Annotated in this window: 53 protein-coding genes (1 of these 53 running past the window's edge); 20 read left to right on the top strand and 33 right to left on the bottom strand. The window is 71.2% G+C overall.

From position 1 onward, the window contains the following. The 6 genes in view from JAP66_RS26915 to JAP66_RS26890 are tightly spaced (at most 32 nt apart) and all read right to left on the bottom strand, a layout consistent with a single transcriptional unit that may run on beyond the window. A protein-coding gene (locus JAP66_RS26915; RefSeq protein ID WP_199434649.1) for a Gfo/Idh/MocA family protein crosses the window boundary here: on the bottom strand, nt 1–104 show its beginning. It extends 1,063 nt beyond the left edge of the window; the window shows 104 of its 1,167 coding nt (coding positions 1–104); its start codon is at nt 102–104; its stop codon lies beyond the left edge, outside the window. 32 nt (nt 105–136) lie between these two features. Then, a complete protein-coding gene (locus JAP66_RS26910; RefSeq protein ID WP_199434648.1) occupies nt 137–919 on the bottom strand; it encodes an ABC transporter ATP-binding protein in 783 nt (260 codons plus the stop codon). Further along, nucleotides 909–1,655, bottom strand: coding sequence for an ABC transporter ATP-binding protein (locus JAP66_RS26905; RefSeq protein ID WP_199434647.1), 747 nt, complete (start codon nt 1,653–1,655; stop codon nt 909–911). Before JAP66_RS26905 ends, JAP66_RS26910 begins: the two co-directional genes overlap by 11 nt. After that, nucleotides 1,652–2,734 (bottom strand): branched-chain amino acid ABC transporter permease, encoded by a 1,083-nt coding sequence (locus JAP66_RS26900; RefSeq protein ID WP_307849733.1) that lies wholly within the window; start codon nt 2,732–2,734, stop codon nt 1,652–1,654. The genes JAP66_RS26905 and JAP66_RS26900 overlap by 4 nt, the downstream gene beginning before the upstream one ends. 4 nt (nt 2,735–2,738) lie before the next feature. Further along, a complete protein-coding gene (locus JAP66_RS26895) occupies nt 2,739–3,623 on the bottom strand; it encodes a branched-chain amino acid ABC transporter permease (RefSeq protein WP_199434646.1) in 885 nt (294 codons plus the stop codon). Nucleotides 3,624–3,630: 7 nt separating this feature from the next. Next, entirely contained in the window at nt 3,631–4,860 is a 1,230-nt protein-coding gene (locus JAP66_RS26890; RefSeq protein ID WP_199434645.1) for an amino acid ABC transporter substrate-binding protein, read from the bottom strand. 148 nt (nt 4,861–5,008) lie between these two features. On the opposite strand from JAP66_RS26890, the gene JAP66_RS26885 reads away from it, so the two are divergent. The 4 genes from JAP66_RS26885 (at nt 5,009) to JAP66_RS26870 (ending at nt 9,446) form a co-directional block, all read left to right on the top strand. Continuing rightward, nucleotides 5,009–6,040 (top strand): LacI family DNA-binding transcriptional regulator, encoded by a 1,032-nt coding sequence (locus JAP66_RS26885; protein WP_199434644.1) that lies wholly within the window; start codon nt 5,009–5,011, stop codon nt 6,038–6,040. Nucleotides 6,041–6,151: 111 nt separating this feature from the next. Continuing rightward, nucleotides 6,152–7,279 (top strand): glutathione-independent formaldehyde dehydrogenase, encoded by a 1,128-nt coding sequence (locus tag JAP66_RS26880; RefSeq protein ID WP_199434643.1) that lies wholly within the window; start codon nt 6,152–6,154, stop codon nt 7,277–7,279. 75 nt (nt 7,280–7,354) lie between these two features. Then, complete coding sequence (locus JAP66_RS26875; protein WP_199434642.1) at nt 7,355–7,828, top strand: DUF4383 domain-containing protein; 474 nt, start codon at nt 7,355–7,357, stop codon at nt 7,826–7,828. Nucleotides 7,829–7,982: 154 nt separating this feature from the next. Then, a complete protein-coding gene (locus tag JAP66_RS26870; protein WP_199434641.1) occupies nt 7,983–9,446 on the top strand; it encodes an MFS transporter in 1,464 nt (487 codons plus the stop codon). A 32-nt stretch (nt 9,447–9,478) separates the two neighbouring features. Here JAP66_RS26870 and JAP66_RS26865 read toward each other — a convergent pair whose 3' ends face one another. From JAP66_RS26865 to JAP66_RS26840, 6 genes are all read right to left on the bottom strand, one after another. Next, nucleotides 9,479–11,146 (bottom strand): ABC transporter substrate-binding protein, encoded by a 1,668-nt coding sequence (locus JAP66_RS26865; protein WP_199434640.1) that lies wholly within the window; start codon nt 11,144–11,146, stop codon nt 9,479–9,481. 29 nt (nt 11,147–11,175) lie between these two features. Further along, nucleotides 11,176–12,069, bottom strand: a complete 894-nt coding sequence (locus JAP66_RS26860; protein WP_199434639.1) for an ABC transporter permease — start codon at nt 12,067–12,069, stop codon at nt 11,176–11,178. A gap of 12 nt (nt 12,070–12,081) precedes the next feature. Further along, complete coding sequence (locus JAP66_RS26855) at nt 12,082–13,038, bottom strand: ABC transporter permease (RefSeq protein ID WP_199434638.1); 957 nt, start codon at nt 13,036–13,038, stop codon at nt 12,082–12,084. Beyond that, on the bottom strand, nt 13,035–14,072 hold the full coding sequence (locus JAP66_RS26850) for an ABC transporter ATP-binding protein (protein WP_199434727.1): 1,038 nt from the start codon (nt 14,070–14,072) through the stop codon (nt 13,035–13,037). The genes JAP66_RS26855 and JAP66_RS26850 overlap by 4 nt, the downstream gene beginning before the upstream one ends. Beyond that, on the bottom strand, nt 14,072–15,157 hold the full coding sequence (locus JAP66_RS26845; RefSeq protein ID WP_235999548.1) for an ABC transporter ATP-binding protein: 1,086 nt from the start codon (nt 15,155–15,157) through the stop codon (nt 14,072–14,074). Before JAP66_RS26845 ends, JAP66_RS26850 begins: the two co-directional genes overlap by 1 nt. Nucleotides 15,158–15,338: 181 nt before the next feature. Next, nucleotides 15,339–16,154: an acyl-CoA thioesterase gene (locus tag JAP66_RS26840; RefSeq protein WP_199434637.1), complete on the bottom strand. Its 816-nt coding sequence runs from the start codon at nt 16,152–16,154 to the stop codon at nt 15,339–15,341. A 137-nt stretch (nt 16,155–16,291) separates the two neighbouring features. On the opposite strand from JAP66_RS26840, the gene JAP66_RS26835 reads away from it, so the two are divergent. Together JAP66_RS26835 and JAP66_RS33055 are read left to right on the top strand one after the other, a co-directional pair. Further along, nucleotides 16,292–17,209 carry an SDR family oxidoreductase gene (locus JAP66_RS26835; RefSeq protein WP_199434636.1) on the top strand — a complete coding sequence of 306 codons (918 nt, stop codon included), beginning with the start codon at nt 16,292–16,294 and terminating at the stop codon, nt 17,207–17,209. Nucleotide 17,210: 1 nt separating this feature from the next. After that, nucleotides 17,211–18,062 carry a MaoC/PaaZ C-terminal domain-containing protein gene (locus JAP66_RS33055; protein WP_199434635.1) on the top strand — a complete coding sequence of 284 codons (852 nt, stop codon included), beginning with the start codon at nt 17,211–17,213 and terminating at the stop codon, nt 18,060–18,062. A 65-nt stretch (nt 18,063–18,127) separates the two neighbouring features. Here JAP66_RS33055 and JAP66_RS26825 read toward each other — a convergent pair whose 3' ends face one another. Next, on the bottom strand, nt 18,128–18,760 hold the full coding sequence (locus tag JAP66_RS26825) for a TetR/AcrR family transcriptional regulator (protein WP_199434634.1): 633 nt from the start codon (nt 18,758–18,760) through the stop codon (nt 18,128–18,130). Nucleotides 18,761–18,944: 184 nt separating this feature from the next. Here JAP66_RS26825 and JAP66_RS26820 point away from each other — a divergent pair, with 184 nt between their 5' ends. Genes JAP66_RS26820 through JAP66_RS26805 form a run of 4 tightly spaced genes read left to right on the top strand, consistent with a single transcriptional unit; the run spans nt 18,945 to nt 23,853 of the window. Then, nucleotides 18,945–20,117: an acyl-CoA dehydrogenase family protein gene (locus JAP66_RS26820; RefSeq protein WP_199434633.1), complete on the top strand. Its 1,173-nt coding sequence runs from the start codon at nt 18,945–18,947 to the stop codon at nt 20,115–20,117. Further along, entirely contained in the window at nt 20,114–21,316 is a 1,203-nt protein-coding gene (locus tag JAP66_RS26815) for an acetyl-CoA acetyltransferase (protein ID WP_199434632.1), read from the top strand. Before JAP66_RS26820 ends, JAP66_RS26815 begins: the two co-directional genes overlap by 4 nt. Before the next feature lie 6 nt (nt 21,317–21,322). Next, on the top strand, nt 21,323–21,730 hold the full coding sequence (locus JAP66_RS26810) for a Zn-ribbon domain-containing OB-fold protein (protein ID WP_199434631.1): 408 nt from the start codon (nt 21,323–21,325) through the stop codon (nt 21,728–21,730). Continuing rightward, the gene (locus tag JAP66_RS26805; RefSeq protein WP_199434630.1) at nt 21,727–23,853 is read left to right on the top strand and encodes an acetate--CoA ligase family protein; all 2,127 of its coding nucleotides are present in this window, start codon (nt 21,727–21,729) and stop codon (nt 23,851–23,853) included. The genes JAP66_RS26810 and JAP66_RS26805 overlap by 4 nt, the downstream gene beginning before the upstream one ends. Nucleotides 23,854–23,914: 61 nt before the next feature. Here JAP66_RS26805 and JAP66_RS26800 read toward each other — a convergent pair whose 3' ends face one another. From JAP66_RS26800 to JAP66_RS26785, 4 genes are all read right to left on the bottom strand, one after another. Next, nucleotides 23,915–25,150, bottom strand: coding sequence for an RNA polymerase sigma factor (locus tag JAP66_RS26800; RefSeq protein WP_199434629.1), 1,236 nt, complete (start codon nt 25,148–25,150; stop codon nt 23,915–23,917). 7 nt (nt 25,151–25,157) lie between these two features. Further along, nucleotides 25,158–25,511, bottom strand: coding sequence for a YciI family protein (locus tag JAP66_RS26795; RefSeq protein ID WP_199434628.1), 354 nt, complete (start codon nt 25,509–25,511; stop codon nt 25,158–25,160). 26 nt (nt 25,512–25,537) lie between these two features. Beyond that, nucleotides 25,538–26,128 (bottom strand): dihydrofolate reductase family protein, encoded by a 591-nt coding sequence (locus tag JAP66_RS26790; RefSeq protein WP_199434627.1) that lies wholly within the window; start codon nt 26,126–26,128, stop codon nt 25,538–25,540. Nucleotides 26,129–26,222: 94 nt separating this feature from the next. Beyond that, the gene (locus tag JAP66_RS26785; protein WP_307849732.1) at nt 26,223–27,257 is read right to left on the bottom strand and encodes a LacI family DNA-binding transcriptional regulator; all 1,035 of its coding nucleotides are present in this window, start codon (nt 27,255–27,257) and stop codon (nt 26,223–26,225) included. 169 nt (nt 27,258–27,426) lie between these two features. Between JAP66_RS26785 and JAP66_RS26780 the strand changes: the two genes are divergently transcribed. The 5 genes from JAP66_RS26780 to JAP66_RS26760 are packed head-to-tail and all read left to right on the top strand — an operon-like array spanning nt 27,427 to nt 33,221. Next, nucleotides 27,427–28,431 (top strand): zinc-dependent alcohol dehydrogenase, encoded by a 1,005-nt coding sequence (locus JAP66_RS26780; protein ID WP_199434625.1) that lies wholly within the window; start codon nt 27,427–27,429, stop codon nt 28,429–28,431. After that, the gene (locus JAP66_RS26775) at nt 28,421–28,966 is read left to right on the top strand and encodes a TRAP transporter small permease (RefSeq protein WP_199434624.1); all 546 of its coding nucleotides are present in this window, start codon (nt 28,421–28,423) and stop codon (nt 28,964–28,966) included. The genes JAP66_RS26780 and JAP66_RS26775 overlap by 11 nt, the downstream gene beginning before the upstream one ends. Then, nucleotides 28,963–30,237 (top strand): TRAP transporter large permease, encoded by a 1,275-nt coding sequence (locus tag JAP66_RS26770; RefSeq protein WP_199434623.1) that lies wholly within the window; start codon nt 28,963–28,965, stop codon nt 30,235–30,237. The genes JAP66_RS26775 and JAP66_RS26770 overlap by 4 nt, the downstream gene beginning before the upstream one ends. A gap of 35 nt (nt 30,238–30,272) precedes the next feature. Further along, nucleotides 30,273–31,304 carry a DctP family TRAP transporter solute-binding subunit gene (locus JAP66_RS26765; protein ID WP_307849731.1) on the top strand — a complete coding sequence of 344 codons (1,032 nt, stop codon included), beginning with the start codon at nt 30,273–30,275 and terminating at the stop codon, nt 31,302–31,304. 60 nt (nt 31,305–31,364) lie between these two features. Further along, nucleotides 31,365–33,221, top strand: coding sequence for a bifunctional sugar phosphate isomerase/epimerase/4-hydroxyphenylpyruvate dioxygenase family protein (locus JAP66_RS26760; protein WP_199434622.1), 1,857 nt, complete (start codon nt 31,365–31,367; stop codon nt 33,219–33,221). Between the two features lie 15 nt (nt 33,222–33,236). Here JAP66_RS26760 and JAP66_RS26755 read toward each other — a convergent pair whose 3' ends face one another. Continuing rightward, nucleotides 33,237–34,514 carry a multidrug effflux MFS transporter gene (locus JAP66_RS26755; RefSeq protein WP_199434621.1) on the bottom strand — a complete coding sequence of 426 codons (1,278 nt, stop codon included), beginning with the start codon at nt 34,512–34,514 and terminating at the stop codon, nt 33,237–33,239. A 168-nt stretch (nt 34,515–34,682) separates the two neighbouring features. On the opposite strand from JAP66_RS26755, the gene JAP66_RS26750 reads away from it, so the two are divergent. After that, nucleotides 34,683–35,630, top strand: coding sequence for a DNA polymerase domain-containing protein (locus tag JAP66_RS26750; protein ID WP_199434620.1), 948 nt, complete (start codon nt 34,683–34,685; stop codon nt 35,628–35,630). A 13-nt stretch (nt 35,631–35,643) separates the two neighbouring features. Here the strand turns inward: JAP66_RS26750 and ligD are convergent, their stop codons facing one another. Next, entirely contained in the window at nt 35,644–36,585 is a 942-nt protein-coding gene (ligD, locus tag JAP66_RS26745) for a non-homologous end-joining DNA ligase (RefSeq protein WP_199434619.1), read from the bottom strand. A 9-nt stretch (nt 36,586–36,594) separates the two neighbouring features. Further along, complete coding sequence (gene pip / locus JAP66_RS26740) at nt 36,595–37,575, bottom strand: prolyl aminopeptidase (protein WP_199434618.1); 981 nt, start codon at nt 37,573–37,575, stop codon at nt 36,595–36,597. Nucleotides 37,576–37,846: 271 nt separating this feature from the next. On the opposite strand from pip, the gene JAP66_RS26735 reads away from it, so the two are divergent. Genes JAP66_RS26735 through JAP66_RS26725 form a run of 3 tightly spaced genes read left to right on the top strand, consistent with a single transcriptional unit; the run spans nt 37,847 to nt 41,386 of the window. Further along, a complete protein-coding gene (locus tag JAP66_RS26735; RefSeq protein ID WP_199434617.1) occupies nt 37,847–40,099 on the top strand; it encodes a xanthine dehydrogenase family protein molybdopterin-binding subunit in 2,253 nt (750 codons plus the stop codon). A gap of 1 nt (nt 40,100) precedes the next feature. Next, nucleotides 40,101–40,571 (top strand): (2Fe-2S)-binding protein, encoded by a 471-nt coding sequence (locus JAP66_RS26730; RefSeq protein WP_199434616.1) that lies wholly within the window; start codon nt 40,101–40,103, stop codon nt 40,569–40,571. Continuing rightward, nucleotides 40,568–41,386, top strand: a complete 819-nt coding sequence (locus tag JAP66_RS26725; RefSeq protein ID WP_199434615.1) for an FAD binding domain-containing protein — start codon at nt 40,568–40,570, stop codon at nt 41,384–41,386. The genes JAP66_RS26730 and JAP66_RS26725 overlap by 4 nt, the downstream gene beginning before the upstream one ends. A gap of 59 nt (nt 41,387–41,445) precedes the next feature. On the opposite strand, the gene JAP66_RS26720 is transcribed toward JAP66_RS26725, so the two are convergent. After that, a complete protein-coding gene (locus tag JAP66_RS26720; RefSeq protein WP_199434717.1) occupies nt 41,446–42,378 on the bottom strand; it encodes a DMT family transporter in 933 nt (310 codons plus the stop codon). A 73-nt stretch (nt 42,379–42,451) separates the two neighbouring features. Here JAP66_RS26720 and JAP66_RS26715 point away from each other — a divergent pair, with 73 nt between their 5' ends. Then, on the top strand, nt 42,452–43,351 hold the full coding sequence (locus JAP66_RS26715) for a LysR family transcriptional regulator (RefSeq protein WP_199434614.1): 900 nt from the start codon (nt 42,452–42,454) through the stop codon (nt 43,349–43,351). Between the two features lie 2 nt (nt 43,352–43,353). Here JAP66_RS26715 and JAP66_RS26710 read toward each other — a convergent pair whose 3' ends face one another. The 12 genes from JAP66_RS26710 to JAP66_RS26655 all read right to left on the bottom strand — a co-directional run bounded on the left by JAP66_RS26710 (nt 43,354) and on the right by JAP66_RS26655 (nt 56,455). Beyond that, nucleotides 43,354–43,707, bottom strand: a complete 354-nt coding sequence (locus JAP66_RS26710) for an HIT domain-containing protein (RefSeq protein ID WP_199434613.1) — start codon at nt 43,705–43,707, stop codon at nt 43,354–43,356. Between the two features lie 94 nt (nt 43,708–43,801). Beyond that, nucleotides 43,802–45,031, bottom strand: a complete 1,230-nt coding sequence (locus JAP66_RS26705; protein ID WP_199434612.1) for a M24 family metallopeptidase — start codon at nt 45,029–45,031, stop codon at nt 43,802–43,804. After that, complete coding sequence (locus JAP66_RS26700) at nt 45,028–45,657, bottom strand: SAM-dependent methyltransferase (protein WP_199434611.1); 630 nt, start codon at nt 45,655–45,657, stop codon at nt 45,028–45,030. The genes JAP66_RS26705 and JAP66_RS26700 overlap by 4 nt, the downstream gene beginning before the upstream one ends. A 19-nt stretch (nt 45,658–45,676) precedes the next feature. Further along, a complete protein-coding gene (locus JAP66_RS26695) occupies nt 45,677–46,714 on the bottom strand; it encodes a fatty acid desaturase family protein (protein WP_199434610.1) in 1,038 nt (345 codons plus the stop codon). Between the two features lie 144 nt (nt 46,715–46,858). Next, a complete protein-coding gene (locus JAP66_RS26690) occupies nt 46,859–48,364 on the bottom strand; it encodes a S1 family peptidase (RefSeq protein WP_199434609.1) in 1,506 nt (501 codons plus the stop codon). A 159-nt stretch (nt 48,365–48,523) separates the two neighbouring features. After that, entirely contained in the window at nt 48,524–49,483 is a 960-nt protein-coding gene (locus JAP66_RS26685) for a LysR family transcriptional regulator (protein ID WP_199434608.1), read from the bottom strand. Between the two features lie 121 nt (nt 49,484–49,604). Next, nucleotides 49,605–50,354, bottom strand: a complete 750-nt coding sequence (locus tag JAP66_RS26680; RefSeq protein ID WP_199434607.1) for an SDR family oxidoreductase — start codon at nt 50,352–50,354, stop codon at nt 49,605–49,607. Between the two features lie 93 nt (nt 50,355–50,447). After that, nucleotides 50,448–51,608 (bottom strand): epoxide hydrolase family protein, encoded by a 1,161-nt coding sequence (locus JAP66_RS26675; protein WP_199434606.1) that lies wholly within the window; start codon nt 51,606–51,608, stop codon nt 50,448–50,450. A gap of 90 nt (nt 51,609–51,698) precedes the next feature. Beyond that, complete coding sequence (locus JAP66_RS26670) at nt 51,699–52,121, bottom strand: aconitase X swivel domain-containing protein (RefSeq protein ID WP_199434605.1); 423 nt, start codon at nt 52,119–52,121, stop codon at nt 51,699–51,701. Further along, the gene (locus JAP66_RS26665) at nt 52,118–53,398 is read right to left on the bottom strand and encodes an aconitase X (RefSeq protein ID WP_199434604.1); all 1,281 of its coding nucleotides are present in this window, start codon (nt 53,396–53,398) and stop codon (nt 52,118–52,120) included. The genes JAP66_RS26670 and JAP66_RS26665 overlap by 4 nt, the downstream gene beginning before the upstream one ends. 35 nt (nt 53,399–53,433) lie before the next feature. Then, nucleotides 53,434–54,726, bottom strand: a complete 1,293-nt coding sequence (locus JAP66_RS26660) for an FAD-dependent oxidoreductase (RefSeq protein ID WP_199434603.1) — start codon at nt 54,724–54,726, stop codon at nt 53,434–53,436. A gap of 31 nt (nt 54,727–54,757) precedes the next feature. Beyond that, on the bottom strand, nt 54,758–56,455 hold the full coding sequence (locus tag JAP66_RS26655; protein ID WP_199434602.1) for a dihydroxy-acid dehydratase domain-containing protein: 1,698 nt from the start codon (nt 56,453–56,455) through the stop codon (nt 54,758–54,760). Nucleotides 56,456–56,471 lie beyond the last annotated feature (16 nt).

Genomic DNA, 56,471 nt, shown 5'->3' with positions numbered 1-56,471 from the left:
CCGCCGTCGTCGCGGATGGCGAGGACCGAGCGCAGCAGGTGCTGGCGGTAACCCATCCGGCCGGTGACGCCGTTCATCAGGATGCGGTAGGTGTGTGTGGTCATGGGTCGTCTTGCTCCCGGGGTCGGAGGCGGCGTCAGGGCGTGGTCGTGGGGGCCGTGGGATCCGGGCGGCGGGTGCCGAGGTAGAGCTCGCCGAGCGAGGAGTCGGCGAGCAGGTCGGCCGCCGGGCCGGAGATGTGCACCCTGCCGAGGTCGAGGACGCAGCCGAGGTCGGCGGTCTCCAGCCCGCGGCGGGCGTTCTGCTCGACGAGCAGCACTGCCGTGCCCGCGTCGCGCATACGAGCCACCTGCTCGAACACCGTGGCCGCTGCCTTGGGATCCAGGCCCATCGACGGCTCGTCGAGCAGCACCACCCGCGGGCTGACCATGAGCGAGCGGGCGAACTCGACCTGCTTCTGCTGGCCACCCGACAGCGCGCCGGCGAGCGAGCTCCACCGATCGGCCACGACCGGAAAGAGGCCCTTGACGAAGTCCACGCGCTCGGCGATCTCTGCCTTGTCCTTGATCGTGTAGGCGCCGAGCAGCACGTTCTCCGACACCGACATCTCCTTGAAGACGCTGTGTCCCTGCAGTACGTGGGACAGGCCCGCGTCGAGCATTCGCTGCGGGCCGCGGCGGGTGACGTCCTTGCCGCCCACGAGGATCCGCCCGGAACGCGGGGTGAGCATGCCGCTGGCCACTTTGAGCACCGTGGACTTGCCGGCGCCGTTCGGACCCACGAGGCAGACCACGCTCGCAGGCGGCACCCGGACGGTGAGCCCGCGCAGCACCAGTGCCGCACGGCCGTAGCCGGCCTCGATGTCGACGAGCTCGAGCAGGTACTCGTCGTGCGCTTCCGGTGGCTGTTCAGATGCCAAGGTAGGCCTCCAGCACTCGCGGGTCGGCCCGTACCTCGTCCGGCGTGCCCTCGGCGATCGGCCGGCCGCGGTCGAAGACGACGACGTGGTCGGACAGGCTCATCACCATGTCCATGTTGTGCTCGACGATCAGGAAGGTCTTGCCCTCGGCGTTGAGCGAGCGCACGAGGCTGCCGATCCGCTCGATCAGGGCGGGGTTCACCCCGCCTGCCGGCTCGTCGAGCATGATCGTCTCCGGGCCCGCCATGAGCACGCCGGCCAGTTCGAGCAGTTTCTGCTGGCCGTAGGACAGGTCGCGGGCCTCGGTGTTCTCCAGGTGGTCGATGCCGACGCGGGTGAGCAGCTCGCGCGCCCGCTCCATGTCGGCGCGCTGGCGTGCCGAGACGATCCGGGCGAGCAGGGTGCGCGGGCGGACCGAGACCAGCATGTTCTCCAGCACCGTCATGCGCGGGAAGATCCGGCACAGCTGGAAGCTGCGGCCGATTCCGGCGCGGGCGATCCAGTGCGGCGGCTTGCGGGTGATGTCCCTGCCCCGGTAGCTCGCGGTGCCGGAGTCCGGTCGGATCATCCCGGTGACACAGTTGAAGAAGGTCGTCTTGCCCGACCCGTTGGGACCGATCAGCGCGTTGACCTTGCCGTGGTGGAACGACACGCTCGCCCCGTCGACGGCGCGCACGCCGCCGAAGGACTTGGTGAGCCCTTCGGTCTCGAGGCTGCGCCCGGCGTCCGTGCTCATCGGTGCACCTCTTCCTTCGTGTCGTCGGCCGCCTCGGCCTCACGACGTTGCTCGGCGAGCTCCGCCGCGCTCAGCTCGCGAATCGACGCGGCCTGCGGGCGGAGCCGGTTCACGAGGTTGGTCAGGGCCGGGATGATCCCGTCGGGCATGAACAGCACGACCACGCCGAGCAACGCGCCCATCGCGATCAGGTGTGCCTGGGTGTCGCCGTACTGGGCTTTGAAGAACTCCATGGCGTAGCCGACGATCACCGCGCCCAGCAACGGTCCGAACAGGCTGCGGATGCCGCCGAGCAGGCTCATCAGCACCATGTAGGCGCCGACGAGGATGGAGAACTGGAAGATCGGGTCGAGGAAACCGAACCACAGCGCGTAGAGTCCGCCCGCCAGCGCTGTGAAGAACGCCGAGATCACGAACACGACGAGCTTGTAGGCGAACGTCGGGACCCCGAGCGACTGCGCCTTGTCCTCGTCCTCGCGGATCGCCTTGAGCCCGATACCGAACCGGGACCGGTTGATCGCCCACCAGCACAGCAGCGCCACGGCCAGCAGCGCGGCGTGCAGGTAGAAGAACCGCTCGTGTTGCTCGGGACGCAACACGTCGTCGCTGAACGGGCGCGGTATGCGCAGCCCGTTGGATCCGCCGGTGAAGGTGCCCCAGCTCTGGAAGACCAGCAGCAGGATCAGCACCAGCGCGATCGAGACGATGACGAACGACGCTCCCCGTACCCGCAGGCTGGCGATGCCGACCGGCACCGCGATCGCCGCGACGATCAGGCCGGCGAGGATCATCGCGACCCACGGGTTCACGTCCGCGCGCAGGATCAGCAGGGCCGTGGCATAGCCGCCGAGGCCCGAGTACGACGCGTGGCCGAGCGAAACGTAGCCGGTGAAGCCGCCGACGAAGTTCCACGACGTGGCGAGCACGGCGTAGCTCATGATCACGACGCCGACCGAGAGGATGAACGAGTCCGGTGCCATGCTCGGGAAGGCGATCACCAGCGCGATCAGCGCCAGCAGTCCGACCAGCCTCGCCGCACGGACGGCCGTACGGCCGCCACGAGGACCGTGGCCGGTCACGAGTTCAGAATCGCTGCGCAAGGCGGCCTCCGAAGAACCCCTGAGGACGGAGCATCAGCGTGGCGAACAGCGCTACATAGAAGAACGTCTGTGCCCACGTGGTGCCGAGCGGAATCTGCAGCAGGCTCTGGCCGAGACCGAGCGCCATGGCGGCGATCGCGGCGCCCGGAACGCTGCCGAGCCCGCCGACGACGATGACCGCCATCAGCGGGCCGATCCAGTGCCAGTGCAGCGAGGGGTAGATCGTGGAGTCCAGCGACAGCGCCGTCCCGCCGATCGCCGCCGTCGCCAGCCCCAGCCCGAAGCCGTAGCCGGCGACCCGGTCGGTGTTGATGCCCACCAGTTGCGCCGCGTCCTTGTGCTGCATGGTCGCCCGCAGCGCCTGGCCGAACCGGGTCTTCTTCAGCAGCAGGTACAACGCGACCAGCGAGAACCCGGCGAGGCCGAACCCGATCAGCTTGACCACCGCGATGCTGGCGCCGAACAACTCGAAATGGGCGCCGGAGTAGGGGAGCCGGATCCGGCGATGGGTGCCGCTGAAGGCGAAGCCGAGCGTGCCCTCGATCACCAGCGCGATGGAGAAGGTCAGCAGCACCGACATCATCGTCAGCGTCGCCGGGCGCAGCCGCGAGATCAGCAGCCGTTGCATCAGCACCCCGGCCCCGAAGAACAGCGGCACCGTGAACACCAGCGACAGCAGCGGATCGAGACCGGTCTCCCGGGTGAAGAACCACGCGAGGTAGGCAGCCAGGATGAGAAACGCCGAGTGGGCGATCATCACCACGCGCATGACGCCGAAGTACAGCGTCAGGCCCGCCGCCAGGAGGGCGTAGAGCCCACCGAGCAGCACGCCGAGCACGAGGCTCTGGAGGAGGAGGGGTCCGCTCACGCCGCTTTCACCACTTCGGCTTCGGGTGGATCAGGTCGGCCTCTTTGGTGTCCTCGGGCAGGACGATCTTGATCTCACCGTCGACGTACTGCTGGATGAGGTGCGCGCCCTGCGGCCTTCCCGCCTCGTCCCAGCTGAGCGGGCCGACCACGGTGTCGACCTCGTTGTTGTGCAGCCAGTCGATGAGCTTGCCCTGGCATTCGGGGGCGGGGTCGGCGCACCCGGCGGCCTCGACGGCGGCGGCGACGACCTGCCCGGTGGTCCAGGCGTTGGCCTCGTCCTCGTTGGGCGGTGCGCCGTTCTGCTCCGTGTAGTAGTCGACGAACTCCTTGTTGGACGGGTAGTCAGCCTCGGGCGTGTAGCCGGTGGGGGAGATGATTCCCTCGGTCTGCTGGCCGATCGCCTTGGGGAACTCCGGGTTCGTCGGCGCGGTCGAGAAGGCCGCCATGTCCGGTTGGTAGCCGAGCTGGCGTAGCGACACGATCAGGTTCACCGCGTCCTGGTACTGCGTGCCGCCGACCATGATGTCGGCATTCGAGTCGGCGATCTTGGCTGCGATCGAGCCGAAGTCGGTGGTGTTGGGCGGGTAGACCTCGTCGGCCACGGTGCGGACGCCGCCCGCTTCGAGCTTCTCCTTGAGGCCGTAGGCGGTGCCCTGCGCGAACGGGTCGTCCATCACGGCGTACGCCGCGGTCTCGGGCCGCTCGCCCGCCGGCATCGCGAGGATCTCCTCGGCGAGGTGGTTGTAGTGGTCGTTGGCGACCGCGGGGGCCGCGTAGAAAAGGTTGTCGAAGCCCTGGGTGAAGACCTCCTCGGCGGCGCCGGCCGGCTCCACGAACAGGAACCCGTAATCCTCGGCGACCTGCGCGGCCGGGACCACCAGGCGGGTGGAGAAGGGGCCGAAAACGAGGTCGACGCCGTCCTGGTTGATCAGCTTCTCGTAGTCGGCCGCGACCCGGTCGGCGTTGGACTGGTCATCGAGGATCGTCAGCTCGACCTGGCGCCCGAGGAGCCCGCCGTTAGCGTTGACGTACCCGGCCCACGCCTCGTACCCCCGGCGCACGCCCTTGCCCGGTTCGGAGAAGTCGCCGGTCAGCGGAAGTGAGATGCCGATCCGGATCGGGTCCTCGCCCCCCTCGCCGCCACCCTGCCCGGAGTTCCCGCTGAGGCAACCGGTGAGCACGAGGGCCGCGGTGGAGAGGAGCGCTCCAAGCCGGAGACCGTTCGAAAGTTTCATGATTCACCCGCCGTTGGGTTCCTGGTGTAAGCGCTTTCGTAAGCGCTTTCAGGAGCATAGGTAGCTCCGTCTGTCGTGGCAAGCGTTATCGGGAGATCATGTGCGCGGCGGCGGTGGCCGCATGCGGACGGGAACGGAGAGAACACGGATGGCTACGGATCGCGGCAGGCCCCGGCTCGTCGATGTCGCCGAGCGGGCGGGCGTGTCGATCGCCGCGGCGTCGCGGGCGCTGTCCGGGTCCGAGGGGGTCAGTGACGCCATCGCCGCCAGGGTGCGCACGGTTGCCGCGCAGATGGGCTACGTGGTGAACGCGCATGCGCGCGCCCTGGCCGGCGGGGCAAGCTCCAGCGTCGGGTTGCTGGTGCACGAGATCGGCGACCCTTACTTCGCCGAGATCGCCAGCGGAGTGCTCGGCGTCGGCGCGCGGCAGGGCCTGACCGTGCAGATCTGCCACACCGGCCGCGACCCGGACAGTGAGCTGGCGCAGATCAGGACGCTGATCGCCAACCGGGTGCGCGCGATCGTCGTGGCCGGGTCGGGGCCGGTGGAGCCGCGGACGCAGGCGGCGGCCAGGGACGAGCTGGAGGCCTTCCAGGAGGCGGGCGGCCGCGTGGCGGTGATCGGGCGGCACCACCTCGGCACCGACGCGGTGCTGCCGGACAACACGGGCGGCGGCCGGTCGGTGGCCGAGCACGTGCTCTCCCTCGGCCACCGGCGGATCGCCTTCACCGTCGGTTCGCGGGCCCTGACCACGGTCGCGGACCGCCTCGCCGGTGCGGCCGCGGCGCTGGGTGCGGCCGGGCTTTCGATCGAGGACCTGCCGGTCGTCGAGGCGGCCTTCACGCGGGAGGGTGGCAAGCAGGCCATGCGGCGGATCCTCGACGCCCATCCCGACGTGACCGCGGTGATCGCGCTCAACGACGACATGGCCATCGGCGTGCTCTCGGTGCTGCGGGCCCGCGGCAGGGCGGTGCCGGAGGAGGTCTCGGTGGCGGGATTCGACGACGTGGCCGTCGCCGAGCACCTCGCGCCCGCCCTGACCACGGTCCGGCTGCCGATGACGGAGATGGGGGAGCAGGCGCTGGCACTGGCGCTCAAGCCGCGCTCCAGCCGGCCGCGCCGCCGCTTCGCCGGGCACACCCTGGTGGTTCGCGACTCCACCGCCCCGCCTCGCCGCTGACGGCACGTCGTACCCGGGGCATGAACATGCGCGCATTCGTGCATGTTCGCGCTCAGTGCGGGTAGTCGGTCGAAAGGTGCGAAAAAGGCCACCACGACCAGGGAGCGCGACGTGAAGGCAGTTGTCTACCAGGGCCCGAACGAGGTCGATGTCCAGCAGGTCGAGGATCCCCGGATCGAGCAGCCGACCGATGTCGTCGTTCGGATCACCACGACCGCCATCTGCGGCTCGGACCTGCACATGTACGAGGGCCGCACGGTCGCCGAACCGGGCATCGTCTTCGGCCACGAGAACATGGGCGTCGTCGAGCAGGTCGGTTCGGGCGTGACGAGCGTCCGCGAAGGCGACCGGGTGTGCATGCCGTTCAACGTCGCCTGCGGGTTCTGCCGCAACTGCCTCGCGGGCAACACCGCGTTCTGCCTCACCGTCAACCCGGGCTCGGCGGGCGGCGCCTACGGCTACGTCGGCATGGGCCCCTACCCGGGCGGGCAGGCCGAGTACCTGCGGGTGCCCTTCGCCGACTTCAACTGCCTGCAGCTACCGCCCGGCGAGGAGCACGAGGACGACTTCGCGATGCTCGCCGACATCTTCCCGACCGGCTACCACGCGACCGAACTGGCGCACGTGTCGCCGGGCGAGACGGTGGCGGTCTACGGCGCAGGCCCGGTCGGGCTGATGGCCGCGTACTCGGCCATGCTGCGCGGTGCGTCCCAGGTGTTCGTCGTCGACAAAGTGGCCGACCGGCTGCGGCTGGCCGAGGAGATCGGTGCGATCCCCATCGACTTCACCCGCGCGCCCGCGCCCGAGCAGATCAAGGAGCGCACGCAGGGCGGCACCGACAAGGGCATCGACGCCGTCGGCTACCAGGCCACCGTCAGCGAGGGCGAGGAGCAGCCCGCGGTGGTGCTGAACAACCTGATCGAGACCGTGCGCCCGACCGGCAGCCTCGGCGTCGTCGGGCTCTACCTGCCGCAGGACCCCGGCGCCCCGAGCGAGGAGGCCAAGCAGGGCAAGCTCCTCATCGACATCGGCCGCTACTTCGAGAAGGGGCTGCGGATGGGCAGCGGCCAGGCCAACGTCAAGGCCTACAACCGGCACCTGCGCGACCTCATCGTCGCCGGGCGGGCGGCGCCGAGCTTCGTGGTCTCCCAGCGCCGCCCCCTGGACGAGGCGGCCGACGCCTACGCCCGCTTCGACCGCCGCGAGCAGGGCTACTCGAAGGTCGTCCTCACGCCGTGAACGGCGTGCCGGCGCGGGCGAAGCGCCGATACGTGTCAACGGGGTCCGCCGGATCCTCCGAAGAAGGGAAGAGTGATGACCGAGCCATCGCCACGCGCCACGGGAAGGGCAGCCGGGACCAGGTGGTCGCCGATCCAGCTAGCCACGGCGGTCGTCTCCGCGACGTTCCTGCTCGTGGGGATCCTGGGCTTCATTCCCGGCGTGACGACGAACTACGACGCCATGACGTTCGCCGGGCACGAGTCGGAGGCCCTGCTGCTGGGCGTCTTCGCGGTGTCCGTGCTGCACAACATCGTGCACCTGCTGTTCGGCGTCGTCGGGTTCGCCATGATGCGGACAGCAGGGATGGCCAGGGCCTACCTCATCGGCGGCGGGGTCGTCTACCTGGCGCTCTGGGTCTACGGGCTGATCGTCGACCGTGAGTCGACAGCCAACTTCGTGCCGCTCAACGAGGCGGACAACTGGCTGCACCTCGGTCTTGCGGTGGGCATGATCGGCCTGGGCGTGCTGCTCGGCGGCGCGCTCGGCCGGGGTCCGGCCAGGACCTGACGGTTCCGCCTCGTGAGTGCGCACGCGAGTTCTAACTCGCGTGCGCACTCACGAGAGCGCCGCCCGCACCACGCTGCATCCCCGACCGTATCTAAATCTAGAATCACCTTCTAGTATTGTCGGCACGGGATGGTGGGGCGGAAGGACGTGCCGCATGGCGGACGGCGGGGAACGAGCGCAGTTGCGGTACGCGTGGCGGGCGCTGTCCGTGGTCAGCATGGCGAGCGTGCTCAGCGCGCTCGGCAACAGTTCCTTCAACGTCGCCCTGCCCGAGGTCGTGCGGTTCTACGACGCCGGCCCGACCGCGGCGAGCTGGATGTTGCTGGCGTTCATGCTGACCAACACGGTGCTGCTGGTGGTGTTCGGCAGGCTCGCGGACATGTTCGGCCGCCGGACCATGTACCTGTACGGGCTGGGTACGTACACCCTCTCCTGCCTGCTGCTCGGCTTCGCCCCCACCGAGTGGGTCTTTATCGGGCTGCGCCTGCTCCAGGCGGCCGGCGCAGCGATGCTGCTCGCCAACAGCGCGGCGCTGCTCACCGATGCGTTCCCGCGGCGGCACCTCGGCCGTGGGATGGGCGTCTACATCGCGTCGTTCTCGGTGGCCCAGCTCGTGGGCCCCACGCTGGGCGGCTTCCTCACGCACCAGTTCGGCTGGCAGTGGCTGTTCTGGTACAACGTGCCGATCGGCCTCGCCTGCCTCGCCTGGGGTGCCGCCTCGCTGCGGAAGATTCCGGGACACGGCCGCGACGGTGAGATCGACGTGCTCGGCAACATTCTGATCGTGCTCAGCCTCGGCAGCCTGCTGTTCGGGTTGTCGCAGGTGAGCGACCGAGGTTGGGGCGCTCCCGCGGTGCTGATCGCGGTCGCGGCCTTCGCCGTGTTGCTGCCGCTGTTCGTCGTGGTCGAGCGGCGCAGCGGCAACCCGGTCGTCGACCTCGGCCTGCTGCGCGATCCGTACTTCGGGTTCGGGCTGGTCGCCTCCTTCCTCAACGCGGTCGCGCGGATGGCGGTGCTCCTGCTGATCGCGCTGTTCTACCAGACCGTGCGCGACGAGAGCCCGCTCGACGCCGGGATGAAGATCCTGCCGCTGGCGCTCAGCGCGTTGATCGCGTCGACGTCCTCCGGGTTCCTGCAGCACCGCCTCCGGCCGCGCACGATCGCGGTCAGCGGCACCGTGCTGTCCACGGCCGGCCTCGCCGTGCTGCTGGTGACTGTGTCACCGACCGTCCCCTACGGAGTCATCGCGTCGGCACTGGTGCTGCTCGGCCTCGGTTCCGGCATGTTCATGCCCGCGAACGCCACCGCGCTGCTGCACGATCTGCCACCGGACCGCGTCGGCATCGTCAACGCGCTGCGGCTGATGACGCAGAGCACCGGCGTCGTGGTGAGCACCGCGCTGGCGCTGTCCCTGATCGCCAGCCCGCTGCCCGCCGAACTGCGCCGTTACGCCTTCGCGGGCTCGATCTCCGCCGTGTCGGAGCAGGCCCTGTGGCAACTGGTCGACGGCTACCGGCTGGCCCTGCTGTGCATGACGGTGATCTCCGTGCTGGCGGTGTTCGCCTCGCTCGCCGGCAGGCGGGCCGATCGGCGAGCGAGGCCTGTTCACCACTCGTGAGTGCCTACGCGAGTTCTAACTCGCGCCCGCACTCACGACTGCCTGCCGGGCGCCTCCGGGCCGAGCCACACGTCGGCGAGGTGCCTGCCGCCGTACTCCGGGTGCGGATAGGAGCCGTGGACGTAGGGCGCGTAGATCACCTGGGTCTCGTACAGGTTCAGCGTGACCGGGTTGGAGACCTCGTTGATGATGTAGCGCTGGATGTCGGCGAGCTTCCGCTCGCGCGCGGCCTCGTCGAGGATGCCGCGCTGCTCGGCGATCATCCGGTCCAGTTCGGGATCATCGATCCCGTACCAGTTCCGCGAGCCCTCCGAATGCCACTCCGTGGAGAGGTACTCGTCGGCGGAGAGCATCGGGGTCTGCAACCCGAAGCCCAGCTGGTAGCGCTGCTTGGCGAAGCTTTCGGTGAAGTAGGTCGCGTAGTCCTGGACGTCGAGCGAAACGTCGATGCCCACCTTGGCGAGATCCTGCTGCACCCACTGCGCCTCCCGGACGACGGTCTCGCCGTAGCCGTTGGTGAGGATCATCTCGGTCCGGAAGCCGTCGGGGTACCCGGCCTCGGCCAGCAGGCGCCGCGCCTGCTCGGGATCGTAGGGCTGGAGCCGCTCGACCTCCTCGGACGGCAGACCACCGAAGAGCGACGGGGTCACCGGCCCGGAGGCCTGCCCGCCTGGCCGCAGCGACTCGACCATGGCGGCCCGGTCGATCGCCAGGGCCACGGCACGCCGCACCCGCACGTCGTCGAACGGCTCCGCCGCCTGGTTCATGTAGACCCGGATCGGGTTCAGGCCGAGCTCGCTGCGGAGCTGGAAGTCGGGCTGCTGGCTGAGCAGGGTCTCCGCCTGCTTCTCGTCGAACGAGAGCGAGGTGAGGTAGTCGAGCTTGCCCGTTCGCATGGCGGCCATCGACGCCTGCGGGTCGGGCACGATGGCGACGTGGATGCCGTCGAGATACGGCTTGCCCCGCTCGTAGTACTCGGGATGCGCGGTCAGCACCCGTTCGCGGTTTCGCTCCCAGCGTTCCAGGACGAACGGGCCGGTGCCGATGGCCTGCGTGCCGAGGTCGAACTTCCCCTCGGTGCCCTCGCAAGGCAGCATCCACATGAAGTGGTTCGCCATGTTCGTCGCGAAGTCCGCGTACGGCTGGGTGAGCCTGAACACGACGGTGTGGTCGTCGGGCGCCTCGATGTCCTCGACCATGCTCAGCAGATTCACCTGGTGGCCGGGCAGCTGCCGGATGCGCTCGGTCGTGCAGAGCACGTCCCTTGCGGTGAACTCGCGCCCGTTGACCGGGGCGACGTTGTGGAACTTGACTCCCTTGCGGAGGTTGAAGGTCCATTCACCGCCGTCCTCGGAGACCGACCAGTCCTCGGCCAGGTCTCCTTCGAGCTCGTAGGAGCCGTAGGGCGTGTCGGGCCCGGTCTTGAAGTCGACCAGTTTGCTGTAGCTCGCCCCGATGGCGACGTGCGTGTTGTACGAGGACTGCTTGTGCGGATCGAGCGACTGCGCGTCCGAGGGCAGCGAGTAGCGGTAGATGCCGCCGGGCTGCGGCGGCCCCGCGTCCTGCTCCTGCCCGCCGTCCCCGGTGTTGTCGCCGCCGGGCGCGGACGTATCCGGGAAACACGCTGTGCCGGCCAAGGCCAGCGCGGCGATCGGCACGACCCAGCGTGCGAGGCGTTTTCTCGATCCTCCGAGTGACATGTGCGCTCCTTTGGGCACTTGTGCGGTGATCAGCGAAGTTGCTTGGGGTCGAAGAAGTCGCGCAGGGCGTCGCCGAGGAGGTTGAAGGCCAGTACGGCGATCGTCAGCACGCCGCCGGGGAAGACCACCATCCACGGTGCGATCTCCAGGTAGCGGGAGCCCTCGCTGAGCATGCGGCCCCAGGACGGGATCGGCGGCGGGGTGCCGATCCCGAGGAAGCTCAACGCCGACTCGGCGATCATGACGATCGCGAAGACCAGGCTGAGCACCACCAGCATCGGCGCCAGCAGGTTGGGCAGCCCGTGCCTGCCGAGGATCCGCCACAGCCCGCAGCCGTTGGCCCGCGCCGCCTCGATGTAGAGCTCCTCGCGCACCCGCAGCATCTCCCCGCGCGCCACCCGGTTGAACGACGGCACGACCAGCAGGCTCAGCGCGATGATCGTGTTGAGCACGCTCGGCCCGAGCAACGCGGCGACGAACAGCAGCAGCACCAGGCCGGGGATCGCCATGATCGTGTCCATCACCCGCTGCAGCGCGGTGTCGATCCAGCTCCCGCCGAAGTAGCCGGAGACGATGCCGATCACGGTGCCGAGCGCGCCGCCCGCGGCGACTGTGGCGACCGACACCAGCAGCGACGTGCGTGCGCCGTAGAGCACCCGGCTGAGGATGTCGCGGCCGAGGTCGTCGGTGCCCATCCAGAAGCGCCCGTCGGGCGCTCCCTGCAGGTGCTCGCGGTTCTGCTCGATCGGGTCGTAGGGCGCGAGCACCGGAGCGAACAGTGCGGCGAACACGAACGTCGTGATCAGCAGCAGTGCGATCGCGCCGAGCGGCTGGGTACGGACGAAGCGGCGCAGGCCGCGCCACGTGCCGCGCAGTCGCCGTCCCGCCGCATTGCCCGCGGGGGGAATGCCGAGCTCACTCACCTCGCTCGCCTCCTACCTTCTCGCGTAGCGGATTCGGGGGTCGATCACGCCGTAGAGCAGGTCGACGACGAGGTTGATCAGGACGAACACCGCGCCGTACACCACGACGCAGCCGAGCACGACCGGGTAGTCGCGCATCTGTACCGCCTCGAAGATCAGCATGCCCATCCCCGGGATGCCGAAGATCGACTCGAGGATGACGGTGCCGCCGAGGATGTTGCCGATCTGGAGGCCGAGCAGGGTGAACACCGGTACGACGGAGTTGCGGACCCCATGCTTGAAGATCACCAGCGTCTCCGGCGCGCCCTTCGCGCGCACGGCCCGGATGAAGTTCGAGTGCAGCACCTCGAGCAGCGATGAGCGCAGCATCCTGGCGATGCTGGCCATCGTCGAGGCGCCCAGCGCGAGCGCGGGCAGGATCATGTGCAGGAGGTTGCTCTCCAGGTCCTGCCCGGGGCCCTGATAGACCAGCGGTGGCGACCACCCGAAGTACAGCGCCAGGTAGGTGACCAGGAGCAGTCCAAGCCAGAAGTTGGGGATGGAGATCCCGGCGACCGACACCAGCCGCATGCCCTGGTCGAGCCAGCTGTTGTGCCGGACGGCCGAGAGCAGACCGAGCGGGACGCCGGCGAGAATGCCGATCAGGATCGCCATCGCACCGAGCTGCAGCGTGATCGGCAGCCGTTCGGCGACCAGCGACGTGACCGGTTCCTGGCTCTGGAACGAGGTGCCGAAGTCGCCGTGCAGCGCGTCGCCGAGAAAGGTGACCAGCTGGGCGTGCAACGGCTGGTCCAGCCCGAGCGCGGCGGTCAGCTCGTCGATCTGCGCCTCGCCGACACCGGGCGCGTTGGCCAGTTGCAGCCGGACCACGTCACCGGGGATGAGCCGGAGCACCAGGAACACGAACACCGTGACCAGCCCGACGATGAGCACACCGTAGAGCAGCCTGCGGACGACGTACTCGGTCACGTCCGCGCCTCCTGTCCCGGTCGTTCGAGCAGATGGCACGAGGCGGTCCGGTCCGGGCCCACCGCGCGCAGCGCCGGCGCCTCCTCGCGGCAGCGGCCGAACGCGGCGGGACACCGGGTGTGGAACCGGCATCCCGCGGGCGGGTCGCTCGGGCTGGGCGCCTCACCACGGGCGAGCACGCGCCTGCGCGAGCCGGGCGGGCCGGCACCGGCGATGGCGGCGGCCAGGCTGCGCGTGTACGGGTGCCGGGGGTCGGCCAGCAGCTCGTCCGCGGGCCCCTCTTCGACGATCTGGCCGAGGTACATCACGCCGACCCGATCGGAGATGTAGCGCACGACGTTGAGGTCGTGCGCGATGAACAGGTAGGACAGCCCGAGCTCGCGTTGCAGGCGGCGCAGCAGGTTGAGCACCTGGGCCTGCACCGACACGTCGAGCGCGCTGACGGCCTCGTCGCACACGAGCAGTTCCGGTGAGGTGGCCAGTGCCCTGGCGATTCCGATGCGCTGTGCCTGCCCGCCGGAGAACTGGTGCGGGTACTTGTCGAGGTCCGTGCCGGTGAGGCCGACGAGTTCGAGCAGCTCGCCCGCCCGGCGGCGCGCCGACCTCCCGTCGGCCAGGCGGTGCGCCCGCAGCGGCTCACCGATGACGTCGGCGATCGACATGCGCGGGTCGAAGGCGCTGAACGGGTCCTGGAAGACGATCTGCATGCGCCTGCGCAGGCGTTTCAGCTCGCCGGCTCGCATACCGGTCAGCTCGTGCCCGGCGAAGACGATCTCGCCACGGGTCTCCCTGAGCAGGCGCAGCACGAGCCGGGCGACGGTGGACTTGCCCGATCCGGACTCGCCGACCAGGCCGAGTGTCTCGCCACGCCCGATCCGGAACGACACGCCGTCGACGGCGCGCACGTTCGCGACGGTGCGGCCGAGCAGCCCCCTGGTGACCGGGAAGTGCTTGACGAGGTCACGGACGCACAGGAGGTCGTCCTCGGCGGGCTGTCTCCCGGCGGCGCGTGCCGGTGCTGCGACGGAGGACACTACGAGACCTCCCGTCCCGCGGCGGGGCTGAGGTCGGCTGCGGGCAACACCGGTGCACCGTCCATTTCGGAGCCCTCGCGGAGCCAGCAACGGCTCTGCCTGCCTTCGCCGAGCTCGAACAGCGGCGGTTCGTCGGTGCAGCGCTGCCAGGCATGCGCGCAACGCGCCCGGAAACGGCATCCCGGGGGCATGTCGGCCAGGCCGGGCACGGCACCGTCGATCACGGTCAACGGCAGTGCCTTGTCCGTCGCCGGTGTCGGGACGGCGCTGAGCAGCGCCTCGGTGTAGGGATGCCGGGGAGCGCCGAGCACCCGCGCGGCGGGCCCCTGCTCGACCACCTGGCCCGCGTAGAAGACGACGACCCAGTCGGCCATCTCCGCGACCACGCCCATGTCGTGGGTCACCAGAAGCAACGCGGTGTGGTATTCGCGCTGGAGCTCGCGGATGAGTTCGAGGACCTGTGCCTCGATCGTGACGTCGAGCGCCGTGGTCGGCTCGTCGGCGATGAGCAGCCGAGGGGAGCAGGCGAGTGCGATGGCGATCATGACGCGCTGGCGCTGGCCGCCGGAGAGCTGGTGGGGGTAGGAGCGCACGCGGGCGCGGGGGTCGGGAATGCCCACCTGCTCGAGCAGTTCGATCGCGCGCTCCCGTGCCGCGCGCCTGGAGATCCTGCGGTGCAGGCGGATGGCTTCCACGATCTGGTTGCCGATCGGGTACAGCGGATCGAGGGAGGTCATCGGGTCCTGGAAGATCATGGCGATGTCGTCTCCGCGGACCCGGCGCATTGCCGTGGCGTCGGCGGTGACGAGATCCTGTCCGTCCCAGTGCACCTGTCCGCCGGAGATCCAGCCGCCTTCCAGCAGGCGCAGGATCGCCAGTGCGGTCACGCTCTTCCCGGACCCGGACTCGCCGACCACCGCGACGGTCTGATCGGGATCGACCTCGAAGCTGATGCCGCCGACCGCCTCCACGGTGCCGCGGGGCGTGTCGAACTCGACGTGCAAGTCGTCGACTCGTAGCAGTGGTTCTCGGGTGCCTGCGGCGAAGCCGCGGCTGTTCGGCTGGACCATGGTCTGCCTCGCCATCCTGCCGCCGCGGACAATCCCGTACGCCGACGACTAGAATCTGACTCTAGAACTGGCGTTTAGAGTGACGATCGCCACGTGCACTGTCAAGACCTGTCCCGAGGCGCGCGTTCGCGGCGGTGCGAATGCGGAACTCGCGGGCCGGAGCGGGGGACTCGCGGGCTGCAGCGGGGGACTCGTGCTAGTCCAGCAGCCGCACCATTCCTTCTTGGCCGACGGTGGCCAGGAGTTCGCCGGAGCGGCTGAACAGGCTGCCGACACCGAACGCGCGGGCCCCGCCCGCCGCGGGACTGACCGTGTCGTAGAGAACCCAGTCGTCCAGCCGTGCGTTCCGGTGGAACCACATCGCGTGGTCGAGGCTTGCCGTCTTGGCCCGGCGGCCGTTGCGCCTGATCGAGTGCGCCCGCATCGCCGCGTGCAGGATCGAGAAGTCCGAGAGGTAGGCCAGCATCGCGGTGTGCAGCAGCGGCGTGTCCGGCAGGTCGTCGGCCACTCGGATCCAGGTCGCCGAGCGGGCCCGGCCGTCGGCCGGCGTGGTTTCCTCCCTGGGCACCGGGCACATCACCAGCGGACCACCCGGTGAGCCGAACGGATACCGCAGCTGGAGGTTCTCCGGGGCCGGCACGGGCGGGGGGCCGTCCTGATGGCTGGGCCCGTCGGCGGGCTCCTGGAACGAGGCGAGCATCGTGAAGATGACCTTGCCGTGCTGGGCCGCCTCGACTCGCCGCGCGGCGAAGGACCGGCCGTCCCGCGTGCGGTCCACGGTGAAGTGGATCGGCTCGGCCGGGTCGCCCTGCCTGAGGAAGTACGCGTGCAGCGAGTGGATGCCCGCGTCCGGTCGTACGGTGCGGTCGGCGGCGACTATCGACTGGCCCAGCAGCTGACCGCCGAAGACCCGCAGGCCGGGTAGCTGCTGGCTGACACCGACGAAGGTGTCCGGTGAGGTCCGTCGCAGGTCCAGCACGGTCAGCACCTCGCCGATGGACATCTCGGTCATCCGGTACGCCTCTCGATCTCGGGGAACGACAGAACAGGATTCTAGGTGCTGCCCGCCATGGCATGGGTTGACAGCGAGTGTGGTACGGAGCATATTTCTAGAAGTAGATTCCAAAACTAACCCAGCCGGGAGTGGTGATGGGCGGGACGGTAGCGGGACGGGTTGTCGTGGTCACCGGCGCGGCGCGAGGCATCGGCAGGGCGCACGCGCTGGAGTTCGCCCGGCACGGCGCCAGGGTCGTGGTCAACGATCTCGGGGCCGAGGTGGACGGCAGCGGTTCCTCGGCGGGGCCTGCGGGCGAGGTGGTCGAGCTGATCCGCGCGGCCGGCGGCGAGGCCGTCGCCGACGGCGAGGACGTGTCCGACTTCGACGGTGCCGGGCGGCTCGTCGAACGTGCCGTCGAACGGTTCGGCGATCTGCACGTCCTGGTCAACAATGCGGGCATCCTGCGGGACCGGATGCTGGTCAACATGACGGCCGGGGAGTGGGACGCGGTGCTCAAGGTGCACCTCGGCGGTACGTTCGCGCCGTTGCGGCACGCCGCCGCGTACTGGCGGGGCCGGGCGAAGTCCGGCGCCGAGGTGGACGCCAGGGTCGTCAACACGACCTCGTCGTCGGGCCTCTACGGCAATCCGGGCCAGGCGAACTACGGTGCGGCCAAGGCGGGCATCGCGGGTCTCACGGTCATCGCCGCGAGGGAGCTGGAGCGGTACGGTATCGCGGTCAACGCCCTGGCCCCCGCCGCACTGACCCGGATGACCGAGGGGCTGCGGCGGCGCGGCGGACCGGCGCCGGGTGAGTTCGACCCTGCGGCACCGGAGAACATCGCGCCGCTGGCGGTGTGGCTCGCCGGCCCCGCCGCGCGGGGCATCACAGGCCGCGTGTTCAACGTGCGCGGCGGGCGGATCAGCGTGGCGGAGGGCTGGCACGCCGGGCCGGGCGTGGACAAGGGCGCCAGGTGGGAACCGGAGGAGCTGGACGAGGTCATTCCGGCACTGGTGGGCAAGGCGCAGCCGAACGCACTGCAGAACGGGCTTCCCGGGGAGGCGGACTGACGTGGCACTCAACCACGACGTGATCGGTGTCGAGTCGGAGCCGTTCGAACGATCGTGGACGTCGAGGGACACGCTGCTGTACGCGCTCGGCGTCGGCGCCGGACTCGGAGACCCGGCGCGGGAGCTGGCGTTCACGACGGAGAACACGGCCGGAGTGGCGCAGCGGGTGCTGCCGACGTTCGCGGTGCTGGCGGCGCAGGCGCCGCGCGGCCGCGCGATCGGCGACTTCGACCCCGCGCTGCTCGTGCACGCCGAGCAGGCCTTCGACCTGCACACCCCGCTGCCGGTGGAAGGCCGGGTGCGGGTCACGTCGAAGATCACCGGGATCTACGACAAGGGCAGCGGTGCGCTGGTGACAAGTGAGGCGGTCGCACTGGATCCCGCGTCGGGCTCGCCCGTCGTGACCGCGCGGTCCTCCGTGTTCATCCGCGGCGAGGGCGGCTTCGGCGGCGATCGTGGACCGCGCGACGGCTGGGTGGAGCCCGGCGGCGAGCCGGACGAGACGGTGACGTACGCGACCCGGCCGGAACAGGCGCTGCTGTACCGGCTGAGCGGGGACCGCAACCCACTGCACTCCGATCCGGGCTTCGCCGCACGCTCCGGCTTCGGCAGGCCGATCCTGCACGGGCTCTGTACCTACGGCGTGACGGGCCGGGCGCTGCTGCACACGCTCGCGGACTCGGACCCCGACCGGTTCGCCGGGATGTCCGGCCGGTTCAGCGGTCCGGTGTTCCCCGGCGACTCGCTGACCGTGTCGATGTGGGTGGAGGGAGGGAGCGCGCGGTTCCGCACCACGAAGGACGATGGCGCCGTGGTGGTCGACCGGGGCAGGTGCGCCGTGCGGCGGCCGTGACGCGGCGGGACGACACGGGTTCCCGCGGCGCTGACACATGTACGTGGAGCGCGGACACGGCGCCGCTATTCGACCTCCGGATGCAGCGGGTCGAGCCGCCGGATGTAGCGAACCGCGGCTTCGGTGATCTTGTTCGCCTCCCGTTTGGAGGGTGACATGGCGATCTCGCGCCCCGCCTCGCCGATGAGCGTGGTGAGCACGGAGACCGTGAACCGGTTGACCGCGGTGTTGGACGTGCGGAGCAGCACGTTGTTCTGCCTGATCCATTCCCGGCCACGGGTGCGCCGGATCTGTTCGAAACCGGGTGGTCCGTCCCCGTTCATGAACAGGCGGGCGAGGTCGCGGCGCTGCCACGAGCCCTGTAGGTACGCCCGCGCGCCGACGATGAAGAGTTCGAGTGAGTCCTCCTCGCCCGCGGAACGCGCCTTGGCCACGGCGCTGATCGCGTTGCGCTCGTGTGCGCCCTGATGCTCCTCCCACAGCGCGAGGAACAGTTCGGTCTTGCCGCCGAAGTGGTGGTAGAGGCTGCCCACGCTGGAACCCGCCCGCTCGACGATGTCGGCCACGTTGGCCTCCGCGAACCCCTGTTCGCTGAACACCTCCCGCGCGGCCTGTAGCAGTACCCGCTGCGTCTCGGCCGTGCGGCCCCACTGCCATGCGTTGCTGGTTACCGGCTTCCCGGCTGTCTTGCGTGCCATCTGACCTTCTCGGGTCGAACGAGTTTTTAGAATCGGGCGCCCGCGAGTGTACCGCTTGACAGTCTCGGAGCAGGCGGCGCATAGTTTTCCATTATTAGAGTCTCGTTCTAGAAAGCCTCTCGACTCGCCGTGGCCGGTGTGGTCCCGGCGCGGTCCTACCGGCCGATCGGAAGGGAATCCGCTGATGGTCGACTTCTCACTCAGCGACGAGGAACGGCAGATCCGGGACACGGTCCGCTCGTTCGTCCGTAAGGAGGTGATGCCGCTGGAGCCGGAGGTGCTGCGCAACGAACGCGCCGGTGCGCCCGCCCTCGAACCGGACGTACTGAGGGAACTCCGCGGCAAGGCCAGGAAAGCCGGGTTCTGGGGTGTCAACACTCCGGAGGAGTACGGCGGGATGGACCTGGGCGCGCTCATGTCGGCCATCGTGGTGATGGAGACCGGCCGTACGTTCGTGCCGTTCAGCTTCGGGGGCAGCGCCGACAACATCCTCTACGGCGGCAACGAGGAGCAGAAGCGGCGCTATCTGTTGCCCACGATCGAGGGCGAGCGGCGGTCCTGCTTCGCCATCACCGAACCGGGCGCCGGTTCCGACGCCCGCAACATCCGCACGCGTGCGGTGCGGGACGGCGGTGACTGGGTCATCAACGGCGAGAAGACGTTCATCACCGGCGGCAACGAGGCCGATTTCGTGATGGTGTTCGCGGTGACCGATCCGGAGAAGGGCGCCGACGGGGGAGTGACCTGCTTCCTGGTCGACCGCGACATGGGCTGGAAGTCCGAGCCGATCCCGACGATGGGGCAGTGGGGACCCGCTTCCCTGGTCTTCGACGATGTCCGCGTACCCGGTTCCAACGTGCTCGGCGAGGTGGGCGGAGGGTTCGCGCTCGCGATGCGCTGGATCGGCCAGGGCCGCTTCCTGATCCCCGCACGTGCCATCGGCTCCGCCGAGCGGATGCTCCAGATGGCCGTCGACCATGCCAAGCTGCGGCACTCGATGGGCCACCCGATCGCCGAGTACCAGGCGATCCAGTGGCAGATCGCGGACTCGCAGGTGGAGATCGAGTCGGCGAAGTGGCTCACGCTGTACGCGGCATGGCGCGTGCAGCAGGGGATGGACGCCCGGCACGCCTCGTCCATCGCGAAGCTGCACGGCGCGGTGATGGCCAATCAGGTCGTCGACCGCGTGCTGCAGATCCACGGCGGCATGGGTTACACCAAGGAACTGCCGATCGAGCGCTGGTACCGGGAACTGCGCCTGTTGCGCATCTTCGAGGGCACCGACGAGATCCAGCGCCGTACGATCGCACGCAACCTCATCAAGGGACACGCCCGGCTGGGCGGGATCGCCGAATGAGCCCGCGACGCCGCGCGGCCGTCGTCGGTGTCGCGGAATCCGCGCTCGGCCGGACGCCCGAGCACACCGTTCTCACCCAGCAGGCCACGGCCGCCGGTGCCGCGCTGGCCGAGGCGGGACTCGGCAGGGACGACGTCGATGCCCTGTTCGTCGCCGGTGGCTGGTCCTGGTCGCCCGCCGTGGTGCTGAGCGAGTACCTCGGGCTGCGGCCGGCCTATCTGGACGGCACGAACATCGGCGGCTCGTCGTTCGAGGCGCATGTGGGACACGCGACGGCGGCCATCGAGGCGGGTCTGATCGACGTCGCGCTGATCACCTACGGCAGCACCCAGCGCAGCGACCGGTCCCGGATGGCGCCAAGGCCCGCCACGCTGACCGAGCAGTTCGAGCGCCCGTTCGGGCTCCCGCAGCCGGTCGGCGCCTACGCGCTGGCGGCGACCCGGTACCTGCACGAGTACGGAGCGCGGCCCGAGCAACTGGCCGAGGTCGCCGTCAGCGCACGGCGGTGGGCGGCGCTGAACCCGAAGGCGTTCCACCGGGAGCCGCTGACGGTGGACGACGTGCTGGCCTCACCGATGATCTGCGAGCCACTGCACAAACTCGACTGCTGCCTCGTCACCGACGGCGGCGGCGCCATCGTCGTGGCCGCCGAGGACCGCTGGGCCGACGTGGCGACCCGCCCGGTCGTCGTGCTCGGGCACGCGGAGACCACCACGCACAACTCGATCACGAACATGCCGGACCTCACCGTCACGGGCGCGGCGCGCTCCGGCCCCGCGGCGATGGGCATGGCCGGTGTCGGCCACGACGACCTCGATGTCCTGGAGATCTACGACTCGTTCACGATCACCGTGCTGCTGACCCTGGAGTCGCTCGGTTTCTGCAAGCCCGGCGAGGCGGGCGACTTCGTCGACGGCGGGCGCACCGCTCCCGGCGGCGCCCTGCCGATGAACACCAACGGCGGCGGGCTTTCCTACACCCATCCCGGTATGTACGGGATCTTCCTGCTCATCGAGGCGACCCGGCAGCTTCGGCACGACTACCACAGCGGCGACCACGGCGACCACGGCGACCACGACGACCACGACACCGCCCCGGCCGGGGGGCAACGCCAGGTGAGCGGTGCCGAACTCGCGCTCGTGCACGGTACGGGTGGCGTGCTGTCCTCCACGTCGACGGTCGTGCTCGGAAGGAGCTGAGCGAGGATGACAGGAATCAACGTGGACGCGGAGTCACGGCCGTTCTGGGACGGTATCGCCGAGGGCGAGCTGCGCCTGCAACGGTGCCGCGACTGCGCCCGTGCGGTGTTCTACCCACGCGTGTTCTGCCCGCACTGCTTCGGCGGCCGCCTGGACTGGTTCACCGCGACCGGTGCCGGAACCGTCTACTCCTACACGGTTGCGCACCGGGCCCCCGGGGAGTTCGCCGGCCAGGTGCCGTTCGTGGTGGCGCTGGTCGACCTGGACGAGGGGGTGCGGATGCTGACTCGCATCCTCGGCGCCGGTCCCGGTGACGTGCGCATCGACGCCAGGGTCCGGCTCGACGTCGCGCGGCTGGGCGACGCCGAGGACTCGCCCGAGCTGCCGTGTTTCCGGGTCGTGGAGGCGGCATGAGTACCGTCGCGGACACGCGCGTCGAGGCGATGCGCACGCTGTTCTCACCACGCTCCATCGCGCTGGTCGGTGCCACCGACAAGTCCGGCTGGTCGGTGTACACGTTCGAGAACCTGCGGGACAACGGCTTCGCCGGTGCGGTGTACCTGGTCAACCCGAGGACCGCGACCGTGCACGGACAGCAGGCGTACCCCAGCCTCTCCGCCGTTCCCGGCGAGGTGGACCTCGCCTACGTGATGGTGCCGACGGCGGCGGTGCTCTCGATCCTGCGGGAGGGCGCGCGGCTGGGCATCCGCAACTACGTGGTGCTCACGGCGGGGTTCGGTGAGGCCGGTGCGGAAGGGCGGCGGCTCGAACGGGAGGTCGACGCGTTCGCCAGGACGCACGGGCTCACCGTGCTCGGCCCGAACGGCAACGGCTATATCAACGCCGCGGCGGGTGTCACGCCGTACGGACTGCCGATCCCGGCGCCACTGCTCGCCGGTTCGGTCGGCGTCGTACTGCAGAGCGGGGCGCTGGCCAGTTCGATCCTCGCGTTCGCGCAGGCGCGCAACGTCGGCATCAGCCTGCTCACCTCGATGGGCAACGAGATGATGGTGTCGGTCACCGAGGTGATCGACTATCTGATCGACGATCCGGCGACCAGGACGATCGCGCTGTTCCTCGAGACCGTCCGCAACCCTGCGGAGTTCGTCCGCGTGGCACGGCGCGCGGCCGCCGCGGGCAAGCCGATCGTCGCGCTCAAGATCGGCTCGAGCCGGCTCGCCTCGACGACCGCGCAGGCACACACCGGCGCGCTGGTGGGTGACGACGACGTGGTGGACGCCGCCTTCCGCCAGCTCGGCGTGATCCGGGTGCGGTCGCTGGAGGACCTGATGATCACCGCGGGCCTGCTCGCGGAGGTGGGGGCGCTGCCGGGGCGGCGCATCGGCGTGGTGACCCCGTCCGGCGGGGCTTCGGAGATCATCGCCGACCGCGCGGAGGCCGAGGGCCTGGAGCTCCCGGCGTTCGCGCCGGAGACCGTGGCCAGGCTGCGGGAGATCGTGCCGGACTTCGCGACCGTGCAGAACCCGCTGGATGTCACCGGCTACGTCGTGGTGGACCGGACGCTGCTGGGCAGGGCGATGGAGGTGGTCGCCGACGACCCCGGGATCGACGCGGTGGTGCTGCTGTCCGAGCTGCCCAGGGTGGCGCCGCCGGACCCCGCCCAGACGCTGCCGCTGTACGAGGCGGCGGCCGCACGGATCCGCGGCGCCCGGCGCCCGGTGGTCGTGGTGAGCAACGTGCTCACCGATGTCACGGAGTTCGGCCGTACCGTGCAGCGGCACGCGCGGTACCCGTATGTCGCCGGTGGCATCGAGCACGGCATGACCGCGATCGGCGCCTCCGTGCGCTGGGTGGAGGCCGTGCGAGCCGGGGTTGACCGGGTCCGCGAGCCGGCCGCGGACCCGCCGGTGGTGCGGGGAACCGCGACGGGCACCTGGACGGAGTTCCATGCCGCCAAGCTGCTGGCCGACAACGGAGTGCCGGTGGTGCCCGGCAGGCTCGTGCACGACGAGGACGCCGCCGTGGCCGCCGCCGGGCGGTTCGGTTACCCGGTGGTGCTCAAGGCGGCCGCCGACGGGCTCTCGCACAAGAGTGAGATCGGCGGCGTCCGCCTCGGCCTCGACGGCGCCGAGGAGGTCCGCGCCGCGTACCGGCAACTGGCGGCGGTGCTGCGGGAGCGGGGCGCGACCGGGATCGGCGCCCTGGTGCAGCCGCAGCGTTCCGGTGGGATCGAGCTCCTCTGCGGTGTCGTCCGCGATCCCGCGTGGGGGCTCACGCTCGCCGTCGGCCTCGGCGGGATCTGGGTCGAGGTGCTGCGCGACTCCGTACTACGGGTGCTGCCGATCGACCACGCGGACGCGCGGCAGGCGCTGGAGGAGCTGAGAGGCGCGGCGGTGCTGCGGGGCGCGCGCGGCACGGAGCCCGCCGACCTGGACGCCGTGGCCGACGTCGTGGTGCGCATCGGCGGGCTCGCGACCGGACTGGGCGAGCGGCTCGAGTCGCTGGAGGTCAACCCGCTGCTGGTGTCCGGTGCCCGCGTCGAGGCGCTGGACGCCCTGGTCACCTGGCGATCCTGACAAGCCACCCGCCGCCCGCACCCTCGTGAGTGCCCACACGAGTTCTCCCTCGCGTGGGCACTCACGAGCGGCGTGGCTCATGGGTGAGTGAACGGCGGTTGCGCAGCAGGAGGCCGCGCTCGGCCTCGTTGCCGGTGCACTCGATCGCCGCGTCGTAGGCCTCGGCCGCCTCGGCGGTGCGGCCGAGGCGACGGAGCAGGTCGGCGCGGACGGCGTGGAAGAGGTGATAGCCCGCGAGATCGAGGCCCTCGACGAGGGCGAGTGCCGCCGCCGCCCCCTCCACCTCGGCCACCGCGACCGCACGGTGCAGTGCCACCACCGGGCTCGGGGCGACGCCCATCAGCTGGTCGTACAGCGCCACTATCTGCCACCACTCCGTGTCACCCGCGGTGGGGGCGTCACTGTGCACGGCGTTGATCGCCGCCTGGATCTGGTACGGGCCGGGCCGGTCGCGGCGCAGGCAGCGCCGCACCAGGTCCTGGCCTTCGGCGATGAGACCGCGGTCCCAGCGGCGACGATCCTGCTCGGCCAGCCGCACCAGCTCGCCGTCCGGGCCGGTGCGGGCGGGCCGCCGGGACTCGACGAGCAGCATGAGCGCGAGTAGCCCCACGACCTCCGGTTCGTCGGGCATCAGCTCGGCGAGCAGCCGGCCGAGGCGGATGGCCTCCGCGCAGAGGTCCTCCCGGACCAGCGAAGCGCCCGAACTGGCCGTATAACCCTCGTTGAAGATGAGGTAGACGACGGCAAGCACGGACTGGAGGCGGTCCGGGAGATCGGCGTCGGTGGGGACCCGGTAGGGGATGCGCGCGTCGCGGATCTTGCCCTTCGCCCGGACCAGCCGTTGCGCCATCGTGGGCTCGGCCACCAGGAACGCGCGGGCGATCTCCGCGGTGCTGAGCCCGCCGAGCAGCCGCAGCGTCAGCGCGACCCTGGCGCCGGTGCCGAGCGCGGGGTGGCAGCAGGTGAAGATCAGGCGCAGCCGGTCGTCGTGCACGGGGCCCTCCTCGGTCACCGCGTCGCGGGCGTGCAGCAGCGCGGCCTGGGCGTGCCGGTCCTCGCGGGACGCCTCGCGGCGGAGGCGGTCGATCGCCCGGTTGCGGGCCGTGGTGACGATCCAGCCTGCCGGGCTCGGCGGGAGCCCGGTGGACGGCCAGCGTTGCACCGCGGCGGTGAACGCCTCCTGGACCGCGTCCTCGGCGATGTCGAGATCGCCGAAGACGCGGGCCAGCAGGGCGATCGCCCGGCCATGCTCCTCGCGGAACACGCGCGCGATCTCGGCCGTGGGCAGCTGCGACATGCCCCCGCTACCCGCAGCTTCCGTCCGCGAGCGGCCGGACCTCGATCGGCAGGGTGATCGCCCGGGCGAGCTTGCGGCCCCAGTCGAGCGCGGCGTCCAGATCGGCCGCCCGGATGACCGTGAACCCGCCGACATGCTCCTTGCCCTCCAGGTAGGGGCCGTCGGTGGTGAGCACGTCGTCGCCCGTGGCGCGTACCACGGTGGCCGTGCTCGGCGGATGCAGTCCCCCGGCGAACACCCAGGCCCCGGCGGCCCGCATCTCGGCGTTCACTGCCTCGACATCGCCCATGATCGAGTCCAGTTCCCCGGCGGGCGGCGGGTCCCCGTCGGGCTGGTAGATGGTGAGCAGGTACTGCTGCATTGCTGGTTCCTCTCGCCGAAAGGTTTCTATTCTGCTTGCCGGGCCGCGTAGGTCGCGATCAGCACGCCGGTGGTCGTCGGCACCGCGTCGACGAGCCGTAGCGCGGCGGGCCCTGCTGCGCCGGGGAACAGGCGGCGGCCCGTTCCCAGCAGCAGCGGGTGGATGAGCAGTACGTACTCGTCGACCAGGTCGTGCCGCATCAGCGACCGGACCAGCTCTCCGCTGCCGAGCACCGTGATGTCCCCGCCGGGCTGCTCCTTGAGCGTGGCGACGGCCGCCGCGACAGCACCCTTCAGCAGCGTGGAGTTGCTCCAGGACAGCGGCTCCGCCAGCGTCGTCGAGGCGACGTACTTCTGGGTCTTGTTCAGCACGGGCGTGAAGGGGTTGTCGGTCTGCTCGGGCCAGTAGGAGGCGAAGTCCTCGAAGGTCCGCCTACCGAGCAGCAGGTCTCCGCCGGAGGCCATCTTCTCGCCCATCACCTCACCCATGACCGAATCGTTGTAGGGCTGCGCCCAGCCGCCGTGCTGGAAGCCGTCGCGCGTGTCCTCGTCGGGCCGTCCCGGTGCCTGCAGCACGCCGTCGAGGGTCAGGTTGTTGACCACGGTCAGTTTCCGCATGGGTACTTCTCCTCATTCGCCCGCCGGCCTCGTGCCGGCCTCTCACCCCCTACACGAACGCGACCGGGCCGGATCGACACCGGACGAGACTCGATCACAGATTTTTTTCCGGCCGCTTCGCGCCGGCCCGTACGGGTCCGGTGGACTCGCGGACGACCAGGTGTGACGGCAGCACGACCTGCGCCGCGCCGCGTCCGCGCGGGGCCTCACCACGAGCGCCGAGCAGGAGATCGACGGCACGGCGGCCCGCCTCGGCGAAGTGGCCCGCGAGTGTGGTCAGCGGCGGTGAGCAGAAGTCGGCGCCGAAGATGTCGTCGTAGCCGACCACGCTGACGTCGCCGGGCACCCCGACGCCACGGTCGGCGAACCGGCGCAGCATGCCGATGGCGAGCAGGTCGTTGTGCGCGATGGCCGCGGTCGTGCCGCGGGCGAGCGCGGCATCCGCGGCGGCCGCGCCGCCGCGGACCGCGGGCGGGAACGGTCCCAGCCTGGTCGCCGCCATGCCCAGCTCGCGCGCCGAGTGCGAGATCACCTTCCACCGCTGCGTGGCCAGCCAGGATCTGCGTGGACCGGCCAGGTACACCACCGAGCGGTGGCCGAGTGAGGCCAGGTGCTCCATGATCTGCCCGGTGCCGTCGGCGTGGTCGACGATCGCGCTCGGCACCCCGTCCACCTGCCGGCTGATCAGGGTGAGCCGGTGCTCCGCCCCCAGCTTCCGGATGTCGGCGTCCGACATCCGGCTCGCCGCGATGACGAACCCGTCCACCGAGCCGCTGAGCCGCTCGATGTTGCGCGCCTCCAGCTCGGGTGACTCCTCGGTGTCGCCGACGATGAGCGTGCACCCCGCCGCCCGGGTCTGCTGCTCGGCTCCGCGGATGATGCCGAAGAAGTGCGGGTTGGTGATGTCGGCGACGAACAGCGCGACGGTCCGGGTGCGCCCGGACGGCAGCGCTCTCGCCAGCTGGTTGGTGTGGTACCCGAGCCGCTCGGCGACGCGGAGGACGTGTTCCCGGGTCGCGGCGTTCACCCGCTCGGGCCGGGCCAGCGCCCTGGACACGGTCGACGTGGCGACCCCGGCCTCCCGCGCGACGTCGTAGATGGTCGGGCGCTTGCCGCCCCCTCGTGTCACAACCGACCTCCCGTGGCTTCCGGCAGGGCGGACGTTACGTGGCCGTGGCAACTTTTGGCAACCGCTTGCCATGCGTTTCGACGCCAACTTATGGTCCGCACACATTCGATCGGCCGAGCGTCGGGACACCGCGGCCGGCGGCAACTCAGCGTCGAGAGGGACAGTTTCGATGAGGGCTATCGTCCTGACCGGACCGCGCCGGGTGGAGGTGGTCGGCGACCTGCCGGAACCGGACCCGCGCCCGGGCGAGGTCGTCGTCGCGATGCGAGCCGTCGGGTTGTGCGGGTCCGATCTGGGGGTCTACGAAGGACACCGCGCGACACCGGAACTGCCCTGGGTGATGGGACACGAGGGTGGCGGCGAGATCGTCGCGGTCGGCGCAGGCGTCACCGACCGCCGGGCCGGCCAGCGGGTGGTCGTCGAACCGAACTACTGCTGTTTCGACTGCCCGGCGTGCCGGGCCGGCGCGACCTCCGCCTGTCCCCGGCGGTGGATCGTCGGCATGAACGTACCGGGCCTGCTCGCCGAGCGGGTGGCGGTGCCGAGCCGGTTCACCTGGCCGGTGGCGCAGGCGGTCTCCGACGAGACGCTCGCGTGTGTCGAGCCGCTGGCCGTGGCACGGGCCGCGGTGCGGCGATCGGGTATCGGACCGGACGGCGAATGCCTCGTCGTCGGCGCGGGCTCCCAGGGTCTGCTCGTGTGCCAGTCGCTGCTCGCGATCGGCGCGCGCCCGTACGTCACCGAGCCGCACGAGGGCAGGCTCGCGCTCGCCGAGCGGATCGGTGCCAAGGCGGTCGATCCTCGCGACGCCGGGGACTTCGCGGCCGTCTTCGACACGGCGGGTATCGCGCAGACCTGGGAGACGTCGCTGCGGGCCGTCGCCCCGGCCGGGGTGATCGTCCTGATCGGAATGAGCGACGAGCGGGTTCACACGTCCACAATGGAGCTGACGAGACGGCAGCTGGTGCTCCGTGGCTCGCTCATCTACGACCATCCCGGCGACTTCGCCGGCACCGTCGAAGCCGTCGAGGCGGGCGAGATCCAGCCCGCGCGAACCCTGCGGCCCGCGACGCCGCCGGAGCAGGCCGGGGAGGCCTTCGCGCGGGCACGTTCCGTACCCGGAAAGTCCTGGATCGACCTCGCTCGCTGGTGGGAGGACCGAGATGACCGCTGAACCATCGGCCCGCCCGCGGCGGACCCGGCCCGCCGTGCTGCGCTGGCTCACCACCGCGGAGGCGATCGTCGGCGGCGGCCTGCTCGCCATGATCCTCGTGCTGGTCCTCCTCCAGGCCGCGCAGCGCTACCTGCCCACCGGTGGCTGGGTCTGGACCGGTGAGCTGGCGAGATTCGGTCTCGTCTGGCTGACCTTCGCGATGGCCGGCTATCTGATGGAGCGCGACGGCCACGTCACGCTCAAGCTGGTCGACTACGCGGTCAAGGGTGCCGCGCGCCGCGCCGTGCTCGTCTTCGCCAACGTGATGGTCGCCATCGTCTGCCTCAACCTGGCCTACGAGGCCTTCGAACTGGTGGGGCGTCCTTCCGGGCAGACCTCGCCCGCGCTCGGGCTGCCGGTCGGGCTGCTGTACGTCATCCCTCTCGCCGGGCTGCTGCTGACCACCGTGCGTTCGGCGGTGGCCGTCTTCGTGCCTCCGCCCGGCCTCGCCGGGGAGCGGCCCGCCGCGGCGGGCGGAGAGGAGTCCCGCGGATGAACATGCTGCTCCTGGCGGGTGCGATCATCGCACTGCTCGTGCTGCGCGTCCCGGTGGCCTTCGCTCTGCTCGGCCCGTGCCTGACCTATGTCACCATGAACGGCAACTCGGTCGGGCTCAGCATGCGCGAGCTCACCGGCGCCGTCGACAGCTTCCCGTTGCTGGCCGTGCCGCTGTTCATCCTCGTCGGCGTGATCGCGAACCAGGCCGGTATCGCCGACCGGCTCTTCGACTTCGCGCAGTCGGTCATCGGCCGCATCAGAGGCAGCCTCGGCTACGTCAACATCGGCGTGAGCCTCGGCTTCTCGTGGATGAGCGGATCGGCGCTCGCCGACGCCGCCGGGCTCGGCAAGGTCGAGGTGCCTGCCATGGTGCGCAAGGGCTACTCCAAGCGGTTCTCCGTCGGCATCACCGCCGCGTCGAGCCTGATCGGCCCCGTCATGCCGCCCAGCATTCCCGCCGTCGTCTACGCCTCGATCGCCGCGGTCTCCACCGGAGCGCTGTTCGCGGCCTCCGTCGTGCCCGCGTTCCTGCTCGCGGCCGGACTTGCCGTGGCGGTGTTCGGGTGGGCCCGCCGCCGGACGGACCTGACGACGCAGGCGTTCGAGTGGCGGCGCTTCCGGCAGGCCGCACTCCGTGTGCTCGGGCCGCTCGGCGCGCCGGTGATCATCCTCGGTGGCATTCTCGGTGGCCTGTTCACGCCGACCGAGGCGGCGGCGGTCGGCGCGGCCTACGTGCTGCTGCTCGGGCTGGCCTACCGCACGGTCCGGCCGCGGGACCTGGCACCGCTCCTGCGGGACACGGCGGCCACCACGGCGTCGATCACGCTGATCCTCGGGGCGTCCGGGCTGCTGTCCTGGATCCTCGCGCGCGAACAGGTGCCGCGCGCGGTGGCCGAGGCCATGTTGGGCGTCACGGACAACCAGGTCATGTTCCTGCTGATGGTCAACGTGTTGCTGATCTTCCTCGGTGCGGTGCTGGAAGGCATCTCGGTACTGGTGATCGCCGTGCCGATCCTGCTGCCGATCGCCGTCGAGTTCGGCGTCGACCCGCTCCACTTCGGGGTCATCGCGATCCTGAACCTGATGATCGGCCTGCTGACCCCGCCGATCGGCGCGGTGCTCTACGTGCTGAGCCCGGTCACCGACATGCCCGTCCATGAGGTGTTCCGCGCCACGGCGCCGTTCCTGGTGCCACTGGTCGCGGTGCTGCTGGTGGTGACCTTCGTGCCGTCCGTCGTCACGTTCCTGCCCGGCCTGCTCGGGCTGTAGGACCCGTCCCGGAAAACCCGTTTCAGGAGGCAATGGTGCCGAAGAAGACGCCGAGGAAGACCGATCGCCGGATGTTCGCCGCCCTGCCCGCGGTGGCACTGCTGGCCGCTGGATGCACGGCCATGGGCGGCAACGACGACGGCGGTGCCGGGGACGCGGTCACGCTGTCCTTCGCCAACAGCTACACCACCGAGCACCCGCACACCCGCTGTGGTATCCAGGCCGTGGCGGACAAGGTCAACGAGCAGGACAACGGCGTCACGATCGAGACCTTCCCGAACAGCCAGCTCGGCGCCGACACCGAGCGGTTCACCTCGGTGATGGCCGGCGACGTCGACATGGACGTGCAGGGATCCTCGGCGCTGGCCTCGTCGTTCGCGCCGGTCGGCGTGCTCGACATGGCCTACGCCTTCGACGGGCCGGATGAGCTGTTCGAGTTCTTCGACGGCGAGGACGCCGGCAAGCTCAAGGACGACTTCGCAAAGGAGACCGGCACGCGCGTCCTCGACGTGTGGTACTTCGGGATGCGGCACTTCACCGCCAACAAGGCGATCCGCGAGCCCGGCGACCTGGAGGGACTGCGGATGCGGTACCCGGACTCGCCGGTCTACCTGGAGAACGCCAAGGCGGTCGGCGCGAGCGCCACCGCGGTCGCCTTCGAGGAGGTCTATCTCGGACTCCAGCAGGGCATCATCGACGGCCAGGAGAACCCGATCCCCACCATCGCGGAGAAGAGCTTCGACGAGGTGCAGAGCCACGTGAGCCTTTCCGGGCACCAGACCGGGTCCCAGCTGGTGGTGATCAACGAGGACCGCTGGCAGCAGCTCTCGCCGGAGCAGCAGGATGCGCTCGCCGAAGCTGTGCACCAGACCCGTGCCGAGAACCGCCGGTGCATCGAGGACGAGGAGACCAGGATCCTCGACGAGTGGCGGCAGAACGGAGCGATGACCGTGGTCGACGACGTCGACCGGGAGGCCTTCTCGCGCCGGGCCCAGGAGTACTTCACCCGGCACCTCTCGGGCGAACAGCTCACCTACTACGAGGCCGTGCGCGCGTCGGCCGGATAGCGCCGGACAGCGCCGGACAGCGCCGCCGGACAGCATGGCGGAGCCGGGAGAGGGAGAACGATGCGCAGGACGATCGCCACGGTGTGCCTCTCCGGCACCCTGGAGGACAAGCTGAACGCGGCGGCGGACGCCGGTTTCTCCGGTGTGGAGATCTTCGAGAACGACCTCATCGCCTCGGCGTGGTCACCCGAGCGGATCCGGCGGCGTTGCGCCGAGCTGGGTCTGTCGATCGACCTCTACCAGCCTTTCCGCGATTTCGAGGCGGTCGGACCGGAGACCCTCGCCCGCAACCTGCGCCGGGCGGAGCGCAAGTTCGAGGTGATGGGGCGGCTCGGGGCGGAGACGATGCTCGTCTGCTCGTCGGTCTCTCCGGAGGCCGTCGACGACGACGAGCTCGCCGCCGCGCAGTTGCGCACGCTCGCCGAGCGCGCCGCCGGACACGGGTTCCGGATCGCCTACGAGGCGCTGGCATGGGGCCGGTTCGTCGACACCTGGGAGCACTCCTGGCGGATCGTGGAGCGCGGTGACCACCCGGCCCTGGGGCTGTGCCTGGACAGCTTCCACGTGCTCTCGCGCTCCGGTGACCCTGCGGGCATCGCCGGGGTCCCCGGGGGGAAGCTGTTCTTCCTCCAGCTCGCCGACGCGCCGCAGCTGAACATGGACGTCCTGCAGTGGAGCAGGCACCATCGCCTCTTTCCCGGTCAGGGATCGTTCGATCTGACGGCGTTCGTGGGCCACGCGCTCGCGGCGGGTTATGCCGGTCCGCTGTCGCTCGAGGTGTTCAACGACGTGTTCCGCCAGTCCGCCCCGGACCGCGCGGCCGTCGACGGACTGCGATCGCTGATCGCCCTCGAGGAGCGGATCGGGCAGCGGGTCCCCGCGGCGGCCCGGGAACGCGTCGAGCTGGCCCGGCCACCCTCGGCGCCGCCCCCGGCCGGATACGCGTTCGCCGAGCTGGTGGTGGACGACGAGGCGGCGCCGCTGGTGGAGCGGACGCTGGCCTCGCTCGGCTTCGCGCATCTGGGTCAGCACCGGTCCAAGCCCGTGCAGCTGTGGCAGCAGGGCACGGCCCGCGTGCTGCTCAACTGCGCGGGCACGGAGCCGGACGCGGTCGGCGCGCTGGCCGTCGAGACGGCGGACCCGGCCCGCTCGGCGCGCCGGGCCGAGGCGCTGCTCGCGCCGGTGCTGCCGCGCCTGCGCGGGCCCGCGGAGGCGGACCTGTCCGCGGTCGCCGCCCCGGACGGCACGTCGGTGTTCTTCTGCCGCACCGGGGCCGGCGAGCCCGCGGGCTGGCTGTCCGACTTCATCCTGACCGGCGCCGAGGCGCACATGGCCACCGGCCTGACCCGTATCGACCACGTGGCGTTGACGCAGCCGTTCGACCATTTCGACGAGGCGACGTTGTTCTACCGCTCGGTGCTGGGGCTGGACCAGCACGGCGACAGCGAGTTCGCCGCGCCGTTCGGGCTCGTCCGCAGCCGCACGGTCGAGGATGTGCACGGGCAGGTGCGGATCGCGCTGAACGGCACGGTCCTGCGCCGGGGCACCTGGGCGCCCGGCGTGCCCGATCCCCAGCACATCGCCTTCGCCACCGACGACATCTTCACCAGCGCCAGGGCGATGCGGGAACGGGGAGCTCCACTGCTGGCGATCCCGGACAACTACTACGACGACCTCGACGCCCGGCTAGGGCCGGCCCCCCGCCTGCTCGCGGCGCTGCGTGAGCAGCACGTGCTCTACGACCGCGACGAGTCGGGGGAGTACTTCCACTTCCACACCGAGGTGCTCGGCTCGCGCGTCTTCTTCGAGGTGGTGCAGCGGGTGGGCGGGTACCGCGGCCACGGCGCAGGCAACGCCCCGGTCCGGATGGCGGCGCACCGTGCGGCGAGGTCCGCCCGCGCTGGCCATGCCTCGTGAGTGCGCAGACGAGTTCTAACTCGTCTGCGCACTCACGAGGGCTTGGGTACGCCGGGCGCGCAGCACGACGGCCGCGAGGGCGGCGAACGCGACCGCCGAACCGCAGGTCATCGTGATCGCGATGGCGGGCCCGCCGTTGCCGAGCACGCCCACGAGCGGGGCGACGAGCGCGCCGAGGCCGAACTGCGCCGCGCCCAGCACGGCGGCGGCGGTTCCGGCCGCCTCCCCGTGCCGGGACAGCGCGAGCGCGGGCGCGTTCGGCAGCACGAAGCCGACCGCCGCCATGACGAAGAACAGCGGGATTACGAAGCCCAGCAGGCCCCCGAGCCCGGTGACCGCCATCGCGGTCAGCACCAGGCCGAAGGCCGTGGCCGCGGCCAGCGCGAAGAACACGATCCGGCGCGGACCGAACCGGCCGAGCAGCACCACGTTGAACTGCGAGGCGCCGATGATGGCGATCGCTCCGGCGCCGAACATGAGCGCGAACTCCTGCTGGTCCAGCCCGTACTGCTCCTGCAGCACGAACGAGGACCCGGAGACGTAGGCGAAGAGGGCGGACATCCCGAGCGCCGCCACCAGGGTCAGTGCCACGAACTCGCGATCGACGAGCAGCGAACGGTACGTGCGCAGCACCGGCCTGATCTCGCCGGCCCGCCGCCGCTCCGGCGGCAGGGTCTCCTTGAGGGCGAGGACGGCCACGATCAGCAGCAGCACACCGAGCACCGCAAGGGCACCGAAGACGCCGCGCCAGGAACCGGTCAGCAGGATCGCGCCGCCGAGCGTCGGCGCGAGAATGGGCGCCGCGCCCATCACCAGCATCAGCCGGGACAGCGTCGTGGCGGCCGCCCGCCCGGCGAACAGGTCGCGGACCACGGCCAGCGCGACGACCATCGCGGCGGCGGCGCCGACACCTTGCAGGGTGCGGAGGACACTCAGCACCGCGATGTTCGGGGCGACGAGACACAGCAGGGACGCCGCGATGTGCAGGCTCGTACCGGCGATCAGCGGAACCCTGCGGCCTACCGCGTCAGCGAACGGGCCGATGAACAACTGGCCGAGGCCGAGCCCCAGCAACGTGCCGGTGAGCGTCAGCTGGACGGTGGAGGAGGAGACGCCGAGATCGTCGCTGATGGCAGGCAGGGCTGGCAGGTACATGTCGATGGTCAGCGGCGCCAGCGCCACCAGGGCGCCCAGGACCAGGATGATGCGAACCCGTTGCGCGCCGGTCGGTTCCGCCGTCTCCGGTGCTGCGGTCTTCCCGGCCGAAGGGCCGTCCAGTGCGGTTCTCGACATCGTGACCTTTCGCGGCGGCGGGGGAACGCGCGGAGCTGACATGATCGTCAGCAACCCGCTGGCTCACTTTGTTCCCGGTTGCCCGCCATCGTCTTGTGACGCGGGTCGCTCGTGAGTGCGGGTGGCCACTCACGAGACGTGGCCGCGTCGGCGTGGCAAGCTCATCCGATGAGCGGTGCGGAGAAGCGGGCCGGGGTGTCGCTGACGAACCTCGACCAGCCCCTGTTCGAGGACGCGGGCGCCACGAAGCGCGACCTGGTGGACTACCTGGACGCCGTCCGGGACCGGATACTGCCGGAGTTGCGGGGCAGGCCGCTTTCGGTGATCCGCGTACTGCGCGGCCAGGCGCCGTTCATGCAGAAGAACGTCCCGAAGTACACGCCGTCCTGGGTGCGGACGGTGTCGCTGTGGGCGGAGTCCTCGCAGCGCGACGTTTCCTACGCCCTGTGCGACGACCGCCCCACGCTGCTGTGGTTCGCCAACCAGCGTGCGGTGGAGTACCACCCGGCGCTGGTCCCCGCAGGCAGCGAGGGCAGGCCCACCCACCTCGTGCTCGACCTCGACCCGCCGGTTGAAAACGCGTTCCCCCTCGCCGTCCGGGCCGCCCGCCTGGTCCGCCAGGCGCTGGCCGACGCGGGACTGGCCGGCGCGGTCAAGACCAGCGGCGCGAAGGGCGTGCACGTGTTCGTCCCGGTCGAGGGGCACGGGGCCGATGACGTCGCCGCGGCCACCCGGGCCCTCGCCGCGCGTGCCGAGCGGCTGGATCCGGTGCTGGCGACCACCGCCTACATCCGCGACGACCGGGAGGGCAAGGTCTTTCTCGACTCCACCCGCGCGGGCGGGGCGACCGTCGTGGCGGCCTACAGCCCGCGCCTGCGGCCGGGCGTGCCGGTGTCGTTCCCGGTCGCCTGGGACGAGCTCGATCGCGTCGCCCCGGCGGACTTCACGCTGCACACCGCCGTGCGGCTGCTCGAAGGCCGGGACCCTTGGGCCGGGGAGATGCCCGCACCGCAGCGGCTGGGCGCGGAGCTGGTCGAGGAGGGCCACGCGATCCCGGTCGCCCGGGTGCAGGCCATGCACGCGGGTAAACGGCGCGCACGGGCCCGCCGAAGCTGAGCGCCCGCGGCGGTCAGCTCTCCAGCCCGTCCCGGTCCGCCCACTCCAGCAGGGGGTCGAGCGAGTAGGCGACGTCGTCGATGCCCGCGTGCAGGTCGCCGAACTCGGCGAAGCGGCCGGGCACGGTCGCGATGGTGCAGGCGCGAGGATCGACGTCGTCGATCTCGTCCCAGGTGATCGGTGTGGACACGGTCGCCTCCGGCACGCCGCGCACCGAGTAGGCGCTGGCGATCGTGTGGTCCCTGGCGTTCTGGTTGTAGTCGACGAACAGCATCGTGGGGTCGCGGTCCTTGCGCCACCACTCGGTCGTCACCTCCCGCGGCGCGCGCCGCTCGACCTCCCTGGCGAAGGCGAGCGCGGCCCTGCGCACCTCCGAGAAGCCCCACCGGGCCTCGATCCGGACGTAGATGTGCAGGCCCTGGCCCCCCGAGGTCTTCGGCCAGCCGACCATGCCCAGCTCGTCCAGGACCTCACGCGCGACGTGGGCGGCCCGGCGCACGGTGCCGAACTCGCAGCGCGGCATGGGATCGAGGTCGATGCGCCACTCGTCGGGCCGCTCGGTGTCGGCCCGGCGGGAGTTCCACGGGTGGAACTCCACGGTGGACATCTGCACGGCCCAGATGACGCTGGCCGGCTCGGTCACGCACAGCTCGTAGGCGTGCCTGCCGTAGCGCGGGAAGTCGACCCGCACCGTCTCCAGCCACGGCGGCGCGCCTTGCGGGACCCGTTTCTGGTGGACCTTCTCGCCGCTCACGCCGGAAGGGAAGCGGTGCAACATGCATGGCCGCTCGCGCAGCGCGCGCACGATGCCCTCGCCGACCGAGAGGTAGTAGTTGACGAGGTCGAGCTTCGTTTCTCCCCGGGCCGGGAAGTACACCCGGTCCGGGTTGGAGATACGGACCGTGCGGTTCCCGACCTCGAGCTCGACCGCGGGGCTCTTGGCGTCTTTGGCCATGCGACGAAACTAGCCGCTCCCGGCCCTCGCGCGCCCGGCGAAATCGTCCATCGCGCGCCGCAGCCGCTGCCGCGTGGCGTCGTTGTCGCCCTTGTGTCCGGAGTCGGGGATGACGGCCAGCTCCGCGTCCGGCCAGGCCCTGGCCAGCTCCCACGCCGTGTGGGGTGGCCCGCCCAGATCGAGACGGCCGTGGACCAGGACACCGGGGATTCCGGCGAGCCGGTGGGCGTCCCGCAACAGTGCCCCCTCCTCCAGCCAGGCGGCGTGGGCGAAGTAGTGCACGCAGAGGCGGACCAGCGCCGTCCGGTCGGCCGGAGGCAGCCCGCTCATGTGGTTCGCGGGCCCGTCGGACTCGAGGGAGACCACCGCGTCCTCCCACGCGCACCAGTCGAGCACAGCCTGCTCGCGCACGCGCGGATCGGGGTCCTCCAGCAGCCGCGCGTAGGCCGCGACCAGGTCACCGTCGCGGTCCGCCTCGGGCACCCCGGCGCGGAACCGGTCCCATTCAGCGGGGAAGAAGCGCCCGACACCCCGGTACAGCCAGTCGATCTCGCTGCGCCGCGTGGTCGTGACCGAGACGAGGACGATCTCCGTCACCTGGCGCGGATTCCGCTCGGCGTAGGCGAGGGCGAGCGTGCTGCCCCAGGAGCCGCCGAGGAGCAGCCAGCGCTCGATGCCGAGGTGCTCGCGCAGCAGTTCCATGTCGGCGATGAGGCGATCGGTGGTGTTGGTGCTCAGGTCCGTCGCGGGATCGCTCGCGTGCGGGGTGCTCCGGCCGCAGCCGCGCTGGTGGAAGTTCACGATCCGGTACCGCTCGGGATCGAAGTAGCGGGGAGCCGCGAGCCAGTTCGGGGCGCCCGGCCCACCGTGCAAGATCAGCGCCGGCTTTCCCGCCGGGTCGCCACAGGTCTCCCAGTACACGAGGTTCCCGTCGCCGGTGTCCAGCATCCCGTGGTCGTACGGCTCGACGGGCGGATAAAGCCCGGCCATGTCGCGGCTCCTTCGGCTTCGGCGGCAAATGCAACAGCGCTGTTATAGTAGCACTGTTACAGCCGGGAACACGCGGATGCGTCGGCGAGTACCCCCGGCGTCGCGCGCCGGGAGCGCCGCCATCCCCTTCTTCCGCCTGGTGAAAGGGGTGGTATGACAGGGTCGGCCGGTGCGCTTGACTGCGGTCGGCGGCGGCGCCGGGGAGACCCCGGCGTGACGGCCGCGCCGCGGGATGGGCATGATCGTCGGCGTAGCCGTAGTGGGAGGCCAGATGAGCATTTCCGGCACCAGAGTGCTCCGCGTCGAGGATCACCAGCTGATCACGACAGGCGGTACCTACGTCGAGGATCTGCGCGAAGACGCACTCACCGGTGCCGTCCACGCGATGTTCCTGCGCAGCCCGATCGCCCATGCCCGGATCACCTCGGTCGACGTCTCGGAGGCGCTCACCGCGCCGGGCGTGGTCGCCGTGTACACCGCCGCGGACATCGACCTGGCGGCGGGGAGCGCGGGGCCGGTCGGGCAGCCGTGGCTCGCCGACGGGGTCGTGCGCTACGTCGGTGAGCCGGTCGCGCTGGTGCTCGCCGAGCACCCGTACCAGCTGGCCGATGCCGCCGAGCTGATCGACATCGACTACGAGCCGCTGACGGCGGTCGCGAGCATCGACGCGGCGCTGGCGGGGGAGACGCTGCTGTTCCCCGATACCGGGAGCAACGTCATGCAGGCGCGCGGCGAGTTCGACGAAACGGCGTTCGACGGGTGCGAGGTCGTGCTCACCCGGACGATCGTCAACCAGCGCGTGGCGCCCGCGCCGCTCGAGGTGCGCGGTGCCGCGTGCGCCTGGGACGCGAACGGCAGGCTGACCATCTGGCTGTCCACGCAGAACGCCCAGATCGCCCGCACGATCGTGGCCGGCGGGCTCGGCGTCGGCGAGGACTCCGTCCGTGTCGTCACGCCCGACGTCGGCGGCGGCTTCGGCGCGAAGATCGGCGCGGACCCCGAGGCGGTCGTACTCGGCTGGGCGGCCCGCCGGGTGGAGCGGCCGGTCAGGTGGACCGAGACACGCAGCGAGAACCTCACGTCGATGACGCACGGCCGGGCGCAGCAGAACACGGTCACCATCGGCGGGCGGCGGGACGGCACCGTCCAGGCGTTCCGGCTGGACGTGGTGCAGGACGCGGGCGCCTATCCCCGCGCCATGTTCCTGCCGACGCTGACCGAGCTGATGGCCTCGGGCGTGTACCACTTCCCGAAGGTCGAGGCCGCCAGCCGCGCGGTCGTCACCAACACGACGCCGATCGCGCCCTACCGCGGCGCCGGACGGCCCGAGGCCACGGCGGCGATCGAGCGGGCGATGGACCTCTTCGCGGCGGAGATCGGGATGGACCCGGCCGAGGTCCGCCGGGTCAACTTCGTCCGGCCCGAGGAGTTCCCCTACGAGACGCCGACCGGCGCGGTGTACGACACGGGCGAGTACGCCGGTGCGCTGGAGCGCGTGCTCGAAGCCGGTGGGTACCAGGAGCTCCGCGCCGAGCAGGCCCGGCGGCGCGAGGGCGGTGACCCCGTCGCGCTCGGCCTCGGTATCGCGACCTATGTCGAGATCACCGGTGGTGACGCCGGGGGCGAGAGCGGTCGCGTCGACATCAACCCGGACGGCTCCGTGACGGCCTACACCGGCAGTTCGCCGCACGGCCAGGGGCTGGACACGTCCCTGGCCATGCTGCTGTCCGACCGGCTCGGCATCCCGATGGACCGGATCACGGTCCGGCACGGCGACACCGACGAGGTGCCCAAGGGCATCGGCACCTTCGGCTCCCGCTCGCTGCAACTGGGCGGCTCGGCGGTGCGGCAGGCCGCCGACCAGGTGATCGACCGCGCCAGGGAACTCGTGGCCGACCTGCTCGAGGCCGCGCCGCAGGACCTGGAACTGAACGTCGAGCACGGCGCCTGGCAGGTCCGTGGCGCGCCGTCGAGCGGCAGTGTCACCTGGGCCCAGCTGGCCGGGCAGGCCGGTGCGGGCACGCTCTCGGCGGATGTCTGGTTCGGCGACGGCGCGCCGACCTTCCCGTTCGGCGCCCATCTCGCGGTGGTCGAGGTCGACACGCTGACCGGCAAGGTCGAGCTGCGCAGGCTCATCGCCGCCGACGACGCCGGCCCCGTGGTCAATCCGCTGGCGTTTCGCGGGCAGCGGCACGGCGGGCTCGGCCAGGGTGCCGCACAGGCTCTGCTGGAGGTCATGAGCTACGACCCGGACGGTAACCCGACCACCGCGACGCTGGCCGACTACTCGTTCGTCACCGCGACCGAGCTGCCGGACTTCGAACTGGTGGACATGGAGACACCGACAACGCGCAACCTGCTGGGCGTCAAGGGAATCGGGGAGGCGGCCACCATCGGCTCGACACCCGCGGTGCACAACGCCGTCGTGGACGCCGTGGCGCATCTCGGAGTGAGTCATCTCGACATGCCCACGACACCGCTGCGGGTCTGGCAGGCGCTGGCCGAGGCGAGGAAGGCGAACTGACGTGAAGGTGACGATCGAGGTCAACGGCGGACCGGTCTCCGCGGAGGTGGAGGACCGGACGCTGCTGGTGCACTACATCCGGGAGACCGCAGGGCTGACCGCCACGAACGTCGGCTGCGACACCACCTCGTGCGGGGCCTGCACGGTGCTGCTCGACGGCGAGTCGGTGAAGTCCTGCACGGTGCTGGCGGCGCAGGCGGACGGCCACGCCGTGACCACGGTGGAGGGGCTGACCGGCCAGGACGGTGAGCTGCACCCGGTGCAGCGCGCGTTCCGCGAGCAGCACGGTCTGCAGTGCGGCTTCTGCACACCGGGCATGATCATGGCAACGGTGTCGCTGCTGGAGCACAACCCGAAGCCGACGCGCGCGGAGGTGCGCGAAGGGCTCGAAGGCAACCTCTGCCGCTGCACCGGCTACCACAACATCGTCAGCGCGGTGGTCGACGCGTCCGGTCAGGAGGTCGCAAGGTGATCCCGGTCCAGTTCGGCTACCGGCGCGCGTCCTCGGTCGACGAGGCACTCGCCCTGCTGGCCGAGCACGGCGACGACGCGAAGCTCCTGGCCGGCGGGCACTCGCTGCTGCCGCTGATGAAGCTGCGGCTCGCCGCGCCCGAGGTGCTGGTGGACATCGCGCCGGTCGAAGAGCTGCACCATGTCCGCATCGACGGTGAGGACGTCGTGATCGGCGCGCTGGCGCGCTATCACGACCTGCAGGGCGACGAGGTACTGCGCGAGCACGCGCCCCTGCTCGCGCACGTCGCGGGGGTGGTGGGCGACCAGCAGGTGCGTCACCGTGGCACGATCGGCGGCTCGATCGCGCACGCGGACCCCGCGGCCGACCTGCCCGCGGCGATCCTGGCGTCCGACGCCGTGCTGGTCGCCCGTGGCCAGGAGGGGGAGCGGCGGATTCCCGCGGCCGACTTCTTCCTCGGCCCGTTCACCACGTCGCTGACGCCGGAGGAACTGCTCACCGAGATCCGGGTTCCCCGGCAGACCGGCCTCGGCTGGGGCTTCGAGAAGTTCACCCGGCGGGCCATCGACTGGGCGATCGTGGGCGTCGCCGTGTCCGGGAAGCGGGTGGGCCTGATCAACATGGGCGGGACCCCGGTCCGGGCTTCGGCGGCCGAGGAGGCGCTGGCCCGTGGTGCCTCCGTCGCCGAGGCGGCGGAACTGGCCGCCGAGGGCACGAGCCCGCCGGACGAGCCGCACGCCACGACGGAGTACCGGCGCCACCTGGCCCGGGTGCTCACCGCCCGCGCGCTGGAGACGTCCGCCGGGTCCCGCTGACGGCTCCCCAATGTGGCGTCGGTAGCGCCTGACGCAACGGATGCCACATTGGGGGCGTGCTACCGGCGGCTCCGCGGCCGGTACCGGGAGATCGCGACGCCTGCCAGGCAGATCGCGCCGCCGACGAGGCCGTAGCCGGTCGGTATCTCGCTGAGCAGCACCCAGGACAGCAGGACCGACACGGCGGGCACGGCGTAGGTGGTCGCGCTGAGCCGGCCGGCGTCCATCCGGTGCAGCGCGTACGCCCACGTGCTGAAGCCGATGGCGGTCGGGAAGAGCCCGAGATAGACGGCGCCCAGGATCGTTCCCGTGGAGGCCGCTGACAGCTCGCCGATCAGCTGGGGCGTCCAGGGCAGCAGCACCGCGGTGCCGATGACGCAGCCGAGCCAGGTCACGGTGGCGCCGTCGACGCTGCGGAGCGTGACTTTCTGGATCAGGACACCCGCGGCGTAGAGGACGGCGGCCAGCAGGCACAGCACGACGCCGATCCAGTCGCCGCGGCCGCTGGATCCCATGCCGATGACCGCGATACCGGCCAGCGCGACGAGTGAACCGGCGATCAGCGTTCGCGGGAAGCCCTCGCCGAGGAACAGCCCGGCGCCGAACGCGACCAGCAGCGGTGCCAGGTTGATCAGCAATGCCGCGGTCCCGGCGTCGACGTGCCGTTCGGCGGCGTTGAGCACTACGGTGTATCCGGTCAGCCACAGCACGCCGTAGGCGGCGATCAGCCCGAGCGCGGAGGCCGAGGCCGGCCTGCGGGGCAGGCGCCGGTGCCTGGCGAGCAGCAGCGCGGTGAGCGCGGCCGCCGCGACGGCCAGCCGCACCAGCGCCAGCGGTGCCGGTGACAGTGTGTGCCCGACCGCGCGGATCGCGACGAAAGCCGAAGCCCACAGCACCACGGTGACCACGACCGCGAGCGCTGCCTTGACCCGGTCGGCGGTCGGCGGTGCGGGGGCAGGCGAGGCCGGAGCAAGTTCGGTCACGCTCGCCATCGTCATCGCGCCGATTCGATAGCACAAGCGATTAGTGCTTCATTATTGTTAACCTCCGCTGTACGGTAAGGGGATGCTCGACGTACCGCGACTGCGCCTGCTGCGCGCCGTCGTCGCGACCGGCTCCATCCGTGCCGCAGCTTCGGCCCTCGAATACACGCCGTCCGCGGTGAGCCAGCAGCTCGCCCTGTTGCAGCGGGAGACCGGGCTCCGCCTGTTCGACCGGGTCGGCAGGGGGATCGAGCCGACCGCCGCCGGCCGGATGCTCGCGGCCGAGGCCGAGCCGCTGTTCGAGGCGCTCGCCCGCATCGACGGCGTCGTGGGTGACCTGCGAGTGGGCCGGACCGGCAGCCTGTCGATCAGCTATTTCGCCTCGGTCGGCGCGACGTGGCTGCCACCCGTCGTCGCCGCCCTGCGCGAGGAGTTTCCCGAGCTACGGCTGGATCTGCGGATGACGGAGCTGAAGGGCAACGAGGACAGCGGCGCCGATATCGCGATCTTCGTGGAGTCCCCTGGCGTCGAGCGGTCGGTGCCGGGTCACGTCCGCCGGCTCGTCGACGATCCCTACTTGGTGGTCGTCCGTGACGACGACCCGCTCGCCCGGCTGAGCGAGGTGCCGCTGGCCGCGCTCGCGGACGAGGACTGGGTCGACAACGACCTCAAGGCCGGGGCGTGCCGCCAGGCGCTGCTGGCCGCTTGCGCGGAGGCCGGCTTCGCACCGCGGTTCTCGGTCGAGACGCGTGACTACCGGACCGCTATCCCGTTCGTCGCGACGGGGATCGGCATCACCGTGATTCCCCGGCTCGGTATCGGCGAACTGCCCGCCGGGCTGACCGCGCTGCCACTGGTGTCCCCGACGCCGGTCCGGCACATCAGCGTCGCGGTGCGGAAACCGGCCGCCGGGCACCCGGCCGCCCGCCGCGCGCTCGAAGTGCTGCAGGCATGTGTCACGGGGCCCGCCGCAGCAGGCTGAGGTCAGCCGGGCGGCCAGCTCATGTGGCGGCCGCCGAGGACGTGGCAGTGCACGTGGAAGACGGTCTGGTTGGCGTCCGGGCCGGTGTTGAAGACCAGCCGGTAGCCCGACTCGTCGAGCCCGTCGGCCTTCGCCACGTCCCGCGCCGCGGCCAGGACGGCACCGGCCAGCGCGGGGTCCGCGACCGCCATCGCCGCCGCGTCCGGATGGTGCTCCTTCGGGATCACCAGCACGTGCGTCGGCGCCCTCGGGTCGAGATCCCGGAACGCCAGTACCGAGTCGGTCTCGTGGACCACCGTGGCCGGAACCGTGCCGGCGGCGATCCCGCAGAACGGGCAGTCGTCACTGTTCGGCATCGTGCCATTGTGTCCCATTGTGTCAGCGCTGTCGGCCCGGTCGGCACCGTCCGCGAACGTGCAACTCGCGGGCCGGAGCGGGGGACTCGCGCCGTCACACCTCGATCAGGTCCGCCGAGCCGTGGGTGAGCACCCTGGCGCCGCCCTCCTCGACGACGAAGGTCTGGCTGAGGCCGACCCCGGCCTCGCCGAACGACCGGAACGAGCCGGGCATGTGGAAGACCATCCCGGCCGCAAGGGGTTCGTGGTTGTCCGGGGTGAGGTAGAACGGTGCCCCGTCCATCCAGTGCGGCTTGTGGGCCAGCCCGACGGGATAGCCGAAGAGCCAGTGGAAGACCACGTCGCCGGGCAGCGTGCCGACGGCCTCGGCCGCCCGCCGCGCCACCTCCGCGCACGGCACCCCGGCGCGGACGTTGTCCAGCACGGCGGCGAGCGCGGTTCTCGACAGCTCGGTCAGCTGCCGGGCACGTGCGTCCGGCCGCCCCCGGGACAGCGTGCGCATCACCGGCGCGTGGTAGCGATGGTGTGCCCCGGCGAACTCGAGGAACGTGGTGCCGGCACTCAGCGGCCGGTGCGTCCAGCTGGAGTGCGGGATGCCGCCCCGGTTCCCGGTGGCCACCACCGGTCCCCACACCGACGGGGAGTTCGCCCGGGTGTACAGCGCGGCCGCGATGGCACCGGCGACGGAGGAGTCGGTGGCGTCCGGACCGGCGGCCTCGGCGACGGCCGCCTCGACGCCTGCCCGGGTGCTGGCGGCCGCCTCCTCGACGCAGCGGATCTCCGCGTCGGACAGGACGAGCCGCGCCCGCTCGACGAGATACTCGCCGGGGACCAGCAGGGCATCCTTGCCGCGGAGGATGTCCACCGCCTGCGGGGGCGTGGAGGCGTGGCCGAGCTCGATCCCGATCCGGGCGCCCCGCGGCAGGGTGCGTACCGCGTGGTCGAGCTGCGACTCGAGGCCGCGCAGGGCGTCGGCGTACCCGCAGTAGACGATGTTGCCCACCCGTGAGCTCGCCAGCGCGCGGCCGAGTTCGAGGTCGGGCACGTAGAGGCAGGTATCCGACTCGGTGACCAGCAACGGCTGCGGGGCGGTCTCCGCGGTGTGATAGCCGCACAGGTACTCGACGCTCGACGGCCGGAACACGACCAGCCCGTCCATTCCGGCCCGCGACATCCGCCCGCGTACGTCGGCGAGGCGCCGGTCGTACTCGGCGTCCGCGAACGGCCGTGGCTCGGCCGCCGTCACCGAGGCGATCGCGTCCGGGGTCAGCCAGCGCCGGCCGGCGCCGTCGTCCAGTCCGGTCAGTTCAGGCGTCGTTCTCATCCTCCTGTGCCTTCGCGCGTGTCCGCGCGCTGTGTACTCGTGTCCGCGCTCCCTGCCCGGGCGAGGAGCCGGGTCGACCGGCGCCGTCCGGAGACGATCAGCTCCTCGGCCAGCACCTCGAAGCCGCCCGGAAGCCGGGTGCTCAGCTCCCCGTGCCGCACGTGCCACGGCCGCTCGGGCCGGTCCGTTTCCGGCGAGTCCGCCAGCGCCTCCCAGCCGATCAGCCCGCCCGGCAGGACGGCCGCGCAGGCGGAGCGGAACGCGGTGGCGTCCCAGTACGACGTCGCGAGGACCAGGGCATGACACCGGGTTCCCGGATCGTGGGCCGGAACGTCCGCGGCGACGGGCTCGATCAGTTCCGCCAGGCCCCGCCGCCGTGCCTCGGTGGTGAGCTGCGTGAGCGCGAGGTCAGCGATGTCGACGGCGACGACGCGCCGGCCCGTCGCGGCGAGCGCCAGGGCGCTGCCCGACCGGCCGCAGGCCAGCTCCAGCACGGGACCGGTAGGGCAGCCCGCCGCCAGCGCGGCGTCGACGAGCGGATGCGGCTCGAACGTGGGCGGGCGCTGCAGGTATCGGGTGTTCCAGCGCCGCCGGTCGGGATGCTCGGCGAGCTCGGTCCGGCGCATGGCACCACGGTAGCCCGCCTCACGAGCCCTGCCGGATCGGCGCGCCGGTGCGATGCAGGTGCCGCAGCGCCTCGGCGTAGGAGGCGAGCAGTCCGGTCTCGTGGTACGGCACCCCGATCTCCGCGCAGTAGTCCCGCACGATCGGCTGCGCTCGCCGCAGGTTCGGCGAAGGCATGCTCGGGAACAGGTGGTGCTCGATCTGGTAGTTCAGGCCGCCCAGCGCCACGTCGACGAACCGGCCACCGCGCACGTTGCGGGAGGTCAGCACCTGCCGGCGCAGGAAGTCCGGGCGCTCGGCGCCGCTGAACATCGGCATGCCCTTGTGGTTCGGGGCGAAGATCGAGCCCATGTAGACGCCCCACAGCCCCTGGTGTACGGCGATGAACACGAGCGCCTTGGCGGGGGGGAGCACGAGCAACACCGCGGCGAGGTAGCCGATGACGTGCGCGGTCAGCAGCGTGGCTTCGAGCCCGCGCCGCTTCAGCTTCGGCGCGAACAGCGCCCGGAACCCGGACAGGTGCAGGTTGAGCCCCTCCAGCGTCAGCAGTGGGAAGAACAGGAACGCCTGCCTGCGTCCGATGAACCGCGGCACGCCCGAGCTCGCCCGGGCCTGCTTCTGCGACCACACCAGGATGTCCGGCACGACGTCGGGATCCAGCTCCTCATGGTTCGGATTCGCGTGATGGCGGGTGTGCTTGTCCATCCACCAGCCGTAGCTCATCCCGATGCCGAGGTTGCCCACGATCAGCCCGGCCATCTCGGTGGGCCTGCGGGTGCGGAAGACCTGGCGGTGCGCGAGATCGTGCGAGAGCAGCGCGACCTGGCCGAACATGATCGCCAGGAACCCCGCCACCAGCAGCTGCAGCCACGAGTCGCCGATCGTGACGAACGCAGCCCAGCCCGCGGCGAACAGCGTGCCCACGACGCCGAAGCGCAGCACGTAGTAGCCGGGGCGGCGATCGAGGAGACCGGCCCGCGAGATTCGCCGGGAGAGCCGGGAGAAGTCGCTGCCGTGCGTGGCGCCCTTCGCGGGGCGCCGGATTTCTTCGATGGTCACGAGCCCGAGTCTGGACAATCGGACGGCGCGGGAGAATCCCGCGCGCACCCGAGCCCGACCGGGGGCAGGCCCTACCCGCACCCCGCACGGAACGGCCCCGGTCCGCGCGGGGTGCGGGCCGGGGCCGTCCGTCCGGGTCGGCGATCAGGGAGTGGTGACACTGAGCGTGTAGCTGCCCGAGCCGCTGTAGGCGTGCACCAGGTACCGGTAGTAGCCGGCGGTGCCCGAGTACTGCACCTGCTCGTTCGCCCCGGAGCTCGTGCCGGATGCGACGTTGACCCAGCTCGACCCGTTCCACTTCTGCAGGTAGAGGTCGAAGTCCGAGCCCGAGGGGCCGGCCAGGCAGCCGGCGTGGGTGCCGGAGCCGGTCGACTGGTAGTAGCTGCCGTTCGGCTGGTAGGCGACGGCGCCCGAGGACAGCGAGCCACGGTAGGTCGACTCCGCGCCCTGGCAGGCGTCGCCCGGAGGCTGGCCACCGCCGCCACCACCGGCGAGGGTCAGGTTGTAGGCCCGCAGGATCTCGTTCACCGGCTGGAAGTACGTGGTGCCGCCGGAGCTGCAGTTACCGGAGCCGCCGGAGGTGACGCCCTGTGCCTGGTTGCCGGCCAGGAGCGAGCCGCCGGAGTCGCCCGGCTCCGCGCAGACGCTGGTCCGGATTAGCCCGGAGACGGTGCCCTGCGGGTAGGTCACCGACGCGTTGCGCGCCTGGATGGTGCCGCAGTGCCAGCCGGTCGTGGAGCCGGACCGGCACACCGCCGAGCCGACCGGCGCCTCCTGGGAACCGGCGACCGTCACCGTGCCGCCCGCGTAGTTGTTCACCACGGGACGTGGCGTCCAGTTCGAGTTGGTAGCGACCCAGGCGTAGTCGTTGCCGGGGAAGGAGGAGCCGCGGAAGGTGCCCTGCGCCACCCGGTTCGAGCCCGAGGTCGACGCGCCCGTCCGCCCGCAGTGCCCTGCGGTGACGAAACCGCCGTTCACCGAGAAGCCGATCGAGCAGCGGCTGCCGCTGCCGATGTAGTAGGCGTCGCCCCCGCGCACGTCGTACAGCGGCCGCGGCGACTCGTGCGAGCGCCGGATGCGCACGGCCGAGCGCTCGACGCCGCTGGCCTCGACGAACCGTTCCGCCGCGGCCGTGGCTCCCGGCGCGACCTGCACCACGACGGCGTTGCTCGGCAGGTCGACGTGCCAGCCGATGATCGTGCTCGGTGCCTTCGCCAGGTTGGCGTCCAGCGTCGCGACGAGCGCGTGCAGGTCGCTTTCGCTGCGGTCGACGACGCGGGGCTGCGCGCCTGCCGCCCGCACCTGTGCCGTCTCCGCCGCGTCGGTCACGGCGACGACCAGGCGGTCGCTGCCCGCGGGCAGCCAGCCGCCCGCGAAGCTCTCACCGAGTGTCGCGCGGAGCAGCTTCTCCGTGCGAGTGCTCTGATCCTGGACAGCGAGGTGGGCACGTGCCCGCTCCTCGTCCAGCCCGAGATCACGTTCCATCGCGGCGAAAACCTCCGCGGGGACATCCAGCGGCGCACCGCCGGATTGCGGGTCTTTCTCGGCCGCCGCGCCCGCGCCGGCCGAGAATGATCCGGCCAGGACGAGCGCGGCGGCCGCGGCGGCCGCCGCGGCCGCTTGCAACGCCGAGAGGGGTCTTGAACGCATGCCGTTGTCTCCTTCGTGAGGACGCAGGGTCGGCGCCCCACGGGCCGGCCGGGTGCGGCCGGTTAGGTGGGGCCATCGCAACGTAGGCGGCCGTGCACCAGCGGTGACAATCCCAATTGGGTCATATCGTCCGGTGATGGTGCGCGCGGGGACAGGCGCTCAGGTCGCGGCGCCGAACTCCGGATGCCGCGCCAGCCAGGCCGGATAGCGCGGGTTGCGGCCGACCACGTCGGCGTGGGCCGAACGGGCGTGGTGCACCGCCCGGTCGGCGACGGCAGCGATCGGTGACTGCGCATGCCAGCCGAGCAGATGCCGCCAGGTGAGCGGGTTTCCGGCGATCGGGATGGCGACCAGGCCGGCCATCTGGCGGAACATCGGCTGGCACAGCACCGCGGCCGCCCCGCTGTGGGCGAGGTCGATGCAGCTGACGGCGTCGACCTCGTAGATCGTGCTCGGGGTGAAGCCGGCCCGTGCGCACGCCGTGGTGAAGCACTTCTCGAGGCACCCGTCACCGGGTGTCACCGCCCACTTCATCCCGGCCAGCGCGGAGAGCTCGACCTCGTCGTCGCGGGCGCACGGGTGGTCCTCGGGCAGCAGCACGAAGATCGGGTCGTTGGCGACGGCCATCCACACCAGCCCGTCGCCGGGCGGCGGTGCCGCGTCCCCGCAGACCCCGGCGAGGACGAGATCGGAGCGGTGCTGCACCACCTGCGCGGCCAGCTCGTCCGCGGACCACGAGGAATGCGTCGTCACCAGGGCGCCGGGGAAGTCCTCCTCCAGTCTCCGGACGAGCCCGGCGAGGAGCGGGCAGCCGACCGAGCCGATCCGGAACTGCGGGACGGTGACCGCCTCGGCGGAGAACCGCCGGGCCTCGTGCTGCAGCTCGCGGATCACCGGCAGCAGCACCCTGGCCCTCGTGAGCACCAGTTCGCCCAGCGGCGTGGGCCGGGCGCCCCGGCGGTCACGTTCGAAGAGCGCGCCGCCGAGCGCGCTCTCGATGCGGTGCAGTTGCGCGCTCAGTGCGGGCTGGGCCAGCCCGAGCGCCGACGCGGCCTTCGAAACACTGCCTGCCTCGGCGATCGCGCAGACGGCCCTCAGATGGCGGAGCTCCAGCTGCATAGCCTGACATTAGGCCGTGCGGCGGCGAAGCGGAACAGCCGAACGTACCGCATCAGGGGCCCGGTCCCGTCGGCAGCCGGACCAGCTTTGTCCATAGTGGACATGCGATGACGGTCGCGGCTCAGGTCAGGGTGTTGCCGCCGTTGACCGCGAGCTTCTGGCCGGTGACGAAGGCCGCGCGGCGGGAGGCGAGGAAGGCGACCGCCTCCGCCACGTCACCGGCGACGCCGAGGTGCCCCGCGGGCACGCCGGCGGCATAGGCGGCCTTCTCCTCGTCGGGCACGCCGTCGTGCCGCTCGGTCGGGATCCAGCCGGGTGCCACCAGGTTGACCGTGATGCCGTGCTCGCCCAGTTCCCGCGCCCAGGACCGGGTCAGGCCCAGCTGAGCGCCCTTGGCGGCGACATACGCGCTCGAGTACGGGGCCCCGAGCTCGACCACCTCCGATCCGATGTGGACGATGCGGCCGTGGCCGCGCTGTTTCATTCCCGGGATGACCGCCTGCGCGAGCAGCAGCGGGCTCTTGACGAAGAACTCGAGCTGGTCCAGCATGTCCCGCCAGTGCAGCTCCTCGACCGGGATGAGTGGTTGTGGCCCGGTCGCGTTGAGCACCAGTACGTCGACGCCGCCGAACGTGGCCGTGACCCGGTCGTGCAGGTCGCGGGCCTCCGCCTCGTGGGTGACGTCGGCCTGGAACAGCTCCGCCCGGCCGCCGCTCTCGGCTATCTCCAGCCGGAGCTTCTCCGCCGCGGTGCGATCGTGGAAGAAGTTGAGCGCCACGGAGAGGCCGTCACGGGCGAGCGCGCGGGCGATCGCCGCGCCCAGTCCACGGGAGGCGCCGGTCACCAGGGCGGTCCCTGGGTCTGTCGTCATCGCGTTCTCCTGTGGGCGCGGACGGCTGAAGCGATTCAGAACACTAGCGGGCACCGGTGCGCGGGGGCAACCTCGGGGGTGGTCGCGGCGCTCTCAGCGAACGAGCCGGAAGAAGGTGCGCAGCTCGTTCACGAACAGCTCCGGCTGCTCGAACGCCGCGAAGTGCCCACCCCGGTCGAGCTCGTTCCAGTGCCGGATGTCGGTGAACCGCCTGGCCGCCCAGCGGCGGGAAGGGCGGGGGATCTCCTTGGGGAAGATCGAGCAGCCGGCCGGTACTGAGACGGTGTCGGTGTTGGCCCGGCTGAACCCTTCGGCGACCTGCTTGAAGCTCTCCCAGTACAGCCGTGCCGAGGAGGCGGCGGTGCCGGTCAGCCAGTACAGCGTCACGTTGTCCAGCATCTCGTCCCGGCTGAGCGCGTTCTCCGGATGGCCTGCGCAGTCGGTCCAGGCGTGGAACTTCTCGACGATCCAGGCGCAGAGGGCCGCGGGGGAGTCGACCAGTCCGTAGCCGACCGTCTGCGGGCGCGTCGACTGCACCGCCGCGTAGCCGGACTCGTGCCCTTCGGCGTACTCGAGTGCCGCGAGCGAAGCCCGTTCGGAGTCGGTGAGGTCGCCGAACGTCTCCGGATCGGGTGCGGCGAGCGGCGGGCTGAGGTGGATTCCGGCGACGTGGCCGGGAGCCAGCCGGCCGATGGCGGTGGTGATGCTCGTCCCCCAGTCGCCGCCCTGGGCGCCGTAGCGTTCGTAGCCGAGCCGGGCCATCAGCCGGATCCAGGCGCCCGCGATGCGCTCGACGTTCCAGCCCGGCCGCGCCGGCTTGTCGCTGAAGCCGTAGCCGGGCAGCGAGGGACACACGACGTGGAACGCGTCGGCCGCGGCACCACCGTGCGCGGTGGGATCGGTGAGCGGCCCGATCACCTTCAGGAACTCGACGATGGAACCCGGCCAGCCGTGGGTGAGCACGAGCGGCAGGGCTCCGGCATGCGGTGATCGCACATGCAGGAAGTGGATGCCGAGCCCGTCGAGCTCGGTCCGAAACTGCGGCAGGGCGTTGATCCGCGCCTCGGCCGCGCGCCAGTCGTATTCCCCTGCCCAGTAGCTGCAGAGTTCGCGCAGGTAGCCGAGTGGCACGCCCTGCGACCAGTCGGTGACCGTCTCGGCCTCGGGCCAGCGCGTCCGCGCCAGCCGTTCACGCAGGTCCGCGAGCTCGGTGCCGGGCACGTCGATGCGGAACGGGAGCAATGCCTGGTTCATGATCCGGTACGTTACGAGCCGTCACCGACATTTCCGGTCCGCCGGTCCCGCCTCGTGAGTGGCTACGCGAGTTCTAACTCGTGTAGCCACTCACGAGGGCGGTGGGGTGGGGGTCACCGTGACGATCCCCGCGTCGGCGTCGACGACGACCCGGTCGCCGGTGCGGATGAGCTCCACCGGGTCGGCGTCGAGATCGGAGATCGCAGGCACCCGGGTGACCACCGCGCCGAGCGCCGACTTGGTGGACAGCGTGGTGAACACCATCGCCAGCGGCGCGGTGCCGAGCAGCCGGGTGCTCTGGAAGAAACCCGCCCAGCCCGACGAGCCCTTCGCGCCCGGGAACACCAGCACCTTCCCGGTGAAGCAGACGCCGTGCAGCTCGTGCCTGCGCTCGATGACGGTGCCGGTCGCGGGGTCGATGCCGCCCCAGCCCGAGATGGTCTCGTGCGATACGAGCGCCTCGCCCTCGGCGCGGCCGGGCACGATCCCGCGCCCCCGGATCCGCAGCGTCATCGCAGCTCCCCCCGCCAGGTCCCGGTGACGGCCGCGTCGACGCACTCCTCGAGGGTGCCGAACCACGCCTCGATGCCCAGGATCGCGGGCAGGTAGTGCGCCTGCTTCGCCGAGTCGGTGGCGAACACGCGCGTTCCCTCGGGTGCCGACTTCGACATCGCGGGGCAGGAGTCGGTCAGGACCCGCCCGCCCGCCCTGCGGATGATCTCGGTGTAGCCGTTGCGGTCGGCGACCGAGCGCAGTGCACGCGGCGTCATCAGCCACAGTTCGGTGCCCGCGTTGAGCTTCCTGCCGTCGAGAGCGCGCGCCGCCCTGGCGATCTGGTCGAGCGAGGCGTGCGGGCAGCCGAGCAGGACGAAGTCGACGCCCGTGCTCTCGCCCTGGTTGTTCAGCGTCTCGTAGACCGCGCGGCGCTCGCGCGAGCCGTAGCCGATCGCCTCCGGCGCCGCCCGCCCGCCGAACGCGGCGTCGAGCGTCGGCGCCTCCGGCGTGATGCCGGGGATGTGGTAGATCTCCACGCCGCCCGACGAGGCCGTCGAGGCGCCGAAGTGCTTGAGGTCGGTCTGGTCGGGCTGCCGCAGCTCGCCGGTCACGACGGGCCGGTTCTCCTGCACGACCTCGCCCACGAAGTAGCCGAACATGCCCCAGTCGAGGAAGCCCGCTACGGGCACGGCCGCCTCGACCAGGTGGGTGCCGTAGCGGTTCTCCGGCAGGTGGTTGCCCCAGTAGGGGATCTTCCCGGTCAGGCTCGCCGCGCCCGTCGACGCGGTGCCCTCGCAGTTGGTCCTGGCGCCGAGTACCGAGTTGCAGTACACCACCGCCGAGGACTCCATCCAGGCGCAGTGCTCGTCGCGCGCCGGGAGGTTGCCCACCTGGTACGGCGTGCAGGTGGCGAGGATGTTCACGCCGCGCTCGCCGTAGAACGCCTCCGCGCCGGACTGCAACTCCACCATGCTCCGCGGGTACGGCGCGATGCCGACCGAGTCCTCCCCGAAGCCTTGTTGCAGCTGGCACGTCGGCACCCGCATGTGCGGCAGCTCGAACTCGTCGTCGCTGTCCAGGTTGATCACCGAGAACGCCTTGTTCCAGCCGCCCTCGCGCACCAGCCGCGCCTTCACGGGTGACGGCTGGGTCATGGTCCCCGCGACGTTGCGCGTCTCGCAGAGCCGCTCCGCGCCGAGCGCCTCGCCGTAGCGGACCAGCAGATCCATCGCGGCGGCCACCGCCGGCCCCTCGGCGCCGTCCAGCATCGCCTTCTCGTCGTCGGCCAGTTCCACTGTGCCCTCCTCGCTGTCGGTGCCGGTTCCGCGCGTCAGCCGTCGACGTTGTCGCGGACGCGCTCACGAAGTTCGGCCGCGTTCACGCTCTGCACGCTGCCGCCCGCGGCGAGATCGAGCGCGTGGGCGGCACCGAACCCCATCGCCGCGCACGGCCCCATGACCCGCACGCTGGACAGCGCCGCGGCGTCACCGTCGACGCACCGGCCTGCCGCGACGAGGTTGTGCGCGCCCACCGGGATCAGGCTGCGCAGCGGGACGTAGTGCACGTGGTCGGCGTCGAAGACCTCCCAGACGTAGCCCTCGATGCGGTCGTGCAGCTCGATGGGCCACGCCGTGCGCGCGACCGCGTCGTCGAACGGGGTCCCGGAGCGGACCTCGTCCACGCTCAGCTGGTGCACGGCCGCGATCCAGCGCGTCTGCCTGCGGCCGGGAAAGCCGTAGCTGCGTACCTTCGCCTCGCCGAAGGCCCCGGGAAACTCGCGGCGCAGGAACTCCACCACGCGGTCGGCCTGCGCACGGCCCTCCAGCTGTGCCTGCGCCGCGCGCACCGCATCGAGCGGCGCCTCGACGTGGGTCATGTTCATGACCGCCGTGTTGCGGCCGGGGAAGAAGAACGCCAGCCCGTCGCGGCGCACCAGCCCGTACTCGTCGGCCTTCTCGTCGACCCGCGCGACCAGCTCGGCCGGCTCCGGCCGGTACTCCTCCCGCAGGTTCTCCAGCCGGATCTGCTGCGAGCCCCAGACGGTGCGCTCGGGTACCCGGCATGGCAGCCCGGCCTCCCAGGTCAGCGACGCGTCGCCACTGGCGTCGACGAAGCCCTCCGCCTGGACCCGCACCTGCCCGTGCCGGGTGGCCAGCGTGGTCGCCCGCAGCCTGCCGTCGCCGTCGCCTTCGACGCCGAGCACGGAAGCCCCGAGCACGACTTGGATTCCCAGTGAGCGCACCAGGTTCTCGATCCACCGGCCGAGCACCACCTCGTCGTAGCCGACCGTGATCGTGTGGCTCCTGTTGTAGTGGATGTCGCCGGTCGCGCCGAGATCGGCGAACATCTGGTCGAAGATCCCGCGGGTGAGCCGCCGGTACTCGGGCCCGTTGCCGAAGACACCGCAGAACAGGCCGATCAGCGAGTTGACGCACTGCCCGCCGAGGACGGGCAGCGCGTCGGCGAGCACCACGGACCTGCCCATCCGGCGGGCCTCGACGGCTGCGGAGAGACCCGAGATGCCCGCGCCGACGACGCAGACGTCCGCGACGAGCTGCTCGGCCGGGTCACCGCGCGGCTTCGTGACAGTGTTGATCTTCAGCTCGGTGAGCTCGTGAGGCATTCCTTCTCCTGAGGATTTCGGCGCGTCGTGGTCAGGGCCGGGGCGAGGCGGGGCCACGCAGCGTCGCGCCGCGGGGGAGCGGCTCGACCGAGCGGGCGTACTGGGACAGCCAGCCGGACCGTTCCCCGGGGAGCCGGTGCGCGGCGCGCTCGCGGTGCCGCCGGGCGAGCTCGGCATCGTCGACGAGCAGGTCGACCCGGCGGGTGTCGAGGTCGATGGAGATCGGGTCGCCGTCGGTGACCACGCCGAGCGGACCCGGCAGCGCCCCCTCCGGCGAGACCTCGCCGACCACGATTCCCTTGTTCACCAGTCCGGACAGCTGCCCGTCGGTCACCACGGCGACCTGCTCGGTCAGCCCGGCGCCGTCGAGCGCGAACACGGTCTGCGAGGCCATGCCCATGCCGGGCGTGCCGACGGGCCCGAGGCCGCGCAGGACCAGCACGTCGCCCGGCCGCAGCACACCGTCCTCGATGGCGGCGACCGCGGCGGGCGCGTCGCCGAAGACCCTCGCGGTGCCCTGGAACGCGGGCGGCCGTTCCTCGGTGACCGACAGCTTCACGATCGCCGAGGACGGCGCGAGCGAGCCGCGGACGACGACGATCGTCGCCCGGCTGCCGCGCGGATCGCTCAGCGGCCGGATCACGCGGTCGTCCCGCACCACCGCCCCGGCGACCCGTCGCGCCATCGTCTCCCCGGTGACGGTGCCCGCCCCGCCCGCGAGGGCGGCCCCGAGCTGGGCGAGGACGGCGAGCGCGCCACCGGCGTCCTCGAACTCCTCGATGGAGTCCTCGCCGTTGGGCCGCACCGCCGTCAGTGGCCGCACGGTGTCGGCGTGCTGCTCGAACAGCCCGTACACGTCGACGCCGGTGTCGGCCTCGCGGGCGATGGCCTGCAGGTGCTTGACGGTGTTGATCGACCCGCTCACCGCCAGCACGGCCAGCACGGCGTTCGCGAACGCGTCGGAGGTCAGGATCGTGCGCGGCCTGCGCCCGGCGAGCACCGCCTCGACGACCGCCGTGCCGCTCGCGCGGACCGCTTTCCACATGGCGGCGCTGTTCGCGCGTACCGGTGCGGCTCCGGGGAGGGTCATGCCGAGTGCCTCGGCGACGATGTGCATGGAGTTCGCGGTGCCCATCCCGGTGCACACGCCGGGACCGGTGATCGCGCGGGAGCTCAGGTCGCACAGCCCTTCGACCGTGATACCGCCGGACCTGAGGTGCCCTGCCTGCAAGAACACCTCCTCGATGTCCACCCGCTCGCCGGAGTCGAGCACGCCGCAGCTCTGATAGCCGCAGGGCACGATGAGCGTGGGCACGTCGAGCCGGGCCGCGGCCATCAGCTGCCCGGGCGTGGTCTTGTCGCACGAGGCCAGGCACACCATCCCGTCCAGCTGGGCACCCTCCACCACGGCCTCGATGTCGTTGGCGAGCAGGTCACGGCTCGACAGCACGTAGCCGCCGCTGCCGCCCGCGCTCATGATGAAGTCGGTCGGCGCGACGGTGCGGATCTCGAACGCCACCCCGCCCGCGGCCCCGATCGACTCCTTCACCGCCGCGGCGATCGGGTCGAGGTGGCTGAAGCACGGCGCCAGCCCGGACGAGGAGTTGACGACCGCGACCTTCGGTTTGGTGAGGTCGTCGTCGGTCAGCCCGAGCGCGTGCCACTGGGCGCGCCTGGTGGCCCAGCGCGGGCTGCCTGCTGGAAGGTTGCTGCGGAGGTTGGCGGTCATCCGTTGATGTCCTGTT

Origin of the sequence: Qaidamihabitans albus (assembly GCF_016464705.1) — a bacterium.
Classification (GTDB): Bacteria; Actinomycetota; Actinomycetes; order Mycobacteriales; family Pseudonocardiaceae; genus Qaidamihabitans; species Qaidamihabitans albus.
This window is presented reverse-complemented; position numbering and strand designations above follow the sequence as displayed.

Coding starts and splice junctions, on each gene's coding strand:
- JAP66_RS26815 (WP_199434632.1), top strand. CDS start 20,114: ATGAGCCCGCGACGCCGCGCGGCCGTCGTCGGTGTCGCGGAATCCGCG.
- JAP66_RS26795 (WP_199434628.1), bottom strand. CDS start 25,511: ATGCAGCAGTACCTGCTCACCATCTACCAGCCCGACGGGGACCCGCCG.
- JAP66_RS26750 (WP_199434620.1), top strand. CDS start 34,683: ATGAGCGGTGCGGAGAAGCGGGCCGGGGTGTCGCTGACGAACCTCGAC.
- JAP66_RS26655 (WP_199434602.1), bottom strand. CDS start 56,455: ATGACCGCCAACCTCCGCAGCAACCTTCCAGCAGGCAGCCCGCGCTGG.
- JAP66_RS26780 (WP_199434625.1), top strand. CDS start 27,427: ATGAGGGCTATCGTCCTGACCGGACCGCGCCGGGTGGAGGTGGTCGGC.
- JAP66_RS26755 (WP_199434621.1), bottom strand. CDS start 34,514: ATGTCGAGAACCGCACTGGACGGCCCTTCGGCCGGGAAGACCGCAGCA.
- JAP66_RS26865 (WP_199434640.1), bottom strand. CDS start 11,146: ATGTCACTCGGAGGATCGAGAAAACGCCTCGCACGCTGGGTCGTGCCG.
- pip (WP_199434618.1), bottom strand. CDS start 37,575: ATGGCCGGGCTTTATCCGCCCGTCGAGCCGTACGACCACGGGATGCTG.
- JAP66_RS26890 (WP_199434645.1), bottom strand. CDS start 4,860: ATGAAACTTTCGAACGGTCTCCGGCTTGGAGCGCTCCTCTCCACCGCG.
- JAP66_RS26735 (WP_199434617.1), top strand. CDS start 37,847: ATGAGCATTTCCGGCACCAGAGTGCTCCGCGTCGAGGATCACCAGCTG.
- JAP66_RS26820 (WP_199434633.1), top strand. CDS start 18,945: ATGGTCGACTTCTCACTCAGCGACGAGGAACGGCAGATCCGGGACACG.
- JAP66_RS26715 (WP_199434614.1), top strand. CDS start 42,452: ATGCTCGACGTACCGCGACTGCGCCTGCTGCGCGCCGTCGTCGCGACC.
- JAP66_RS26840 (WP_199434637.1), bottom strand. CDS start 16,154: ATGACCGAGATGTCCATCGGCGAGGTGCTGACCGTGCTGGACCTGCGA.
- JAP66_RS26720 (WP_199434717.1), bottom strand. CDS start 42,378: ATGGCGAGCGTGACCGAACTTGCTCCGGCCTCGCCTGCCCCCGCACCG.
- JAP66_RS26790 (WP_199434627.1), bottom strand. CDS start 26,128: ATGCGGAAACTGACCGTGGTCAACAACCTGACCCTCGACGGCGTGCTG.
- JAP66_RS26770 (WP_199434623.1), top strand. CDS start 28,963: ATGAACATGCTGCTCCTGGCGGGTGCGATCATCGCACTGCTCGTGCTG.
- JAP66_RS26805 (WP_199434630.1), top strand. CDS start 21,727: ATGAGTACCGTCGCGGACACGCGCGTCGAGGCGATGCGCACGCTGTTC.
- JAP66_RS26760 (WP_199434622.1), top strand. CDS start 31,365: ATGCGCAGGACGATCGCCACGGTGTGCCTCTCCGGCACCCTGGAGGAC.
- JAP66_RS26825 (WP_199434634.1), bottom strand. CDS start 18,760: ATGGCACGCAAGACAGCCGGGAAGCCGGTAACCAGCAACGCATGGCAG.
- JAP66_RS26675 (WP_199434606.1), bottom strand. CDS start 51,608: ATGAACCAGGCATTGCTCCCGTTCCGCATCGACGTGCCCGGCACCGAG.
- JAP66_RS26700 (WP_199434611.1), bottom strand. CDS start 45,657: ATGCGCCGGACCGAGCTCGCCGAGCATCCCGACCGGCGGCGCTGGAAC.
- JAP66_RS26810 (WP_199434631.1), top strand. CDS start 21,323: ATGACAGGAATCAACGTGGACGCGGAGTCACGGCCGTTCTGGGACGGT.
- JAP66_RS26875 (WP_199434642.1), top strand. CDS start 7,355: ATGACCGAGCCATCGCCACGCGCCACGGGAAGGGCAGCCGGGACCAGG.
- JAP66_RS26835 (WP_199434636.1), top strand. CDS start 16,292: ATGGGCGGGACGGTAGCGGGACGGGTTGTCGTGGTCACCGGCGCGGCG.
- JAP66_RS26845 (WP_235999548.1), bottom strand. CDS start 15,157: ATGGCGAGGCAGACCATGGTCCAGCCGAACAGCCGCGGCTTCGCCGCA.
- JAP66_RS26670 (WP_199434605.1), bottom strand. CDS start 52,121: ATGACGCTGCGGATCCGGGGGCGCGGGATCGTGCCCGGCCGCGCCGAG.
- JAP66_RS26685 (WP_199434608.1), bottom strand. CDS start 49,483: ATGCAGCTGGAGCTCCGCCATCTGAGGGCCGTCTGCGCGATCGCCGAG.
- JAP66_RS26710 (WP_199434613.1), bottom strand. CDS start 43,707: ATGCCGAACAGTGACGACTGCCCGTTCTGCGGGATCGCCGCCGGCACG.
- ligD (WP_199434619.1), bottom strand. CDS start 36,585: ATGGCCAAAGACGCCAAGAGCCCCGCGGTCGAGCTCGAGGTCGGGAAC.
- JAP66_RS26660 (WP_199434603.1), bottom strand. CDS start 54,726: ATGCCTCACGAGCTCACCGAGCTGAAGATCAACACTGTCACGAAGCCG.
- JAP66_RS26905 (WP_199434647.1), bottom strand. CDS start 1,655: ATGAGCACGGACGCCGGGCGCAGCCTCGAGACCGAAGGGCTCACCAAG.
- JAP66_RS26705 (WP_199434612.1), bottom strand. CDS start 45,031: ATGAGAACGACGCCTGAACTGACCGGACTGGACGACGGCGCCGGCCGG.
- JAP66_RS26800 (WP_199434629.1), bottom strand. CDS start 25,150: ATGTCGCAGCTGCCCACGGCCGAGATCGCGCGCGTGTTCCGCGAGGAG.
- JAP66_RS26885 (WP_199434644.1), top strand. CDS start 5,009: ATGGCTACGGATCGCGGCAGGCCCCGGCTCGTCGATGTCGCCGAGCGG.
- JAP66_RS26680 (WP_199434607.1), bottom strand. CDS start 50,354: ATGACGACAGACCCAGGGACCGCCCTGGTGACCGGCGCCTCCCGTGGA.
- JAP66_RS26870 (WP_199434641.1), top strand. CDS start 7,983: ATGGCGGACGGCGGGGAACGAGCGCAGTTGCGGTACGCGTGGCGGGCG.
- JAP66_RS26775 (WP_199434624.1), top strand. CDS start 28,421: ATGACCGCTGAACCATCGGCCCGCCCGCGGCGGACCCGGCCCGCCGTG.
- JAP66_RS26690 (WP_199434609.1), bottom strand. CDS start 48,364: ATGCGTTCAAGACCCCTCTCGGCGTTGCAAGCGGCCGCGGCGGCCGCC.